Source organism: Aeromonas sp. R2-2, from assembly GCF_040908355.1.
Classification (GTDB): Bacteria; Pseudomonadota; Gammaproteobacteria; order Enterobacterales; family Aeromonadaceae; genus Aeromonas; species Aeromonas veronii.
In genome coordinates this window covers 56,103-113,773 of record NZ_JBFODQ010000091.1, presented here as the reverse complement: position 1 = coordinate 113,773, position 57,671 = coordinate 56,103, and the positions used below count along the sequence as shown (strand labels likewise).

Genomic DNA, 57,671 nt, shown 5'->3' with positions numbered 1-57,671 from the left:
GAGATGACCAATATCGTTCAGCGCATGAAGGATCTGGCTACCCAGGCTGCCAACGGCACCAGCAGCGACAAAGATATCGCCGCCATGAACGCCGAATTTGGCGAGCTGACCAAAGAGCTGAAAAATATCGCCGGCAACACCACCTTCGGTGGCGAAAACCTGCTGGATAGCAAAAACGGCAAGTTTGCCAAAGGTGCGATCACCTTCCAGATCGGTGGCTCCGAAGGCGAGCGCCTGGCTGTCGATATCGGCACTGCCCTGAAGCAGGTTGTGGGTGGCACAGAGGAGTCAGCTGCTGAAAAAGCGCTGGTAAAAGCGGTAGATGATTATAAAAAAGATACTGCTACTACTTCTCAGGCCGGCAAGCTGAAAGCCGCAACTGATGCGCTAACTAAAGTAGAAGATGACTACAAGGCTCTGGGTGCATCAGCGACCACCGCTCAAACAGATAAGTACAATACTGACAAGGCAGATGCGCTGAAAGCTCAAACCGCAGCGCAAGAAGCGTTTGATAAAGGCCTGAAGCCGCTGGAAGAGAAGGCTTTGGCTGTAGGTAGTGGTCTGGATGCCAAGATCCTGACCAACGGCCTGACCAGCCAAGCAAGTGCTCAGGTTGCCATGGGCAAGATGGAATCCTTTATGCAGGATATCACCAGCGTACGCTCTGCTCTGGGTGCCAATATCAACCGTCTGGAGCACACTGTTAACAACCTCTCCAACATGAAAGAGAACACCGATATCGCCAAGGGCCGTATCATGGACGCCGATATCGCTACCGAAAGCACCAACATGGCCAAGAACCAGATGCTGATGCAAGCTGGTATGTCCGTACTGGGCAAGTCCAACGAGATGACCGGCATGGTTACCATGCTGCTGCGTTAATCGCTATAAGGGCCGCTACCTGTGTGGCGGCCTCTTTTCTTCCCCTTGCCGGTTGAAAAGTGCTGGCGTAACAGCCTTTTTCAACAAGCAAGTCTTGCCCTGATACCGAAGGAGTTGATATATGCAGGTCGATCCCGCTTCAGCCGCGATGCAAATGGTGACCAATGAGCGCAAGAATATGGACAAGCTGCTCAAGGGGCAGCTTGCCACGGTCAAGGCGCAGCAGAGTTCGCTGTCATCTATCAACTCCAAACTCTCCAGCTTTCAGACTCTGCTGAAAGACCTGAACAAGCCGGCGACGTTGCAAGCCCAGAAAGCCAGCCTCTCGCAAGAGGGGATCATGATGGTCACCAGCAATGGCAAGGCGACCCCGGGGCAATATAACTTTCAGGTCAATCAACTGGCACAGGCCCATCAGTTCGGGGTGCAACTGGCGGATGAGAAAGCACCATTGCCAGCCTCCGGCAAAGTATCGTTTACCGTAGGCGGCAAGGCGTTTGCTATCGATTTGGCGACCTTGCCTGCCGAGTCGACTGCCCAGAGTCTGGTCTCTGCCATCAATGATGCGGCGGATAATCCGGGGGTCAAGGCCAGCCTGGTTCGCACGGATGGCAAGGTTAACCTAGTGCTGACCAGTAAAGAGAGCGGGGCTGCCAAGGTGTTTACCCCCACCTATGATGGCGACCCGGCTTCCGCATTCGGCAAGGCTTTTCTCGCCGGAAAGGTGATCACCCCGGGTCAGGACTCCATCATCAAGATGGGGGTTGGCGACGGCGCGCTGGAGATCAAGTCACCGACCAACAAGATTGAAAACGTGGTTGAAGGACTGACGCTGGATCTCACCAGGGTGCAAAAGCCAACCGATGGCCCGATGCAGGTGACGGTGACTTATGACAATGAAGCCGTCACCGGCTCATTGAAGAAATTTGTTGATAGTTACAACGAGTTGCTGGAGCTGCTGAGCAAAGAGACGTCCACCGATATCAAGGCAAAAGGCGTACTGGCGTCTGATGCCACGGTGCGAGGTTTGAAAGGTACGCTGGCCAACGCGGTTCGCAATCTGCCTGCAGGCATGACCCTGACTCAGCTTGGCATCAAAACCGAGAAGTCGGGCAAGCTGGTGTTTAGTGACTCGGATTTCAAAAAGTCGCTCGAGAAGGACCCTGAACTGCTGGGCAAGGCGCTGATGGGGGATGATGGTTTGCTCAAACGGATGAGCAAGGTGCTCGATCCTTTCTCCAAGACCAATGGTGTGATGGCCACTCGCAAGAGCACATTGGAAGCCAATCAAAAGCGACTTGATGATAAGATGGAGTCGCTGAATAAACGGATGGAGTCTGTTTACAAGCGTTACCTCAATCAATTCACCACCATGAACCAGATGATGCAGACCATGGGAGCACTTTAAGCTTTTCCCCTGGATGAACTGGTTTGAACCTGCAATAGCGAGTGACCCATGTTTGAATCTGAAGATGGCTATGATGCCTATCGATTTGCCGCCACAGAAGCCAAGGCCGCGAGTGCCGATCCATATCAGCTGGTACTGATGTTGATGGATGGCTTGCTTGACGAGATAGCCAGAGCAGAAGGGCATATCTTGGCGAAACAGTTTGAGCGCAAAGGGTTGGCCATCAACAAGTGTCTGCAGATCTTGGGTGGGCTGGACAGTGCGCTTGATATGAATAAGGGGGGCGAGCTGGCGGTTAACCTGCATCGTCTTTATGACTACTGTGGTCAGAAACTGTTCGAGACCAGCGTATCCAACAGTGTTGAGGGATTTGCCGAAGTGCGCAAAATTCTGCAAGAGCTGAAAGAGGGTTGGGAAGCAATGGCGCGTCATCCTCGTTAATACGGAAGTAGTACTTCCTTCCCCTCTGTTCTTCCTCACGCCCAACATATTGAAATTTCTTGGTTATCGGTCTGGCCCACTCTTTGCTTGTGGGCTGGTTCATCTTCTTTTTGGGGCTCGTCATGTCAGGTATTGCGCCCGTGTTACGTGAGACCGAACTGCAGACGCGCCAGCGCCAGTTATTGGGGTTGGGTACGCTATTGCTGCAACAAGCGCAAGCTGGCCAGTGGGAAGCTGTCAGGCTAACCGATGGACGCTTCGCGCAATTTGTCTCTCAAGTTAGTCGGAATCCCCAACTCTGGGCTGCGTTGCAACCAGCAAGAGATAAAGCCCGGGTGTTGTATCGACAAGCATTGCAGCTTTGCGAGCAGGAGACCTTGATTCGTAAACAGGAGTGGCAGCAGCTTTCTTCGATTCGTGAAGGCTTGACTGCTTACGGTGAGACAGAGCAATGGAATTGATTCAATTTAGCGGTTTTGATGCGGTGAATTCGCCGGATGTCACGGCCTTGAACCGTTTGTCCGGCCAAGCCGGCAGTGAAGGGGAGTTATATCAACCGCTGGATGAGGTGGTTGACCCTCTGGTTGCATTGCCCTTGCCCGAGTTGGTTGCCAGTGATGTTCCGGTAGACAAAACAGAGAGCGAACAATCAGGAGCGGAAGGCGACCCGGTTGAACAGCTGCAAGCGTTTACCAATGTGCCTCCTCTCTTTGTCAGAGTAAGTGATGCCGATCTTGATGGTTTTCGTGTAAGCCGTACTTTTTCCCGAGCTGAAGGTAGCACTGGTGGGCAGCAGGTGGTGGTGGATAACAAATTGCCGCCCTCTCTTCGTGCCTTGATGGGGAGTGCGACCACGCTGCCCGAGCAAGAGGTGATGCCGCGTCGTGAGACGGTTTCTGCCGCTGCGGAACAGGCGCTCTCTACCTTGCTTGCCAAATCAAATGGGCAAACCGGTGTATTGCCCGGCCGCTTCACCTTGCCGGTTATGGCTGCCGGTTTCGATGCTGGAAATGTGCCTGATACCGCAGTGGTAGAAAACAGGCTGCCAGATGCTCGCCAGCTGACAGTTGGCCAACTCGCTGCGACGCCGTTGCGACCTGCCGACTATCAGTGGGCCCCTGTCCGGTTGTCAGACAACCAGAGCCAGTGGGGGCAGCAGTTGGTTAGCCTGCTTCAGGACAAGGTTGAGCTGCAAGTCAATCAACAGGTGAAACAGGCCCACATCCGGCTGGATCCACCAGAGCTCGGGCGATTGGAGTTGACCGTCAAGCTCGATGGTGACCGGCTCAATGTCCAGTTGAATGTGACTAACCCGGCGGTGCGCGATGCAATGATCCAGTCGATGGAGCGCTTGCGCATGAGCCTGGCGCCCCATCATGCCGGCGGGGTCGAGGTCAATGTGGGGCAAGGTGGCGAGCAGGGGCAGCAGGATCGGTGGCAACAGGAGAAGATCCTGGCTGGCCGCCGTCAGTGGTTGGATGAACCAGAGTCCCAATGGGGGACGATGCACGACTGGCTCAATACTCTGGTCTGATTTTTAACCCGTAATAACGAGAGTGGTTTTACATTATGCGGCGTGTCATGAAGTGGTTGATGGTTGTCGTCATTGCCCTGTGTCTGCTGGTTTTGCTGGCATATGGTGCCTGGTTGAAACGCGATGTGATTGAAGTCTGGCTAGGATTGGCAGAGCCAAAGCCAGAGCTGAGCAGTACTCCGCTGTTCAAGCCGATGGAGCGCTTCGTTATCAGTCTGGAAGGGGGTGAACAGTCCCATTATCTGGTGCTGGAGCTGGCACTGGTGACCTACAACCCGGAGCAGGTTGCCAAGCTGGATGAGCTGACTCCACTGATCCGCAATGCCATGGTGCAGTATTTCAGCCACCGCTCCCATGATGACGTAAAGGTCGAGCTGCAGAATATTTCCAAGCTGCAGGTCTCTTTGCGCGACAAGCTGGTCACTACGGTGCAGGGATATGGCTACAAGCCCTATCTGGACGAAGTGCTGATCACCAAGGTACTGGTACAGTAATTACCATATGACTGATTCTGCTTGGGATTCTCAACAAGAGTTTGCGGATACGCCAACAATTCCCCGTACTGGTGAACAGGCTATTCTGACTCGCTATCTACCTCTGGTTAAGAGGGCTGCTTGTCACCTGCGTAGCCAGGTCAGTGCCTGTTTTGATCAGGAGGATATGGAACAGGTAGGGATGATGGGACTGCTGGAGGCGTGGCGCCGTTATGGTAGTGAACCTGATGCCCAGTTTGAAAGTTACGCCTTCAAAAGGATTCGTGGTGCCATGCTCGATGAGCTGCGGCGTCTGGACTGGCGGCCTCGTCAACTGCGACAGCAGGTACACGGCCATAATCAGGTGCAGCGTGAACTGCACAATCGTTTGGGCCGGGCCCCCTCAGAACAAGAGCTTGCTACTGCGCTTGATTGTTCGGTTGATGAGGTGCGCCAGTTGTCCTATGCCAGCCAGGCTGAAGCGCTACAGAGTCTGGAAGAGTGGCTGGAGAATGGTGGCAAGGCGCCAACAACCGAGTCTGATGATGTCGATATGGCGATGACCATCAGCAAGGTGTTGGCCACTCTGGATAAACGCGAGCAGCTATTGCTTGCCCTCTATTACCAGCAAGAGCTCAATATGAAAGAGATCGCGCTGGTGCTTGGATTAACCGAATCCCGGGTTTGTCAGCTGCACAAGCAGTGTGTGCTTCAGCTAAAGCAGCGATTGGTCGACTCCATATAGTAGTGCTTCACCTTTACTGGTGACCCTTCTTGTATCGTGCGGGAACATTCATGCAAAAACAGATTGGCATCGGCGTCATTTTAGTATGTGTGCTGGGTGGCTTCATGATGGCCGGGGGAAATCTCCTCGCCTTGTGGCAGCCAGCCGAGCTCATCATTATCATCGGCGCAGCGGTAGGCTCCATGTTTCTGGGCAACTCGAAAGAGGTGATGCACGAAATGTGGCGGCAGATCAAAATGTGCTTCAAGCCTCCTAATAACGAAGAGAGCGAGGTCTATCGTGAGCTGTTGACTCTGATGCATCAACTGCTGGAGGAGACACGCAACAAAGGGATGAAGGCGCTCGACGAGCATATTGAAAATCCCCAGCAGAGCTCGGTTTTCTTGATGTACCCCCAGATTTCGGAAGATCCCCAACTGCTTGGTTTCATTATCGATAACCTGCGTTTGCTCGGGATGGGCAAGATCACACCCCATGAACTGGATGCCGTGCTGGAGCAGGAGATCATGGCCATTGAAGAGGACATGCTCAAGCCTGCCCATGCTTTGCACAAGACAGGCGAGGCCTGCCCGGGCTTCGGCATTCTTGCTGCGGTGATGGGGATCATCATCACCATGCAGCAATTGGACGGCCCCCTGAGTAACATTGGCGTTCATGTAGCGGCCGCTCTGGTGGGAACCTTTATCGGGATTTTTCTCTGTTACTGCTTGCTGGAGCCGGTCAGTAACGCAATGGAAGAGATGGTCAAGCGTCGTATTAGCCTGTTGATGTGTATCAAGTCGATCCTGATTGCCCAGTTGCGTGGCAAGACACCGCTGCTGGCCGTCGATTCAGGTCGCAAGATCCTGGAACCTGAAGTCAAACCAAGCTTCCTTGAACTGGAAGATTGGGTGAACAACAGGGCAATGTAATGCGCAATCACGAGCAGATTATCGTCAAGCGCCAGCAGCGACGTAATAGTGCCCCTAAAGGAGGGGGTGCCTGGAAGGTGGCATTTGCCGACTTCACGTTGGCCATGATGGCGTTCTTTATGGTGCTCTGGATCCTGGCGGTATCTAACCAGGAGGAGCGGGAAATTGTTGCCAGCCGTCTGCGGGACTACAGCATCATGGACAGTGAGTCCAACCCGTTTGACATACGCAATAGCCCCTATCCTGTCGATTTGGGGGGAAATCCCTCGGTGATCGATGAGCTGAACCCCAAGTTCGATCAGCAGGGGCAGCTGATGCCCAAGCATATGGATCGCCGCCAGAGCATTTTTTCAGATGGGCCTAACGGCGGGTACGAAAATCTGCTGGTTGGAAAGCTCGAAGGTGAAGGTCAGATGCAGCAATTAGCTGGATTCATCAATGATCTGGCTGAACAAATGCAAGCTAACAATAACCTCGAGATTCAGATTGTTCCCCAAGGATTGCGGATCCTGATCCGCGATGACGCTGATCGGGAAATGTATAGCCGTGGCAGTGCACGTATCACTCCATTTTTTCGTCACCTGTTGATGGCATTGGCCCCCATTTTCCAGCGTATCGAGAATCGGGTCATGATTTCTGGCCATACCGACAGTACACCGTTTGCGGGTGACAACTACACCAACTGGGAACTCTCGTCAGACCGCGCCATGATGGCAAGGCGGGTATTGCTAGCGGGCGGTATGCCGTCTGATCGGGTCGCGCAGGTGGTCTCTATGGCTGATACCATGTTGGAAGATACCCGGAATCCGCAAAGCAGCCGTAATCGGCGCATTGAATTGCTGGTCATGACAACTCAGGCGGAAACCAATCTGGAGCAACTTTTCAGCTCCCAAACGCAAGCGGCAACCACCCATGCCAAGGAGATTATTTCCCATGGACGACCCTGAGATCGAGTTTCCGCTGCATACCTCGCACAATGATCCACGCCGAAAAGTACCGCGCTGGTATCTGCACGATGGAACAACGCCTTTCGAGTCACAGAGTTGTGGTATTGCGGCCAGATTGCTGATTTCCGGATTGCTGTTTGACAAGAGCATTGGCCGCGCAGTGATCAAAGACATTGGTCCGGGCGGGGTCGGTTTCCTTGCTCCGGCCCGATTTGAATTACCCGAAACGGTGAAGCTCGCCCTGTTGCCGCGAATTGCGCTGGATTGCGACATCACTCATCGTCGCGCCATTGGCCGGCAGCTCTGTTTTTACGGGGCTCGCTGGTCATATCCGGAAGAGGTTGATTTGGCTCCGGTACTGAGCCACTGGCGCCACTGTTTCATGGTGCCGCAATCAGCGGCCGCTTCTGCTGAATCCCAAGAGGATCAGGCAAGCGTTCCAGTCTGATCTCGCCTCGACTCATATCAAGCCCCCTGGCAGCTTTAAGCAAAAGGGGGTCATGCAGACTGTCCAGTGAGACCGCTTTGGCAATGGCGGTCGCCCCTTTTTTCCGGTTGGCGGTGGGGGCCTTGCCCTTGCTATAGACGATCGGACAATTGGTTATCCCTTGTGCGACAGGGTGTTGCCAGGCCGGATTCCAGCGGCTGGCTTCATTCATTGGCACGCCCTTCGCCTGAGCCCACGCGGGCAGTGAGCAGCCGTTCGGATGACGGAATATTTGCAAATCATTGCCGCTGTGCCATGGCGGAAGTTGAAACTGATAGCTGTCAGCCATATCAAGTAGTCTTGCCAGCGCAACAAAGCGCGCGACATAAAAGCGTGTTTCAGTCGGAAGCTCCAGTTCCCATATATTACGTGTCTCCGCTTTTAAAACCGCATTGAGTACCCGCCCTTCTCCTGCGTTGTAGGCGGCCAAAGCAAGCAGCCAGTCATTGCCAAAGAAGCGATACAGCCATGCCAAATAGGAAAGGGCAGCCTCTGTCGCCAATGGCAGTGAATAGCGCCCATCAAATTCGCTGGTGATGGGAATGGCAAGTCGGGTGGCGGTATCTGACATCAGTTGCCAAGGGCCTGCGGCGCCTGCAGCAGAGACCACATCCAATCGGTAACTGCTTTCCAGTAAAGGAACAAAGGCAAGCAAGGGCGGCAGTTTGCGTTCGTGAACCTGTTCCGCGACCCAGCGAATAACGGGTTGTGTCTCCGCAAGACGTTGTTGGAGATAAGGGCGCTGCTTCAACAGGAATTGTTGTTGCTGGCTGACCAAGTCGACCCCTTTACCCTGAATCGGGACAGGGAAACCTGCTTGCCAGTGATAATTGTGATAAGCATGGCAAGATGTTGATATCATTAACATCCCGCACATTAGTAAAAACATGAGCCTGGTCATGGGGTAATGGTTGAACAAGGATCGCGCAATAATAAAAACATGATATATCTCAACAGTTTTTTGAATTTAAGGTCGCTTGATCATGTGTAATCCAGGACTTAGCAAGCATGATAACACGAGTAAAAAAGAGCCGAAATTCGGGTAAAGCGATTCAGAAGTTTTTGCTGTATCTGATACTCGCCAATTTCATACTGATGGGACTGTACATCGGGTATGCTCACGAGCTGACATTTGCCACCAATATTCTGCTGACATCCCTACTGATTATTTACAATCTGTTGCTCTGCCAGCTGGTGTCTCTGCGTGCTCGCCGTTCGAAAGATGGTTACATCATCTATCCAGTGATATGTGTCAGTATTTTGCTCTGTGCCGTGGTATTGTTCCGTTTCATCATATCGCCCAGATAGTGACTGCTCACCGACTTGCTGCTTATTAATCACTTTCTGTTTTTTCAGCAATAACTCTTGGAAAATCAACCCACTCAATCCGCGGTATGCAATTGCTGCGTCAATATGTTCCCTCTGTCCCATCTCCTTGCTTGAAAAGCCCCCTGCACGTCCTTAAACTTCAAGGTGGGGAAAAGTGGATCAAAGTGGTTTTTAGAGGGGCAATCTGCCTGCTCACTCACCTTCAGGGACTGCAATTTGTTGCGTGGCGCTCATGCCATCAGCCTGGACAGTAAAGGGCGGCTGGCAATTCCGACCAAATTCCGTGATTGGCTGCGCGACGAAAGCGACGGCCAGCTGGTCTGCACCATCGATATTGCCCATCCCTGTCTACTGCTTTATCCCCTGAATGAATGGGAAGAGGTCGAGCGCAAGCTCAAAACTCTCTCCAGCATGAATCCGCAAGAGCGCCGTTTGCAGCGCCTGCTGCTGGGACATGCAACTGAATGCGAGCTGGATGGCAATGGCCGTCTGCTGCTCAGTCAGCCACTGCGCAACCATGCGGGGCTGGACAAGAAAATCATGCTGGTGGGCCAGCTCAACAAGTTTGAGCTGTGGGATGAAGCCCGCTGGCAACAACAGGTCAATGACGACATCTTGGGTCTGCCCGGGGACGATTGGGCAAGCTCACCACGACTACAGGATTTCTCTTTATAAATGACCCAAGCCGCTGAACACATCACAGTGCTGCTGCACGAAGCCGTTGAAGGTCTGGCCATCAAGCCGGATGGTGTCTACGTCGACGGTACTTTTGGCCGTGGTGGTCATTCTCGTCTGATCCTGCAGCACCTTGGCCCCAATGGCCGCCTGATCGCCATCGACCGCGACCCGCAGGCGATCGCCGAGGCCGCCAAGATCCAGGATCCCCGTTTCGAAATCGTGCATGGCCCCTTCTCCGGCATCGCCTCCTATCTGGATGAGCGCGGTTTGCTGGGCAAGGTGGATGGCTTCCTGCTGGATCTGGGGGTCTCTTCACCCCAGCTGGATGATGCCGAGCGCGGCTTCAGCTTTATGAAAGATGGTCCGCTCGATATGCGGATGGACCCCACTTCCGGTCAGAGCGCTGCCGAGTGGCTGGCCAAGGCCGATGTGGATGACATCGCCTGGGTGCTGAAGACCTTCGGTGAGGAGCGTTTTGCCAAGAAGATCGCCCGTGCCATCGTGCACGACCGCGTGACCGAACCTTATGTGCGTACCCGTCAACTGGCGGAGATGATTGCCCGGGTCAATCCGAGCAAGGAGAAGGGCAAGCATGCGGCAACCCGCAGCTTCCAGGCCATTCGCATCTATATCAACAGCGAGCTGGACGAGATCGAAACCGCGCTCAACGGTGCATTGGACGTGCTGGCACCACATGGCCGTCTGTCGGTTATCAGCTTCCATTCGCTGGAAGACCGATTGGTGAAGCATTTCATCCGCAAGCACGAGAAGGGGCCGGAAGTGCCTTACGGCATTCCGTTGACCGAGGCCCAGCTGGCTGGCGGTCGCAAGTTGAAGTCGGTCGGCAAGGCGCTCAAGCCTTCTGATCATGAAGTATCTGAAAACAGCCGGTCACGCAGCTCGGTGCTGCGGGTTGCCGAACGGTTGGCGGAGTAAGCGATGAGCGAAGTGCGTGTTCATCTGGCCAAGGAGATCGTTGCCGATCTCTGGCGGCACAAGCTGCAGATTTTTCTGTCGGTCGCCGTGCTGGTGACCGCGTTTGCCGTGATCCTGGTGACCAACATGACCCGTGGTCTGACGGCCAAGCAGAACGATCTGATGGCGGAAGAGGATCGCCTCAATATCGAATGGCGCCACCTGTTGCTGGAACAGGGCACCCTGGCTGAACACTCCCGGGTGGCGAGTCTGGCGATGGACAAGTTGCAGATGGGTCGTCCGCTGGTGACCACCGAGAAGGTAATTACCCAACCATGAAACGCAAGGCTACAGCCAAAGCTGCCAAAGCGAATGTCAAAGCGCCATCGATCTATCCGTGGCGCTTTCGCACGCTTGCGGTGTTTATCGGCATCGCGTTTGTGGGTCTGATCCTGCGTCTGGCCTGGATCCAGGTGATCAATCCGGATCGTCTGCGTCAAGAAGGGGACATGCGTTCCCTGCGTACCACCTCTACCCAGGCGGTGCGCGGCATGATCACCGATCGCAACGGCGAGCAGCTGGCGGTTTCTGTGCCGGTCGAAGCTGTCTGGGCCGATCCCAAGACGGTGCATGAATCTGGTGCCATCAATAATGAGCGAGCCTGGCTGGCTCTCTCCGCCGTGCTCAAGCTCGACATCAATACCCTCAAACACCGCATCGCCAACCCCAGCAAACGCTTCGTCTATCTGCAGCGTCAGGTTACTCCTGCGGTGGCGGAATATATCAAGGGGCTCAAGCTGGGTGGCATCTACCTGCGCCCCGAAGCGCGCCGCTTCTATCCGACCGGCGAGATCAGCGCCCATCTGGTGGGGGTGACCAACATCGATGGCAGCGGTATTGAAGGGATTGAGCGCAGCTACAACGAGTGGCTGACGGCGACACCCGGCGAAATGCGGGTACGAAAGGATCGTCAAGGTCGCGTCATCGAGCGGCTTGGCATCGTCAAAGAGGGCAAGAACGCCAACGATCTGCAGCTTAGTATCGATCAGCGGGTGCAGGCTCTGGCCTACCGTGCCCTCAAGCGGGCAACCGACGAGAACAAGGCGACCTCCGGCTCCATGGTGATGCTGGATATCAAGACCGGTGAAGTACTCGCCATGGTCAACACCCCCTCCTATAACCCGAACAACCGCGGCCAGTATCAGAGCTTCCGGGTACGCAACCGGGTGGTGACCGATACCTACGAGCCGGGTTCGACCGTCAAGCCATTGATTTTGCTCAGTGCCTTGCAGGCAGGTGTCACCAGCTGGAAAGATTTCATTCCCGGTGGTCCGCTCTTTATCGGTGCCAAGCAGATCAAGGACGTCAGTATCCACAAGGCGACCAACCTCTACGATATCCTGCGTTACTCCTCCAACATCGGTATGTCGCGCATCGCGCTGCGGATGCCGGCGCAGGAGATGATCAATACCCTCAGCATGTTCGGTTTCGGCATGGATACCGGCAGCGGGCTGATGGGCGAGAGTAGCGGCATGTTGCCCCAGCGTCGTCGCTGGTCCGATATCGAGCGGGCAACCCTCTCGTTTGGTTATGGTCTGCGGGTCACCCCGCTGCAACTGGCTTCCGCCTATGCCACTCTGGCCAATAAGGGCAAACGGGTGCCGCTCTCCATCGTCAAGGTGACTACGCCGCCCAAGGGTGAGCAAGTTATTGATCACAACAACGCCGCTGCCATGTTGCAGGCGCTGGAGTACGTGGTCGACAACGCCATTCCAAAAGCCAAGATCCCGGGCTATCGGGTCGGTGGCAAGAGTGGTACCGCCAAGGTCGCCGTCGCCGGTGGCTATGGCAAGGATTACATGGCCTGGTTTGCCGGTTTCGCACCCGCCAGTGATCCCCGTTTCGTCATGGTGGTGGTGATCAACGAGCCAAAAGGCAGCGCCTACTATGGCGGCGCCGTGGCGACCCCACCGTTTGCAGAGGCCATGGGCGGGGTGCTGCAGCTCTTCAATATTCGTCCCGATGCGGTGCCGCCAGCGGTGCCCACCAAACTTGCCCGTACGGAGGCTTCTCTTGTCCCGCGCACTTGATGCATTACTGCGCCCCTTCGGTATCCAGGCGCCGGCGCTCACCCTGACCGATATCCAGCTGGATAGTCGGCGGGTTGGCCCCAGCTCGCTCTTCGTGGCCATTCGCGGCCATCAGGTGGATGGCAGACGGTTTATCGAACAGGCGGTGGCTCAGGGAGCGACCGCTGTTGTGTTTGAGGAGGATGGTGAATTTATCCCACCATCGACTCCGGTTCCCTGTATCGGGATGCGGGATCTGCCCGCTCACCTCTCTGCTCTTGCAGGTTATTTCTACGATCAGCCAGCCCAAAAATTGGATCTGGTCGGGATCACCGGCACCAATGGCAAGAGCACTACGGCGCTGCTGGTCGCCAACTGGCGCACCCTGCTGGGTGGTAAAGCGGGCGTGATGGGCACCATCGGCAATGGCCTGTTTGGCCATCTGATCGAAGCGGAAAACACCACCGGCAGCGCCGTGCAGGTGCAAGCCAATCTGGCTGCGCTGCAAGAACAGGGCGCGGATCTGGTGGCGATGGAGGTCTCCAGCCACGGTCTGGTACAGCACCGTGTGGCAGCTTTGCCCTTTGCCGCTGCCGTTTTCACCAATCTGAGCCGGGATCACCTCGACTACCACGGCACCATGGAAGCCTATGGCGCGGCCAAAGAGCAGCTGTTGCAGCTGGTCGATGAGTCGAATGCAGTGATCAACCGCGATGACGAGCTGGGTGCCAAGTGGCTCGAAAAATACCCGGCAGTGGTGGCGTTCAGCGTTAATGGCCCGATTGAACAGCATTCTGGTCGTCAATTAACGGCGCAGCAGCTCGATTTTCACCAGCAAGGTTTTCGCGCGCAGATTAACTCCAGCTGGGGGAATGGTGTATTATCCGCCCCCTTGCTCGGGCGCTTCAACGTCAGCAATGTGCTGGCCGCGATGGGCGTGATGCTGGTGCTCGGTTATGACTTCAACGAGCTGCTGGCAACTGCCCCGAAATTGCAACCAGTGACCGGTCGCATGGAGTGTTTCGGCGGTGGCGATACGCCGCTGGCGGTGGTCGATTACGCCCACACCCCGGATGCGCTGGAGAAGGCATTGCAGGCCCTGCGGGTGCACTGTACAGGCCAGCTCTGGTGTCTGGTCGGTTGTGGTGGCGACCGCGATCGCGGCAAGCGCCCCATGATGGCCGCCATGGCCGAGCAGTATGCGGATCGCGTGATCCTGACCGACGACAATCCCCGTACCGAGGAGCCGGCCCGGATCATGGCCGACATGGTGGCGGGTCTTCGCGATCCTGCTGCGGTGCAGGTGGAGCATGACCGGGTCAAGGCGATTGCGCTGGCCATCGGTCAGGCGAGCAAACAGGACATCATCCTGGTGGCCGGTAAGGGTCACGAGGATTATCAGATCATTGGAACCGACAAGCGGCACTACAGCGACCGGGAAACCGTTGCGGCCGCCTTGCACACATTATTGGAGTCATTCAAATGATGACCCTCAGGCTTGCCGAGCTGGCTCAGGTACTCGATGCCCGTCTGATTGGTGACGACGGCGAGATCACCGTCGTCAGTACCGACACCCGCACTCTGGGCGCGGGTGCCCTGTTCGTTGCCCTGCGCGGCGAGCGCTTCGATGCCCACGATTTTTGCGAGCAGGCCGTTCAGGCAGGGGCCTCTGCCCTGCTGGTCGAGCGTGAGCTGCCGCTGGCCATCCCCCAGCTGGTGGTGACCGACAGTCTGAAAGGACTGGGCCGACTCGGCAAGCTGGTACGCGAGCGCATCAACCCGAAAGTGCTGGCCATTACCGGCAGCTGCGGCAAGACCACGGTGAAGGAGATGGCAACCGCCATCCTGCGCAACGAAGGGGAAGTGCTGGCCACCGCCGGCAACTTCAACAATGAGGTGGGCGTACCGCTCACCCTGCTGCGCCTCGAACCGCAACACAAGTTTGCGGTGATGGAGCTCGGTGCCAACCATCCGGGCGAGATCGCCTGGACTACTTCACTGGCCAAACCCGATGCCGCCATCATCAACAACGTGGCGGCGGCCCATCTGGAGGGCTTCGGCTCGCTGGAAGGGGTGTTCCACGCCAAGAGTGAAATCTTTGAGGGGCTGAGCGAGGGTGGCACCGCCATCGTCAACGCCGACAACGAATTCTGGCCGAAGTGGCGTGAGCGTGGCATTCAGTGCGCCTTCTCTATCGAAGATCAGAGTCAGCCGTTCCACGCGCGCAACCTTGTACTCAACGGACAAGGTTGTGCCGAGTTCGTGATGGTAACCCCGCAAGGCGAGCTGAGCCTGACTCTGGCGATCCCGGGTCGCCACAACGTGGCCAACGCACTGGCTGCCGCCGCGGGCTGTCTGGCCCTCGGCGCATCCCTCGATTCCGTCAAGGCGGGGCTGGAACAGATGGCGCCGGTCAAGGGGCGCTTCTGCGTGCAGCGCTGGGGTGGTCTGACTCTGGTGGATGATACCTACAATGCCAGCGTGGAATCCGTGCTGGCGGGCATCGATGCCCTGACCGCCATGGGTGGTTTCAAGGTGCTGGTGTTCGGTGATATGCGGGAACTGGGTGAGGAGTCTGCCGAGCAACACGCTCGGGTTGGCCGTCATGCCCGCGAGCGCGGTCTGGATGCCGTGCTGACAGTGGGGGAAGAGAGTCGCCACACCGCAGATGCAGCGGTTGGCCGACATTTCGATAACAAGGCGTCGTTGTTTGAAGTGCTTGCGCAAATGATAAATACACATCAGGAAATTTCGATTCTGGTCAAGGGGGCACGTGGCTCCCGCATGGAAGATATCGTCGAGATGGTCAAAGGCCATCAGGAGTCAGCCACATGCTAGTCTGGCTGGCCGAACTGCTCACCCCGCACTTCACCTTCTTCAACGTCTTCTCCTACCTGACGTTTCGCGCCATCCTGTCGATCATCACCGGACTGGGGGTTGCCCTCTGGATGGGGCCGCGCCTGATACGTCGCCTGCAGATCCTGAAATTCGGTCAGGTGATCCGCAACGACGGTCCCGAGTCCCACCTCAGCAAGCGGGGCACCCCGACTATGGGTGGCCTGATGATCATTGCGGCGATTTTCACGTCTGTGCTGCTCTGGTGCCGCCTCGACAACCCTTATGTCTGGCTGGTGCTGTTTGTGCTGGGTGCCTATGGCGCCATCGGCTTTGCCGACGACTACCTCAAGGTGGTGCGCAAGAATACCGACGGCCTGATCGCGCGCTGGAAGTATTTCTGGCAATCAGCGGTAGCGCTGGCGGTGGCTGTGTTCCTCTATGCGACCGCAACCCATGAGGGGCAGACCCAGCTGGTGGTGCCTTTCCTCAAGGATGTGATGCCGCAGCTTGGCCTGATGTTTATCGTGCTGACCTACTTTGTCATCGTCGGTACCTCCAATGCGGTCAACCTGACCGACGGTCTCGACGGCTTGGCCATCATGCCGACCGTGATGGTAGCGGGGGGCTTTGCTCTGATTGCTTGGGCTACCGGTAACGTCAACTTTGCCAGCTACCTGCACATTCCCTACGTGCCCTATACCTCCGAACTGGTGATCGTCTGTACCGCCATCGTCGGCGCGGGTCTGGGTTTCCTCTGGTTCAACACCTATCCGGCGCAGGTCTTTATGGGGGACGTTGGTTCCCTGGCGCTGGGCGGCGCGCTCGGTACCATCGCCGTGTTGGTCCGTCAGGAGTTCCTGTTGGTGATCATGGGTGGCGTCTTCGTGATGGAGACTGTCTCGGTGATCCTGCAGGTGGGTTCATACAAACTGCGCGGCGTGCGGATCTTCCGCATGGCGCCGATCCATCACCACTACGAGAAGAAGGGCTGGCCGGAGCCGCGCGTCATTGTGCGCTTCTGGATCATCACCCTCGTGCTGGTGCTGCTGGGTCTTGCCACCCTGAAGGTGAGGTAAGGCCATGGTCATCATCATCGGATTGGGCAAAACCGGGCTCTCCTGTGTCGACTACTTCCTCGGCCGTGGCGTGACGCCACTGGTGATGGATACCCGCGCCAACCCGCCCGGCAAGGATCAACTGCCGCCGGAGGTGGAGCTGATCCACGGGCTCGACGAGGCGCTGCTCAAGCAGGCGCACATGATTGTCGCGAGCCCGGGTATCGCGCTGGCGACCCCCGAACTGAAAGCGGCTGCCGAGTGTGGCGTGCAGATCGTCGGTGATATCGAGCTGTTTGTGCGCGAGACCCAGACCCCGGTCATCGCCATCACCGGCTCGAACGGCAAGAGCACCGTCACTACCCTGGTGGGCGAGATGATTGCCGAAGCCGGTCTCAATGTCGGCGTGGGCGGCAATATCGGTACACCGGCGCTGGAGCTGCTCAAGCAGCCGATGGATCTCTGCGTGCTGGAGCTCTCCAGCTTCCAGCTGGAAACTACTCACAGTTTGCGTGCTGCCGCCTCCGTGGTGCTGAACCTCTCAGAAGATCACATGGATCGTTATCAGGGCATGGCCGACTATCGTGCCGCCAAGATGGAGATCCATCAGCACTCCAAACACATTCTGGTCAATCGTGACGATGCTCAGACCCTGCCCGATGTGGGTCAGGTGTGGCAGAGCTTTGGTCTCGACTGCAATGGCTATGGCCGTTGCCTGCTGGATGGCCGCTACTGGTTGACGTTGCACGGTGAACCACTGCTGGCGGTAGACGAGATGAAGATCGTCGGTGCCCACAATCAGGCCAACGCGCTGGCCGCCATGGCGCTGTGCGATGCGGTCGGCATTCCTCGTTCGGCTCAGCTTACCGTGCTGCGTCGCTTCGAGGGCTTGCCCCATCGCGCCCGCTTCGTGCGCGAGGTAAACGGGGTGCGCTGGATCAACGACTCCAAGGCCACCAACGTGGGAGCCACGCTGGCTGCCGTTGCCGGTGTGCGCGAGTCGGTCAAGGGGCGCCTGCTGCTGCTGGCCGGTGGTCAGGGCAAGGGGCAGGATTTTGGCCCGATCCAGGCGCTGCTGGGCAACCAGATCGATCACATGTACTGCTTCGGTCAGGATGCCGAGGTGCTGCTGGCACTGGGCGAGCAGACCGAACGGGTGGCCGATCTGGCCGCTGCGGTTGCCAAAGCGGCGGCCGATGCCAAGCCCGGTGACTGGGTGCTGCTGGCGCCAGCCTGTGCCAGCCTCGATCAGTTCAAGTCGTTCGAGGTGCGCGGCGATCGCTTCACCGAGATGGTGCTGGCACTATGAACGCCCTTCGCGCAGCAGCAGGTTTGTTCCAGCGCTGGCTGTTACCGGCGCGTCCTGCCGGTCTCTACGATCGGCAGCTGGTACTGCTGGCGCTCTCCCTGATGGCGGTCGGGGTGGTCATCGTGGCCTCGGCGTCGATTCCCGAGGGGATTGCGCTGGGGGATGACCCCTTCATGTTTGTGAAGCGTCACGCCCTGTTTCTGGTGATGGCGCTCGGTATCTCCTGGTTTGTGTTGCAGGTGCCGATGGCGCGCTGGCAACAGCACAACGGCCCCATGCTGCTGCTGGCGATCTTGATGCTGGTGCTGGTGCTGCTGGTGGGCCGCAACGTCAACGGTGCGGTGCGCTGGTTGCCGCTCGGCCCCTTCAACCTGCAGCCTGCCGAGTTTGGCAAGCTGGCGCTGTTTGTCTATCTGGCCGGCTATCTGGTGCGGCGCCAGAGCGAAGTGCGTGAAGCCTGGATCGGCTTCCTGAAACCGCTGGCGGTGTTCGGGGTGCTGGCGGTTTTGCTGCTGTTGCAACCTGATCTGGGTTCTACCGTGGTGATGTTCGTTACCTCGTTTGGCATGCTGTTTCTGGCCGGTGCCCGACTGGGGCAGTTTTTGACCCTGATCGGCGCGGGCCTCGGCTCGGTGGTGATGCTGATCATCGTCGAGCCCTACCGGATGCGGCGGGTGACCTCCTTTATGGATCCCTGGGCCGATCCATTCGGCAGCGGCTACCAGTTGACCCAGTCGCTGATGGCGTTTGGTCGTGGCAGCTGGTTTGGCGAAGGGCTTGGCAACTCCATCCAGAAGATGGAGTACTTGCCGGAAGCGCATACCGACTTCGTGTTTGCGATCCTCGGTGAAGAGCTGGGTTACGTCGGGGTGCTGGGCGCTCTGTTCCTGATTTTTGCGCTGGCGGTCAAGGCGCTCAAGCTGGGGCATCGCGCGCTGGTGGCAGAGCGGCTCTATGACGGTTATCTGGCCATCGGCATCGGCATCTGGTTCAGCTTCCAGACCTTCGTCAACGTCGGCGCGGCCAGCGGCATGATGCCGACCAAGGGCTTGACCCTGCCGCTGGTCAGTTACGGTGGTTCCAGTCTCATCATCATGTCGGTGGCGGTGAGCATGTTGATTCGAATCGATTTTGAGTTGCGTCAGGCGACAGCCCAGGCGCGCGTGCGGGAGGTTTAGTGAGCAAGACTCTGTTGGTGATGGCGGGTGGTACCGGTGGGCATGTGTTCCCCGGTCTGGCCGTGGCCGATCGCCTGAAGGCCCAGGGCTGGACTGTCCACTGGCTCGGCACTGCCGACCGGATGGAGGCGGAGCTGGTGCCCGCCCACGGTTATCCCATCTCCTTCATCGATATTCAGGGAGTTCGTGGCAACGGCATCAAGCGACTGCTGGTGGCGCCCTATCGCATCGTCAAATCGATCCTGCAGGCGCGTCAGGTGCTCAAGACCGTTCGTCCTGATGTGGTGCTCGGCATGGGCGGTTTTGCTTCCGGCCCGGGTGGCGTGGCGGCCTGGTTCTCCGGCATCCCGTTGCTGCTCCATGAGCAAAATGCTGCTGCAGGCATGACCAACAAGCTGCTGGCCCGTATCGCCAGGCGGGTGCTGATGGCATTTCCGGGTGCCTTCGCGCCGAGCCGTCGCACCGCCGTGGTGGGTAATCCGGTGCGTCCCGAAGTGGTTGCCCTGCCGGATCCACAACTGCGCAGCGGAGCCGAGCCACTGCATCTGCTGATCGTGGGTGGCAGTCTGGGTGCGCGGGTGCTCAACGAGCAGGTACCTGCTGCGGTGGCAGCATCCGGCGTGCCCATTGAAGTGCGTCACCAGTGTGGCAAGGGCAATGCTGAGGCCGTCTCTGCTGCCTATGCCCAGCACGGCATCAATGCCGAGGTGAGCGAATTTATCAAGGATATGGCCAGCGCCTACGCCTGGGCCGACCTGGTGGTCTGCCGTGCTGGTGCCCTGACCGTTTCCGAAGTGGCTGCCGCCGGTGTGGCCGCCATTTTCGTGCCGCTGCCCCATGCGGTGGATGATCACCAGACCCGAAACGCCTTGACCCTGGTCGACGGCGGTGCGGCCGAGTTCCTGCCCCAGTCCGAGCTGAATACCGCATCGCTGGCGGCGCGTCTGACCTGGCTGGCTGGTCGCAGGGAGACCCTGTTTAACATGGCGAAAGCGGCTCGCCGCGTCGCCATCACCGATGCGGCCGAGCGGGTTGCAGATGAGTGCAAACAGCTCGCAACCGGGCAGCGTGGTAAAGATTGATGAGCAAGGTTGCAGCGGTGACACCGTGCAGCCTTGTACCTGTATGTATTGATGCCGCCGTGCAGCCGCGCTTTGACGGCGCATGGCCTGCGGCAGACTAAAGAGACGATTATGACCAAGGTTGAACTGGCAAAACTGCGTACTGTGATCCCCGAAATGCGCCGCGTGCGTCGCATCCACTTTATCGGCATCGGTGGTGCCGGTATGGGCGGGATTGCCGAAGTGCTTGCCAACGAAGGGTATCAGGTAACGGGTTCTGATCTGGCTCGCAACGCCGTGACCGAGCGGTTGGCCGGACTGGGCGCCCACATCTTTGTCGGCCACAGTGCCGAACACGTTGAGGGTGCCAGCGTGGTGGTGGTCTCTACCGCCATCAAGCAGGACAACCCGGAGCTGCTGGCCGCCCGCGAACTGCGGATCCCGGTGGTGCGCCGCGCCGAGATGCTGGCCGAGCTGATGCGTTTCCGCCACGGTATCGCCATTGCCGGTACCCACGGCAAGACCACCACCACCAGTCTGGTGGCGAGCATCTATGCCGAAGCCGACCGCGACCCGACCTTCGTCATCGGTGGCTTGCTCAACAGTGCCGGCACCAATGCCCGACTGGGCAGCAGCCGCTACCTGATCGCCGAGGCGGACGAGAGTGACGCCTCTTTCCTGCATCTGCAGCCGATGGTCTCTATCGTGACCAACATCGAAGCGGATCACATGGATACCTACGGCGGTGATTTCTCCAAGCTGAAGGCCACCTTCATCGAGTTTCTGCACAACCTGCCCTTCTACGGACTGGCGGTGGTCTGCATCGATGATCCGGTGATCCGTGGCATGTTGCCCGAGATTGCCCGTCCGACCTTGACCTACGGTCTCTCTGACGATGCCGATGTGCAGGTGCTGGATTTTGTCCAGACCACCAACCACAGCTGCTTCCGTGTTCGCCGCAAAGAGGCGGGTGAGCTGCAGGTGACCCTCAATTTGCCGGGTATTCACAACGCATTGAACGCCGCAGCGGCGATAGCTGTCGCGACAGAGGACGGTGTTAGCGATGAGGCCATCATCTCTGCACTGGCCAAATTTGAAGGGGTCGGTCGTCGCTTCCAGCAGTATGGCGAGTTTGAAACCGGTCGCGGCAAGGCGATGCTGGTGGACGATTACGGTCACCACCCGAGCGAAGTGAAGGTCACGATCAATGCTGCCCGTGCCGGTTGGCCCGAGAAGCGTCTGGTGATGGTGTTCCAGCCGCACCGTTATACCCGCACCCGCGACCTCTACGAGGACTTCGCCGATGTGCTCTCCAAGGTAGACGTGCTGGTGATGCTGGAGGTTTATGCTGCCGGTGAGGAGCCGATCCCGGGCGCTGATGGACGGGCACTGTGCCGCTCCATTCGCTCGCGCGGCAACCTGGAACCCATCTTCGTCGCCACGCCAGATGACGTGCCAGCCGTGCTGGCCGACCTGATCGGCGAGGGGGATTTGGTGCTGACTCAAGGCGCCGGGAACGTCGGGGCGCTGGCCCGTCGTCTCGGAGAGATGAAATTGAGCATAGATAGCATGAAATCTGGCGCCTGAGGGCCCAATGAGTATTTTGACCGCCAAGCCGGGGCCTATATAATGGCGAACCGGTCTGTCAAAGGCCGGTTTAGCGCGTTACACGGGGATCGATCGGGTGGAGGCAAGGGCACAGGGGCGCACCAAGGGTGGCTTCATCGCAGGGGTAGCGTTTTTCCTGCTGGTGATATGGGGCTGCTACCGGACGGCGCTGGATGTTAAAGGTTGGCTGACAGATGCCAACCGGTTGCCCATGAGCGAGCTGTTGCTGCAGGGGCAACACCAGTATTTGCAAACCGAAGAGCTGCGGGTGGCCGTGCTGGATGGCGCCGAGCTGCGCAACTTCTTCGAATTGGACGTCAACGAATTGCAGGCAAGGCTCAATGCCTTGCCATGGGTGGCCTCGGTCTCGGTACGAAAGAAGTGGCCGAACAAGATCAAGATCTACCTCACGGAACAAGATGTGGCGGCGCGCTGGAATGGCAACCGCTTCGTCAACACCCAGGGCAAGGTATTCAGTGCCCCGGATCGGGTCAAGACGCCGCTGTTGCAGCTGTCAGGGCCGGATGACCAGGCCGCCCGGGTGTTGAAAGAGAGTCGGCAGTACGAGTCGCAACTGGCTGCCAAGGGATACAAGTTGCTGGGGGTGAATCTGACCCCCCGCCATGCCTGGGAACTGACCCTGGATGGCAATATCAAGCTGTTCCTGGGACGCAATGACATTGCGCTCCGGCTGCAGCGGTTTATCGATGCCTTCCCGGTTATCGAACCCCGTGCGCAAGTAGCCTACGTGGATCTTCGATATGACACCGGAATGGCAGTTGGCTGGAAGAAGAGCGAAGAGAAAGTGCATGACCAACACCGCAGATAGGAATTTGATTGTCGGACTGGATATCGGCACAACCAAGGTGGCGGTTCTGGTCGGGGAAGTATTGCCGGACGGTGAACTGAACGTCATCGGTATGGGCAGTCACGCTTCTCGCGGAATGGAGAAGGGCGGGGTCAATGACCTCGACTCCGTGGTCAAGTCACTGCGCCGCGCGGTGGAAGAGGCCGAGATGATGGCAGATTGCCAGATCAGTTCGGTCTATCTGGGGTTGTCCGGCAAGCATATTGATTGCCGCAACGAGACCGGTATGGTGCCCATCTCCGATGAAGAGGTGACTCAGGAGGATGTGGACAACGTGATCCACACCGCCAAGTCAGTTCGCCTCTCCGATGAGCTGCGCGTGCTGCATGTGCTGCCTCAGGAGTTTGCCATCGATTATCAGGAAGGGATCAAGAATCCGGTCGGCCTCTCCGGTGTACGGATGGCGGCCAAGGTGCATCTCATCACCTGCCATAACGACATGGCTCGCAACATCGAGAAGTGTGTCGAAAAAGTGGGTCTGCGAGTCGATCAGCTGATCTTCTCCGCGCTGGCCTCCAGCTACGCGGTGCTGACCGAAGACGAGAAAGAGCTGGGTGTCTGCGTGGTGGACATCGGTGGTGGCACCATGGATATGTCGCTGTTTACCGGCGGCGCCCTGCGCCACACCAAGGTGATCCCGTACGCTGGCAGCACTGTGACCAGCGACATCGCCTACGCCTTCGGCACGCCGCCGCTCGACGCGGAAGCGATCAAGGTGCGCTACGGTTGCGCCCTCGGCCGTCTGGTCAGCAAGGAAGACAATATTGAAGTACCCAGTGTCGGCGGTCGCCCGGCGCGCAGCCTGCAACGGCAGACACTGGCTGAAGTGATTGAGCCCCGTTACACCGAGTTGCTCTCCATGGTGAATGATGAGCTGGTGCGGGTACAAAGCGAGTTGAAAGCGCAGGGGGTCAAGCATCAGCTGGCAGCCGGTGTGGTCTTGACCGGCGGCGCTGCCCAGATTGAAGGCATTGTGGAGTGTGCAGAGCAGATCTTCCAGAGCCAGGTCCGGGTGGGAGAGCCCATGAACATACGTGGTTTGAGTGATTACGTGCAAGCACCGGTGTACTCGACTGCGGTCGGGTTGCTGCAATATGGCCGCACCCATCAAGCCACAGGTAGCAACAAAGAATATGCCGCCAAGGCAAGCGTCGGTGGCCTGGTAAAACGGGTTAGCAACTGGCTGCGTGGCGAGTTCTAAGAATTTTGCTGAGTCAGGCAAATAAAGCGGAGAGACAACATGTTTGAATTTATGGATAGCCACACTGACGAAGCCGTCATTAAAGTGATCGGTGTAGGTGGCGGCGGCGGTAACGCTGTCGAGCACATGGTTCGTCAAAATATTGAGGGTGTTGAGTTTATTACCGTCAACACCGACGCCCAGGCACTGCGTAACTCCAGCGCCAACACTACCCTGCAGATCGGCGGTGGCATCACCAAGGGTCTAGGTGCCGGCGCCAATCCGGAAGTGGGTCGTGATGCGGCCATGGAAGATCGCGAAGCGCTGCGTGAGCTGCTGACCGGTTCCGATATGGTGTTCATTGCCGCCGGTATGGGTGGTGGTACCGGTACCGGTGCTGCGCCGATCGTGGCCGAGGTGGCACGCGAGATGGGCATCCTGACCGTTGCTGTAGTGACCAAGCCGTTCTCCTTCGAAGGTAAGAAGCGGATGGGCTTCGCCGCGCACGGTATCGAAGAGCTCTCCAAAAACGTCGACTCCCTGATCACCATCCCCAACGACAAGTTGCTGAAGGTGCTGGGTCGCGGTATCTCCCTGCTGGACGCCTTCAAGGCGGCCAACGATGTACTGCTTGGCGCGGTACAGGGCATTGCCGAGCTGATCACCCGTCCAGGCTTGATCAACGTCGACTTCGCGGACGTGCGTACCGTGATGCGTGAAATGGGTACCGCCATGATGGGTACCGGTTCCGCCTCCGGCGATGACCGTGCCGAAGAAGCGGCCGAGAAAGCTATCTCCAGCCCGCTGCTGGAAGATGTGGATCTGGCTGGTGCCCGTGGCATCCTGGTCAACATCACCGCCGGTATGGACATGACCATCGAAGAGTTCGAAACCGTGGGTAACGCGGTCAAGGCCTTCGCTTCCGAGAACGCCACTGTAGTTGTGGGTACCGTAATCGATCCGGAAATGCACGACGAGCTGCGTGTGACCGTGGTTGCTACCGGTATCGGTGCCGAGCGCAAGCCGGACATCACTTTGGTCAAGAGCAGCCAGGTGCAAGAGCGCCCGGTGCGTCAGCCGCTGGTTAGCGACATGATGCAAGGCCGTGTGATGGACGAAGCCCCGGCCAAGGTGGTCAACGCCGAGCCGCAAGCTCGTCGTGAACCGGATTACCTGGATATTCCGGCGTTCCTGCGCAAGCAAGCTGACTAAGCCTCTTATGGCTCTCGTTTGTTTGTTGTTCAAGGAATGTGCTAAGATGGCCTGCCAACGACCATCTGGTCCGGATTTTAAGCTGTTTAGGGTACACCCATGATTAGACAAAGAACCTTGAAAACGAGTGTACAGGCGACCGGTGTCGGCCTGCATTCGGGCCGGAAAGTCACCATGACGTTCCGTCCGGCGCCTGTGAACACAGGGATCGTTTACTTGCGTACCGACCTGAATCCTGTGGTGGAGCTGCCAGCCAATGCCGATCAGGTGCGCGATACCGTGCTCTGTACCGCTCTGGTCAACGAAGCCGGTGTCCGTGTCTCTACCATTGAGCACCTCTCTGCCGCGCTGGCCGGGATGGGGATCGACAACCTCTACGTTGAGGTTGACGCACCCGAGATCCCGGTAATGGACGGCAGTGCGCATCCCTTTATCTACCTGCTGCAGGAAGTCGGGATCCGTGAGCAGAATGCTGCCAAGCAGTTTGTGCGGATCAAGAAGAGCATCCGGGTTGAAGACGGCGACAAGTGGGCGGAATTCCACCCCTATCGCAACGGCTTCAAGATGGATCTCGAGATCGATTTCCAGCATCCGGTCTTTGAAGGGCGCAATCAGCGTTGCGTACTGGATTTCTCCGGTGCCTCCTTCGTGAAAGAGATCAGCCGTGCCCGTACCTTCGGGTTCATGCGCGATATCGAGTACCTGCGTTCCCAGAACCTGGCGCTGGGCGGAAGCCTGGAAAACGCCGTGGTACTGGACGACTATCGGGTGCTGAACGAAGACGGTTTGCGTTATGAGGACGAGTTCGTCAAGCACAAGATGCTGGACGCGATCGGTGACCTCTATATGTGTAACCGCAGCATCATCGGTGAGTTCCGTGCCTACAAGACCGGACATGCCCTGAACAACAAGCTGCTGCGTGCCTTGCTGGCCGAGCAGGAGGCTTGGGAACTGGTGACCTTCGAGGGTGAGGGCGACAAAGCGCCTATCGCTTACTACGATAACGGTCTGGTTCTGGCCTGATAGCTGTGCAACGGAACGTCGGTCCTCTCTCCGCACCGACGTTCCGTCATTTGTTTACTCCATCCTTTAATACCGATTATCTCCCGGTTTTATTTCCCGTGCAGGCTCCTGGCCGCACCTGACCGAGCAGACTGATTTCTATGAGCATTACCCTGATCCTCCACGGCAAGCAGCGACGCAAGTTGCACCTGCCCAAACAACGTCTGGCCTGGGTCGGCGGTATTCTCTTCTCCCTGTTGGCCCTTGGTGGTGGTTGGCTCTGGCAGAGCTGGCACCAGAAAATGGAGGCGCTGGAAGTGGCGCTTGCCGTTGCCGAGCAACAGTCCGTCGACCAGAGTGGCGATGAAGCCCGTGAACAGTTGGCAATGCTGGCAGCTCAGGTGGGCACCATGCAGGGCCAGCTTGGCCGTCTCAATGCCCTCGGCGAACGATTGACCGAGCAGGCCGATCTCGATCCCGACGAGTTCAATTTCAAAGAGCTGCCCCCCATGGGCGGCCCTTCTTATGATGAAGAGCTGGAAGTGAGCCTCAACGAGCTGCAAGCCTCGATGAAACACCTCAGCCAGCAGCTCAGCAGCCGTGAAGAGCAGCTGTCGGTACTTGAATCTTTCATCATGAATCACCATATCACCGATGCCGGTTTTATTTCCGGCACGCCAGTCAAACAGGAGCGAGTTTGGGTCTCGTCCGGGTTTGGTGGACGGGTCGACCCGTTCAACGGGCGTGCCAAGATGCACAAAGGGGTCGATTTCCGTGGCAAACCCGGAACCCCGATTCTGGCTACCGGGCCCGGCATTGTCAGCTGGGCGGGCCGTCATCCGGAATTTGGCAATATGGTGGAGATTAATCACGGCAATGGCCTGGTCACCCGCTATGCCCACAACTCCAAGTTGCTGGTCGAGGTGGGCACCCTGGTTGATCAGGGTCAGAAGATTGCCTTGATGGGACGCACCGGTCGCGCGACTGGGGTCCATCTGCATTACGAAGTGTTGAAAGATGGTCGTCAGGTCAACCCCGCACGCTTTCTCAGTGCCAGACGGGGTTAGGTTTTTTTCTTCAGGTTCCAGTGACGGAACGCTTTTATAACCAGAAATAGTTGGTACCCATGATTAGCACACTGCTTACCAAGATTATCGGCAGCCGGAACGACAGAACGCTCAAGGCTTTGCGCAAAATTGTAAAACAGATCAATGCCATGGAGCCGCAGTTCGAGGCTCTCTCCGATGCCGAGTTGCAGGCCAAAACGGCTGAATATCGTCAGCGTATCGAGCAGGGTGAGACCCTGGAGCAGTTGCTGCCGGAAGCGTTCGCGACCGTGCGTGAAGCCTCCAAGCGGGTGTTTGGCATGCGCCACTTCGACGTGCAGCTGATCGGCGGCATGGTGCTGAACTCCAACCGCATCGCGGAAATGAAGACTGGTGAAGGTAAGACTCTTACTGCGACTCTGCCAGCTTACCTGAACGCCCTGAGCGGCCGTGGTGTGCACGTGGTAACGGTGAACGACTATTTGGCCAAGCGTGATGCGGAGGCGAACCGCCCGCTGTTCGCCTTCCTCGGCATGACCGTCGACTGCAACGTGCCCGGTATGGATGCGTCCCAGAAGCGTGATGCCTACGCTGCCGACATCACCTACGGTACCAACAACGAATTCGGTTTTGACTACCTGCGCGACAACATGGCGTTCTCGCCGGAGCAGCGGGTACAGCGTCCGCTCAACTACGCGCTGGTGGATGAGGTGGACTCGGTGCTTATCGATGAAGCCCGTACTCCGCTTATCATCTCCGGCCCAGCCGAAGACAGCTCCGAGCTCTATATCCGCGTCAACAAGTTGATCCCGCTGCTGGTCAAACAGGACAAGGAAGACACCGAAGAGTACACCGGTGACGGTCACTACACGGTGGACGAGAAGAACCGTCAGGCCCTGCTGACCGAAAACGGTCAGATCTTCGTGGAAGAGCTGCTCAAGAAAGAGGGGCTGCTGGACGAGAACGACTCCCTGTTCTCCGCCTCCAACATCAGCCTGCTGCACCACGTCAATGCCGGTCTGCGTGCTCACACCCTGTTCGAGCGCAACGTGGACTACATCGTCCAGAAAGACGAGATCGTCATCGTCGACGAGCACACCGGCCGTACCATGCCGGGTCGTCGCTGGTCTGATGGTCTGCATCAGGCCGTTGAAGCGAAGGAAGGGGTGAAGATCCAGAACGAGAACCAGACGCTGGCATCCATCACCTTCCAGAACTACTTCCGTCTCTACAACAAGCTGGCGGGGATGACAGGTACTGCGGATACCGAAGCCTTTGAATTCCAGCAGATTTATGGCCTGGATACCGTGGTTATCCCGACCAACAAGCCGATGGTGCGCAAGGACATGGGCGATCTGGTCTACCTGACCGCCAATGAGAAGTATGCCGCCATCATCGAAGATATCCGTCAGTGCGTGGCCAAGGGCCAGCCTGTACTGGTTGGTACCGTCTCTATCGAGAACTCCGAGCTGCTCTCCGGCATCCTGACCAAAGAGAAGATCCCGCACAAGGTGCTGAACGCCAAGTTCCACGCCATGGAAGCGGAGATCGTTGCCCAGGCCGGTCAGACTGGCGCTGTCACCATCGCGACCAACATGGCCGGTCGTGGTACCGACATCGTGTTGGGCGGTAACTGGCAGGCAGAGATTGCCAAGCTGGAGAACCCGACCAGCGAGCAGATTGCCGAGCTGAAAGCCGCCTGGCAGGTGCGTCACGATGCAGTGCTGGCCGCCGGTGGTCTGCACATTATCGGTACCGAACGTCACGAGTCCCGCCGTATCGATAACCAGCTGCGCGGCCGTTCCGGTCGTCAGGGTGACCCGGGCTCCTCCCGTTTCTACCTCTCCATGGAAGATACCCTGATGCGGATCTTCGCCTCCGATCGCGTGACCGGCATGATGAAGAAGCTGGGCATGGAAGAGGGCGAAGCCATCGAGCACCCGTGGGTCACCAAGGCGATCGAAAACGCCCAGCGCAAGGTGGAAGGTCGCAACTTCGACATCCGCAAGAGCTTGCTGGAGTTTGATGACGTGGCCAACGATCAGCGCAAGGTGGTCTACGAGCAGCGCAACGAGCTGCTGGATACCAACGACATTTCCGAGACCATCCACGTTATCCGTGACGACGTCTACGGCGCGGTGATCGACGAGTACATCCCGCCCCAGTCTCTCGAAGAGATGTGGGATGTGCCGGGTCTGGAAGCACGCCTGAAGGCCGACTTCGCGCTGGATCTGCCGCTGCAGCAGTGGCTGGCGGAAGATGACAAGCTGTATGAAGAGAAGCTGCGCGAGCGCATTCTGGACGAAGCCACCAAACTCTATGCCCACAAGGAGGAGCTGGTCGGCAAAGAGGTGCTGCGCAACTTCGAGAAGGCAGTGATGCTGCAAACCCTGGATGGCCTGTGGAAAGAGCATCTGGCCGCCATGGATCACCTGCGTCAGGGCATCCATCTGCGCGGCTACGCCCAGAAGAACCCCAAGCAGGAGTACAAGCGCGAATCCTTCGATCTGTTCACCCAGATGCTGGAAACCCTCAAGCGCGACGTGGTCAGCATCCTGAGCCGTGTTCAGGTGCAGGAGCGCGATGTAGAGGCGATGGAAGAGCAGCAGCGCCAGCAGGCGGAAGCCGCTCCCCGCACCTATACCCACGCCGCCGCTGAGAGCCAGCTGGCCGATGAACAGGCCGCAGGCGAAGAGGGGCACATCACCTTCGTACGTGACGAGCAGAAGGTCGGTCGCAACGATCCCTGCCCGTGCGGTTCCGGCAAGAAGTACAAGCACTGCCACGGTCAGTTGACCTGATCGACGCTATGCCATAACAGGCGGGCCAAGTGCCCGCCTTGTTATTGGTGGCAACAAGCGAACAGAGGTAATTGATGGAACAGAAAAAACGGATCTGGGTGGCGGTTGGCGTCATCGAGAATGAACGGGGCGATATCTTCATCGCCAGACGCTCCTCCGATCGCCATCAAGGGGATCGCTGGGAGTTTCCCGGTGGCAAGGTCGAGTCGGGCGAGGATCTGCTCACCGCACTGGATCGGGAGCTGTGGGAAGAGATCGGCATCCGGGTATTGGATTGTGCCCCCTTTATGGAGCTGCAGCACGACTACCCCGAGAAGCAGGTATTGCTGGATATCTGGAAGGTGACCCGTTTCAGCGGTGAGCCGTTCGGCAAAGAGGGGCAGGAGTGTCTGTGGGTGCCGGTGGCAGAGCTGCATAACTACCACTTCCCCGATGCCAACGGTCCGATTGTCGCGCGGCTTCAAGGCCTGCTGGCGTGAGCTGGTAGCAATCAACAAGCATGAAAAAAGGGCCAATAGGCCCTTTTTTGATATTGCAGAGGTGCGTGACCAGGGGCTTATAGCCACTGATCGCCCTCTTCCGGCTCCGGCAGCAGATCCGGGTTGATCTCCCCCGGGATCCGCTTCTCTTCATCGGCCCATTCGCCGAGATCGATCAGCTGGCAGCGCTTGCTGCAGAAGGGGCGGAATGGACTCTGCGGGCCCCATTCCACTTCGCTCTGACAGGTCGGACACTTTACCTTGGTGACCATAAGCATTCCTTAACAACAGGCGAGTTGGAATGGCACATCGCCAATCGGCTGTTCGCCGGTTGGCAGAAAGCGCAGGGCGAAGCGGTTCTTGTGGCCGCTCAGAGTCGGGTAGCATAACAGATTGCCCGGCAGCTTGATGCGGATTAGCTCGGCGCTCTCGGCGGTGTCCTGGAAGAAACCGTTGCTGGCAACCTGCTCACTGAAGCTGCCTGATTCGCGCCACAGGCGCAGCAGCAGAGTGATGGCATTCATCAGCAGGTTGATATCGCTCAGCCAGCCCTGCATCTGCTGGTGACGGTTGATGGCCGGGGTGCCGAGCCAGTGGTGCAGCTGCGGTACGTCGAAGGCACAAAGGCCACCTGGAATGGAGAAGCGCTGGCGGATGGAGCCGAGCAGACGATCCTCTTTCAGGCGGGCACCCGGGCGTGGAGAATTGAGCAGGTTGCGGGAGAGCTGGCTGCTCTCTTGCTGCATCAGTTTGATCTGCTCCAGATCGACGTCGGGCAGGCTGGCCCAGTGGCTCAGACGCTGGCCGAGACGCTCCAGATCCTTGATGAGGTCGGCGCGCAGGTCACCACGCTCCAGCAACTCCTGCAGATCGAACAGCCCCTTGAAGAAGGCGATATGTGCCCAGGATTGTTCACTCTCCAGATTGTCGCGGATCTGGGAAAACAGGGACTCCAGACGAAGATAGGTCCGGCTTTTTTCATTGAGGGGGAAATCGTAAATCATGCCTAATCCTGGCCAGCCATAAACCGGCCTAGTGTACTCACACTTGGCGGGCTTGTTGAGAGGCAATTGCCAGATATGTCTCGTGCAGCGCCAAAATCCGCGTTTTAATCGCCATTTCGCTACCATTGTGGTTTTCGATGACATCATCCGCCGCAGCGAGACGTTCCGACCGGCTCGCCTGAGCGGCGATGATGGCTCGGGCCTGCTCGGCCGATACCCCATCCCGGCGGCAGGTGCGCTCAACCTGGGTGGCTTCATCCACATCGATCACCAGCACCCGGTTGGCGAGGCCGGTGAGTTTGTTCTCCACCAGCAGTGGCACCACCAGCAGGCAGTAAGGAGAACTGGCCGCGGCACATTGGCGCAGCATTTCGCTGCGAATCAGCGGGTGGAGCAGGGCATTGAGCCACTCCTTGGCCTGTGGATCGCTGAAGACCCGCTCGCGCAGGGCACGACGGTCGAGTTGACCGCTCGGATCAATCACATTCGGGCCAAAATGGTCGGCGATGGCGGCAAGGGCCGGGGTACCCGGCTCGACCACTTCGCGGGCGATCACATCGGCATCCACCACCTCGATACCCAGCGCGGCAAACTGATTGGCGATAGTGGTCTTGCCGCTGCCGATACCACCTGTGATAGCAACTACATACATGGGGGCCTCTTGCTCAAAGCAGGGTAGAGAGATACCAGCGGGTGATGGTATCGCCCCATAGCAGGGCGATCCAGCCCGCGATGGCGAGGTAGGGGCCGAAGGGGATGGGCTTGCCCTGATGGTGTTTGTGCAAGGCGATCAGACTGATGCCGATCACTGCGCCGATCAGGGATGAGAGCAGCAGAATTATGGGCAGCGCCTGCCAACCGAGCCAGGCGCCCAGCGCAGCCAGCAGCTTGAAGTCGCCATAGCCCATCCCCTCCTTGTCAGTGAGCAGCTTGAAGGCCCAGTAGAGGCTCCAGAGCACCAGATAGCCCGCCATGGCACCGATCACGGCATCCGCCAGCGGCACGAAGCCACCAGCCAGATTGAACAGCAGCCCGCCCCACAGCAGTGGCAGGGTGAGCTGGTCGGGCAGCAACATTTTGTCGAGATCGATAAAGGTGAGGGCGACCAGCACCCAGGTCAGCAGCAGGGCGGCCAGTGTGCTCCAGCCTGGCGTTATGACCATGGCAACGGCCACCGAGAGCAGGGCGGTCAGCAGCTCTACCAGCGGATAGCGGGCCGAGATGGGGGCCTGACAGTCGCGGCAACGCCCTTTGAGCCAGATCCAGCTCAACAGCGGGATGTTCTCCAGCGCAGTGATGGCGTGGCCACAGTGAGGGCATGCGGAGCGCGGCACCATCAGGTTGTAGCACTCTGGCGCAGTGGCCTCCTCATCAGGGGTGAAGTAGCTGCGATATTCGGCCTGCCACTCCCGTTCCAGCATGATGGGCAAGCGGTGGATGACCACGTTAAGGAAGCTGCCGATCATCAGGGAGAAGAGAAAAACCAGCGAGAAGTAGAGCCATGGCAAGCCGTGAGCCAGCTCGAGAAGAAGTGTCATAACCAACCGTCAGTTATTGAATGAGGGGGAGGGCATGGTTGTGGTGCCATGCCCTGATGAATCAGCCTACCACGTCGCCAAGCTTGAAGATGGGCAGGTACATGGCAATAACCATACCGCCGACCAGCACCCCGAGCACCACCATGATGAGGGGTTCCAGCAGGCTGGTGAGGCCATCGACCAGATCATCCACCTCCTGTTCGAAGATGGTGGCGACCTTGGAGAGCATATCATCGATGGCACCGGACTCCTCACCGATCATCACCATCTGGATCACCATGTCGGGGAAGAGATCGACGGTGCGCATCGCCACGTTGATCTGCATGCCCGCCACCACCTCGTTGCGGATGGCCATTACCGCGGTGCGATAGACATAGTTGCCGGAGGCGCCAGCCGCCGAAATCAGCGCATCTACCAGCGGAATACCGGCGGAGAAGGTGGTCGACAGGGTGCGGGCAAAGCGAGCCATCGCCGCCTTGTGCAGGATCATCCCGACCACCGGAATGGTGAGGACGAACTTGTCGGTATTGTCTTTCACCTTCTGGGAGGCCCGCCAGGCCCGCACGTAAAGGAAGATGCCAAGGGCCGTGCCACCAAAGAAGACATACCACCAGTTCTGCATAAAGCGCGAGATGCCGATAACAAACTGGGTGAACACCGGCAGCTCGGCGCCGAAGCTCTTGAAGATATCCTCGAACTGCGGAATGACAAACAGCAGCAGGATGGAGGTGACCACGATGGCGACCAGAATGACCATGGTGGGATAGAACATCGCCTTCTTGATCTTCGACTTGAGCGCTTCCGACTTTTCCCGGTAAGTGGCGATACGGTCGTAGATGGTCTCCAGCGCTCCGGATTGCTCACCGGCTTCCACCAGATCGCAGTAGAGATCGTCAAAGTAGAGGGGATGGCGGCGCAGCGCCTCCGACATGGGGGTACCGGTCTCCACATCGGCGGCAATCTGCCCCATCAGCTCGCGCATCGAGGCTTTCTCGTGGCTGCGGGCGATGATCTGCAGGCTCTGCACCAGCGGTACACCGGCGGAGAGCATGGTGGTGATCTGACGGGAGACGATGGCGATATCCATCGGTTTAATCTTGGCGCCGCCCTTGGAGAAGAGCCCTTGGGATTTCTTGGCCACCTTGGTGACGTTGACCCCCTGTTTACGCAGTTCGGCCTTGACGGTGTTGATGCTGTCGGCCTGCAGCTCGCCGGAGACCTTCTGCCCCTTGCGGTTTACCCCGTGCCAGCGGAAGGCGAAGACTTTCTTGGGGGCATTGTTCTTTTTCGTTAGGGTTGCCATCTTTGCATCCTGCAATGGGGTTGGTTGTCAGAGCCTTGCTCTGCACGTCACCAACCTGGTCAAGGTGCCCGACTGGCTTGATGCCTGCGGGGTACTGATAGGGTGTGTGGTACCTTCTTGGCGCCAGCCCGGTCACTTTAATGCCTGATTATTCTGTCGCTCGGGTTACCATCCATACCGAGTTTGTGGGCGAATGATGCGTTCTGCCAACCAAACCGGCGGGTCGTTCCGCTACACGGATCAGTTGGTGGTGACCCGGTTGACCTCGGCCAGACTGGTGACCCCGAGCCGGGCCTTCTCCAGTCCCGAGGTGCGCAGGGTGCGCATCCCCTCCTTCTGGGCGATAGCGGCGATTTGCAGGGAGTTTGCCCCTTGCATGATCAATTTGGCGATGTTCTCTGACATCAGCATGATTTCGTAGATGCCGACCCGCCCCTTGTAGCCGCCGGAACACTCCTTGCAGCCGACCGGTTTGAACAGTCGCAGTCCAGCTGCCAGCTGCTGCGGCGTAAAGCCCAGCTCCAGCAGCTCGGCTTCCGGTACCACTTCCGGCGCTTTGCAGTGGTCGCACAGTTTACGGGCCAACCGCTGGGCCATGATCAGGGTGACCGAGGAGGCGATGTTGAAGGCCGGAACCCCCATGTTCATCATCCGGGTCAGGGTCTCGGCGGCGGAGTTGGTATGCAGGGTGGAGAGCACCAGGTGGCCGGTCTGGGCCGCCTTGATGGCGATCTCGGCGGTTTCGAGATCGCGAATTTCACCCACCATCACCACATCCGGATCTTGCCGCAAGAAGGAGCGCAGTGCGCTGGCGAAGGTGAGCCCCGCCTTGGGGTTGACCTGCACCTGGTTGACGCCGGGCAGGTTGATCTCCACCGGATCTTCGGCGGTGGAGATATTTACCTCGGTGGTGTTGAGAATATTGAGGCCGGTATAGAGCGAGACCGTTTTGCCCGAGCCGGTGGGGCCGGTGACCAGTATCATCCCCTGCGGTTTGGAGAGGGCGCGCAGGTACTGCGCCTTCTGCCGGTCATCAAAGCCGAGTTGCTCGATATTGAGGCGTGCCGCCGAGGAGTCGAGCAGACGGATAACGATCTTCTCCCCCCACATGGTGGGCAGGGTGTTGACCCGCATATCCATCGATTTGTTGCGTGACAGCTTCAGTTTGATGCGGCCATCCTGTGGCAGCCGCCGCTCGGCGATATCGAGCCGCGCCATCACCTTGAGGCGAGCGGAGAAGCGGTTGGAGAGGTTGACCGGCGGTGTGGCGATCTCGTGCAGAATGCCATCGATACGAAAGCGCACCCGATACTTGAACTCATAGGGCTCGAAGTGCAGGTCGGAGGCACCGCGCTTGATGGCGTCCATCAGGATCTTGTTGATGTACTTGACGATGGGAGCATCGTCATCGGTGGTATTGACGCTCTCGTCCAGCCTGCTGTTCTCGTCGGAGACCTCGAGATCCGAAATCTCGGACTCGTCGATATCCTCCATGCCGAGGGCGTCGTTTTCGCTCTCCAGCAGCTTGCCGATGGCGGCGGTGAGCTTGTTCTCCTCCACCAGCAGCGCTTCGGTATGAAGGCCGAAGCTGAAGCCAAAGTCCTCCAAAGCCGAGACATTGGTCGGATCCGACATGGCGATATAGAGGGTGTGGCCCTGGGTGTAGATGGGCAGCACATGGTGTTTCTCAATCAGCTTCTGATTGAGGTACTTCTGCGGGATCTCGGCCAAATCGAAGGCGGCAAGATCCAGCAGAGGTACCCCATACTCCAGCTCGCAAAAATCGGCGAGCGCCTTGCTGTCGAGGATCTCGTTCTCTATCAGAAATGTCACAAAGGGTTTGCGCTGGGCCTTGGCCTGGCTCAGATAGCGCTGGGAGTCCTCTTCACTGATCAGTGAAGAGGCGGCCAGGCTTAACGCCAGGCCGCTATTGGGGCTAGATGTCATCGATTATTGGCAAACGGCACCAGATACTTTCCCCCAGACAATTTGCCCATTCGTAATGCTGGTTGAAGAAAGGGTGCAACTATTACCACTTAGATCACCTGCACCTGTAGCGGTAATTACCGCACTAGATGCCGTAAATGTTGTTGCGGATACAGAACCAACATATTGGGTCGCGGTGTATGTGGGCATTGTGCAACCAGTGAAGTTACTTGAAGCAGCACAAACTTCCATCGCTGTTTTTACTGACCCCATTGCCGCACTCAACTCTGCGCCTTTGGCCTTATTGACATAGTTCTGATAAGCCGGCAGCGCGACTGCCGCCAGAATGGCCACGATCGCGACCACGATCATCAGTTCAATAAGGGTAAAACCCGATTGTTTCTTCATTTGAAATATCCTTTTATCCTTGGTTCCTGGGAAGTGTCGGTGGAAAATCATCCGCACGTCAGTATCTTATCCGAGCTGTCAGGGGTGGCAACAGAGATTGCTGCCTTTGTTAACCACTTTCATGTCATTTACCAAAAACTTGATGCGAGTCATAAAATAAGTGGTTTCTTATGACTCTTTGTTACGGGTGAAAGCGGGTCCGTCATTACACTCCTTTGCTGAGGGATCCTGCATAAAGAAAAGGCGCCCATGGCGCCTTTTGCAAGTTGTTTATCCGGTTAGCTCGAGTATTTGCTCAGGCCTGCGGGGTGAATCTCACTGCTGGATAAAGCGCATGGAGAGATCGAGCGCCCGTACATGCTTGGTCAGCGCCCCGACAGAGATAAAATCGACACCGGTGGCGGCAAACTCGGCCAAGGTGTCCAGCGTCACATTACCGGAGACTTCGAGCTTGGCGCGGCCCTGATTGATGGCGACCGCTTCGCGCATCATGGTCACGTCGAAGTTGTCGAGCATCACGATATCGGCGTGTGCCGCCAGCGCCTGTTCCAGCTCTGCCAGTGATTCCACTTCCACCTCTACCGGTTTGCCCGGATTGAGATGACGAGCCTCATTAATCGCCTCGGCAATGCCGCCACAGGCGAGGATATGGTTCTCCTTGATGAGGTAAGCGTCGTAGAGGCCGATGCGGTGATTCTTGCCGCCGCCACAGGTGACTGCGTACTTCTGGGCGGTGCGCAGCCCAGGGATGGTTTTGCGGGTGTCGAGCAGGCGGCAGTCAGTGCCTTCCAGCTCTGCCACATAGCGAGCGGTGAGGGTGGCGACGCCGGAAAGGGTCTGGACAAAGTTCAGCGCATTGCGCTCGCCGGTCAGCAGCAGGCGGGCAGGGCCGTGGAGGCGGAACAGCTCCTGATTGGGGGAGAGCACTTCCCCATCCTGCACCTTCCACTCCACCTTCACGTCGCCGCCGAGTTGTACAAACACTTCGTCCACCCAGGGCTGGCCGCAGAATACACCGGCTTCGCGGGTAATGACCCGGGCAGTGGCCATCCGATCCGCCGGGATCAGCTGGGCGGTGATATCGGCGCTGGCGTCCGGTTGGTCCAGCGTGGTGAGGGCATCGCCCAGATCTTCGAGTAGTGCGGCGCGCACGGCGCGGCTGACATCCTGTTGAAACATGCCTTATTCCTGCAAGGGTCTGAGCAGCAGTTGCCGCTCCTTTTGAACCAGCTCCAGCCGACCGAGGGCGTTCATGCCAACCAGCACTTCGTCACCGTCTGCCGCCGGATTGATAAAGATGGCCAGATCGTACAAGGTCAATGGCCCCATCGCCAGCGTTTCGATGGTGCCGTTGCCGACCCGGATCTGCCCCGCAGCGGTATTGACCTGGCTGCTGCCGTGAGCGGTCAGGCCGAGCCGCTCGGCAACCTGCTGCGGGATGGTGATCCGGGTGGCGCCGGTATCGAGCAGCAGTTGCACCGGCTGGCCGTTGATGGCACCCTCCAGACGATAGTGGCCGCTCTGGTCGGCCCGCAGCAACAGCTCGCCGCTGGCGGTGACGCTTGGTTGGTTGCGGGAGTGAAAATAGAGGGTCAGCAGGCCCATCAAAGAGAGCCAGGCCAGTAACCACATCCAGCGTGCCGTGTGCTGCATACCCCATCCATATCGAGCGGAAGATGACTCAGCCTAACATACCATTTCCCTTTGATTCAGTGAGTTGGTGTCGGGTTGCCTATCAGGTATCTTCGTTTTCTCGCCATTTATCAGCCAACTCGAGTAGCCGATGACTCAACTCGCTTCGCAACCTTGTTTCTCTATCGATGCCGCTGGCTGGTGCCAGCAGGCGCGCCGGGTGTCTTCTCCCCATCACAACGAACGGGCCGCGCCGGATGATATCTCCCTGCTGGTGGTGCATGGCATCAGCCTGCCGCCTGGGGAGTTTGGCGGTCCCTTTATCGACGATCTCTTTATGGGACGACTCGACCCCGAGGCTCACCCCTATTTTGCCGGTATCCATCAGCTGCGGGTTTCGGCACACTGCCTGATCCGCCGTGATGGCGAGTTGGTGCAGTATGTACCGTTTGGCGCGCGCGCCTGGCATGCAGGTGTCTCGAGCTGGCAGGGGAGGGAGTCATGCAATGACTTCTCCATTGGTATCGAGCTGGAAGGGACTGACGAAACCCCCTATACCGAGGCTCAATACTGGGCGCTGGCGGGGCTCACCCGAGCCATCTCGGAGCGCTATCCGGCCATCACCCACGAAAAAATTGTCGGCCATTGCGACATCGCGCCAGGGCGCAAGACGGATCCCGGAGCCAGTTTCCAGTGGGATTACTACCGTCAGTTACTAAACAGCTAAAGTAAATATTCAAATTTAGTTTGGATTTTAAAATCAATGGCTTGCCTATCTGGCAGGCCATTTTTGTCTCTGGTTGCGCAAATGTTATTTGTGAGCGAGGTCAAGAATATTGGTCAGACCATTTTCTATGAGCTAAATCATGTTTCCCCTGCTTTACCTCTTAAGTGGTGGGGCTGATTCTTGACTCAGATCATCTTTTGAGTGGACTTTTCAAAAGGCCTCTGCTAATTTTCGCCCCATCCATAAAATTGGTAATACCAATTTAACAAAGTAGCCTCATGCCCTATCGCAAGATTACGCAACCCAAGTTGGCCGACTCCATTGTCGCCGAGCTGGAACAGATGATTCTGGAAGGCAGCCTGCAACCGGGGCAGAAATTGCCTCCCGAGCGGGAACTCGCTATCCAGTTTCAGGTATCGCGCCCCTCCCTGCGCGAAGCCATCCAGCGACTGGAAGCGCGCGGATTGCTTTATCGCCGTCAGGGCGGCGGCACTTATGTGCAGAATGCCCTGAGCAAGGGGATCGCCGATCCTCTGTTCGAACTGCTCAGTACCCACCCGGAAGCCCAGTATGACCTGCTGGAGTTTCGCCACGCGCTGGAAGGCATCTGTGCCTACTACGCGGCCTTGCGGGGAACCGGGTCTGATTTCGAGCGTATTCGTCAGGTGCAAACCACCATCGAAGAGGCGGGCCAACTCGGTTCGCTGGTGGCCGAGTCGGCAGCCGTCACCCAGTTCTATCTGGCGGTGGCCGAGGCGTCCCACAACGTGGTGCTGCTGCACCTGCTGCGGGCCATGAGCCCGATGCTCGAACAGAACATTCTGCAGAATAACGAGATTTTGAATCGCCGCCCGGGAGTGGTAGCCAAGATACGTCGCCATCGCGCGAATCTGATCGAGGCTATTCTTTCGGGGGCTCCGGAGCGGGCCAGAACAGCTTGTCATGAGCATCTGGCCTTTATCGAGGACACCTTGTTGGATATGCAGAGGGAAGACAGCCGGATCCAGCGATCCATGCGTCGGATCCGTCAGCAGGAAAACTAATCCCACAAGGCTTTATTGTCGAATGCTTGCGCCCTTCGCCGTGCAATGCCGTGCAATCACAACAACATAGGAACCAGCCATGTCTGATATCCTGAAGAACGATGTGGACCCGATAGAAACGCTGGAGTGGCTTGCCTCTCTGGAATCCCTGCTGCGTGAAGAGGGTCCGCAACGCGCTCAGTTCATCCTTGAACAGTTGGCCGAGAAAGCCCGCGTAAGCGGTGTGGACGTGGCTGCCAAGGCAAATCGCGATTACATCAACACCATCCCGTCCAGCGACGAGCCGGACTACCCGGGTGACCTGGAGATGGAACGCCGCATTCGCGCCATCATCCGCTGGAACGCCATGATGATCGTGCTGCGCGCGTCCAAGAAAGACCTGGACCTGGGTGGTCACATGTCTTCCTTCGCTTCTTCTGCGACCATCTATGATGTCTGCTTCAACCACTTCTTCCGTGCTCGCAACGAGAAGGATGGTGGCGATCTGGTTTACTTCCAGGGTCATATCTCCCCGGGCATCTATGCTCGCGCCTTTGCTGAAGGTCGTCTGACCGAAGAGCAGCTGGACAACTTCCGTCAGGAAGTGGACGGCAAGGGTATCCCTTCCTATCCGCACCCGAAACTGATGCCGGACTTCTGGCAGTTCCCGACCGTATCCATGGGTCTGGGCCCCATCGCCGCCATCTATCAGGCTCGCTTCCTGAAGTACCTGACCGACCGTGGCATCAAGGATTGCTCCGAGCAGACCGTTTACGCCTTCCTGGGGGACGGCGAGATGGACGAGCCGGAAGCCAAGGGTGCCCTGACTGTTGCCGTGCGTGAAAAGCTCGACAACCTGGTATTTGTGGTTAACTGCAACCTGCAGCGTCTGGATGGTCCGGTTGTCGGTAACGGCAAGGTCATCAACGAGCTGGAAGGCCTGTTCGCTGGCGCCGGTTGGGACGTGACCAAGGTGATCTGGGGTCGCAAGTGGGATGAGCTGCTGAAGAAAGACACTTCCGGCAAGCTGATCCAGCTGATGAACGAGACCGTGGACGGTGACTACCAGACCATGAAGTCCCGCGACGGTGGCTACATCCGCGAGCACTTCTTCAACCGTTATCCGGAAACTGCCGCGCTGGTCAAAGACATGACCGACGAGGAGATCTTTGCTCTGAACCGCGGTGGTCACGATCCTCGCAAACTGTTCGCTGCATTCAACAAGGCAACCCAGACCAAGGGCAAGCCGACCGTTATTCTGGCCAAGACCATCAAGGGTTACGGCATGGGTGAAGCGGCTGAAGGCAAGAACATCGCTCACCAGGTCAAGAAGATGGAGCTGGACTCCGTGCGTCACCTGCGTGACCGCTTCAACCTGCCAGTAGCCGACGAGCAGCTGGCCGATCTGCCGTACCTGAAGATCGAAGCCGGTTCTGCCGAGCACAAATACCTGCACGACCGTCGCACCGCCCTGAAAGGCTATGTGCCGACCCGTCTGCGTGAAAGCACCACCAAGCTGGAAATCCCGGCACTGGATGCCTTCGCTCCGCTGCTGGGTGAACAGGCGCGCGAAATCTCCACCACCATGGCGTTCGTGCGTTCCCTGAACGTGATGCTGAAAGACAAGTCCATCGGCAAGCGCATCGTTCCGATCCTGGCTGACGAAGCCCGTACCTTCGGTATGGAAGGCCTGTTCCGCCAGATCGGTATCTACAGCCCGCACGGTCAGCAGTACACCCCGCAAGACCGCGACATCGTCTCCTACTACAAGGAAGACAAGCAGGGTCAGGTTCTGCAAGACGGTATCAACGAGCTGGGCGCCATGTCCTCCTGGCTGGCTGCTGCGACCTCTTACAGCACCAACGATTGCCCGATGATCCCGTTCTACATCTACTACTCCATGTTCGGCTTCCAGCGGATCGGCGACATGGCGTGGGCAGCCGGTGACCAGCAAGCCCGTGGCTTCCTGCTGGGTGCGACCTCCGGTCGTACTACCCTGAACGGCGAAGGTCTGCAGCACGAAGATGGTCACAGCCACATCCTGGCGAACACCATCCCGAACTGCATCTCCTACGACCCGTCCTACGCCTATGAAGTGGCGGTGATCGTACAGGACGGCCTGCGCCGCATGTACGGTGAGAACCCGGAGAACGTGTTCTACTACATCACCACCCTGAACGAGAACTATGCCATGCCGGCCATGCCGGCAGGCGCCGAGGAAGGCATCCGCAAGGGTATCTACAAGCTGGAATCCGTAGCCGGTGCCAAGGCGAAAGTTCAGCTGCTGGGTTGTGGTTCCATCCTGGGTCACGTGCGCAAGGCTGCCCAGATCCTGGCCAGCGAGTACGGCATCGGTTCCGATGTGTTCAGCGTCACCTCCTTCAACGAGCTGGCCCGTGACGGTCAGGACGCGGATCGCTGGAACATGCTGCACCCGACAGCCGAAGCTCGCGTACCGTACATCGCTCAGGTACTGGGTTCCGAAGCCACCATCGCTGCGACCGACTACATGAAGTCCTTCGCCGATCAGGTTCGCGCCTTTGTTCCGACCGAGAACTACCGCGTGCTGGGTACCGACGGTTACGGCCGTTCCGACAGCCGTGCCAACCTGCGTCGTCACTTCGAAGTGAACGAGTTCTACGTGGTGGTTGCTGCTCTGACCGAACTGGCCAAGCGCGGCGAGGTAGACAAGCAGGTTGTGGCCGACGCCATCGCCAAGTACGGCATCGATGCCGACAAGGTCAACCCGCTGTACGCGTAAGTGGATCAAGGGTCTCGCCGTCATGCGGCGCGACCCTGCCAGGATTTAAAACGGTTAACGCGAGATGTGCGTGGTGGCATCAGCCAGTCACGCGGATCGACGCAAGAGGATAAAGCACAATGTCCAAACAGATTATGGTGCCGGATATCGGCGCCGATGAAGTTGAAGTCACCGAGATCATGGTGGCCGTGGGTGACAAGGTCGAGCTGGACCAGTCCATCATCGCGGTAGAAGGCGACAAGGCCTCCATGGAAGTACCGGCCCCGTCCGCCGGTATCGTCAAAGAGATCCTGATCAAGGTGGGCGACAAGGTTGCCACCGGTTCCCAGATCATGATCTTCGAAGCCGAAGGCGCTGCCGCCCCTGCTGAAGTGGCTGCACCGGTTGCTGCTGCTCCGGCCGCCGCACCTGCCGCTGCCGTGCGCAAAGATGTGCACGTGCCGGACATCGGTGACGACGAAGTGGACGTGACTGAAATCATGGTTGCCGTGGGCGACATGGTTGAAGCTGACCAGTCCATCATTGCCGTGGAAGGTGACAAGGCCTCCATGGAAGTACCGGCTCCGTTCGCAGGTCGCGTGGTCGAGATCAAGGTTGCCGCTGGCGCCAAGGTCTCTACCGGTTCTCTGGTGATGGTCTTTGAAGTGGCTGGCGCTGCGCCTGCTGCCGTTGCTGCTCCGGCTCAAGCTGCCGCGCCCGTGGCTGCTGCCCCGGTTGCCGCCGCTGCCAAAGAGGTCAACGTACCGGATATCGGTGGCGATGAAGTGGAAGTCACCGAGATCATGGTTGCGGTGGGTGACAAGGTTGAAGCCGACCAGTCCCTGATCGCTGTGGAAGGTGACAAGGCTTCCATGGAAGTGCCTGCGCCGTTCGCCGGTGTGGTCAAAGAGATCAAGGTGAAGGCGGGTGACAAGGTCTCCACCGGTTCCCTGATCATGGTCTTCGAAGTGGCTGGCGCTGCTCCTGCCGCCGCGCCGGTTGCTCAAGCTGCCGCTCCGGTCGCTGCAGCCCCTGTTGCCGCTGCTCCTGCCGCCGCGCCGGTTGCCCAGGCTGCTGCCGCTGCTACCGATTTCGTTGCCAACGATGCCTATGTACACGCCTCTCCGGCAGTACGCCGTCTGGCGCGCGAGTTTGGCGTCAACCTGGCCAAGGTGAAAGCCTCCGGTCGCAAGGGCCGCATCGTCAAAGAAGACGTACAAGCCTACGTGAAGGATGCCATCAAGCGTGCCGAGTCCGCTCCTGCCCCTGCCGGCGTAGCCGGTGGCAACGGTCTGGGCGTACTGCCGTGGCCGAAAGTAGACTTCAGCAAGTTCGGTGATGTGGAAGAGGTCGAGCTGACCCGCATCCAGAAGATCTCCGGTCCGAACCTGCACCGCAACTGGGTCATGATCCCTCATGTCACCCAGTTCGACGAAGCCGATACCACCGAGCTGGAAGCGTTCCGCAAAGAGCAGAACGCGATGCTCGAGAAGCAGAAGGCCGACGTGAAGATCACCCCGCTGGTGTTCATCCTGAAAGCCGCCGCCAAGGCGCTGGAAGCTCACCCGCGCTTCTGCAGCTCTCTGTCCGAAGATGGCAGCAAGCTGATCATGAAGAAGTACATCCACATCGGTGTGGCGGTGGATACCCCCAACGGTCTGGTTGTGCCCGTGGTGCGCGATGTTAACAAGAAGGGCATCATGGAGCTGTCTCGCGATCTGGCCGAGATCTCCAAGAAGGCCCGTGCCGGCAAGCTGACCGCTGCCGACATGCAGGGCGGTTGCTTCACCATCTCCAGCCTGGGTGGCATCGGCGGTACCAGCTTTACCCCGATCGTCAACGCGCCGGAAGTGGCGATCCTCGGTGTTTCCAAGTCCGAGATGAAGCCGAAGTGGAACGGTAAAGAGTTCGCGCCGCGCCTGATGCTGCCGCTGGCTCTGAGCTACGACCACCGCGTGATCGATGGTGCCGATGGGGCTCGCTTCATCACCACCATGAACGGCGTGCTGTCCGACATTCGTCGACTGGTCCTGTAAGTGAGAGGGCGGGCCCAGAGCCTGCCCTTTTTACTTCTCATTTCATTAACATGATCGTAAACTTGCCCCGTTTTTTTCACGGCTGCAGCCACCCGTTTCGGTATAAGACTGCGCTGTCCGGGGATATAAGAACGACAAAGAGGTCATGATGAGTAAAGAAATCAAAACCCAGGTCGTAGTACTGGGTGCTGGCCCTGCCGGTTATTCCGCTGCTTTCCGTGCAGCCGATCTGGGTCTGGATACTATTATCGTCGAGCGTTACTCCACCCTGGGTGGCGTCTGCCTGAACGTGGGCTGCATCCCCTCCAAGGCGCTGCTGCACGTTGCCAAAGTGATTGAAGAAGCCAAGGCGCTGGCCGAGCACGGCATCGTCTTCGGCGCACCGCAGACCGACATCGACAAGATCCGTCTGTGGAAAGAGAAGGTTATCAATCAGCTGACCGGCGGTCTGGCTGGCATGGCCAAGATGCGTAAAGTTCAGGTTGTTAACGGCTTGGGTAAATTTACCGGCCCGAACACCCTTGAAGTGGAAGGTGCAGACGGCAAGACTACCGTGACCTTCGACAACGCCATCATCGCGGCCGGTTCCCGTCCGGTGAAACTGCCGTTCATCCCCCACGATGACCCGCGCGTATGGGACTCTACCGATGCGCTGGAGCTGAAAACCGTTCCCGGCAAACTGCTGGTTATCGGTGGCGGCATCATCGGTCTGGAGATGGGTACCGTTTACTCCTCTCTGGGTTCCGAGATCGACGTGGTGGAATTTGCCGACCAGCTGGTTCCGGCTGCCGACAAAGACATCGTCAAGATCTACACCAAGCGCGTCGCCAAGAAATTCAACATCATGCTGGAGACCAAGGTCACCGCAGTTGAAGCGCGCGAAGACGGCCTGTACGTCTCCTACGAAGGCAAGCACGCCCCGGCCGAGCCGGTTCGTTACGACAACGTGCTGGTTGCCGTAGGCCGTGTGCCGAACGGCAAGATGCTGGATGCCGAGAAGGCAGGCGTTGCTGTGACCGAGCGTGGTTTCATCGAGGTGGACAAGCAGCTGCGTACCAACGTGGCTCACATCCACGCCATCGGTGACATCGTTGGCCAGCCGATGCTGGCACACAAAGGTGTTCACGAAGGTCACGTTGCCGCCGAAGTGATCGCCGGCAAGAAGCACTACTTCGACCCGAAAGTGATCCCGTCCATCGCCTACACCGAGCCAGAGATGGCATGGGTTGGTCTGACCGAGAAGGAAGCCAAGCAACAGGGCCTGAACTTCGAAGTCGCCACCTTCCCGTGGGCTGCTTCCGGCCGCGCCATTGCGTCCGACTGCTCCGACGGTATGACCAAGCTGATCTTCGACAAGGAGAGCGGCCGCGTCATCGGTGGTGCCATCGTGGGTACCAACGGTGGTGAACTGTTGGGTGAAATCGGTCTGGCCATCGAAATGGGTGCGGACGCCGAAGATATCGCGCTGACCATCCACGCTCACCCGACTCTGCACGAGTCCGTGGGTCTGGCTGCCGAAGTGTTCGAAGGCTCCATCACCGACCTGCCGAACGCCAAGGCCAAGAAGAAAAAGTAATTTTCTTCCCCGCTTGTCTAAAAAGCCGCTCGAATGAGCGGCTTTTTGTTTTCTCCTTGCTGCCCCGACGTCAGCAAAGCCCAATATGCTAAAGATAGGTTTTGGCACTGACGAGAGAGGCACGATGCTAGAAGCACCTATTCCACCCGATGAGGCATTGCGGTTGGAGACCCTGCGGCGGCTCTCTTTGCTGGATTCCGAGGCCGAGGAGCGGTTTGACCGGCTGACCCGCATGGCCCGACGGGTGTTCAATGTCCCCATCGCGCTGGTGAGTCTGGTGGATGAAGATCGCCAGTGGTTCAAATCCTGTATCGGGCTGGAGGTTAGTGAGACCGCGCGTGACATTTCGTTCTGTGGCCACGCCATCATGGGTAATGAGACCTTCATCGTGCCGGATGCTTCGCAGGATCCCCGCTTTGCCGACAATCCGCTGGTGGTGGGTGGGCCCGGCATCCGCTTCTATGCCGGACAGCCACTGCGGATCGCCAACGGCTGCAAACTGGGGACGCTCTGCATCATAGATACGGTGCCACGGGAATTGAGTGAGGAGGATGTGGGACTGCTCAAGGATCTGGCGGCGATGGTGGTGCGGGAGCTCGAAGCGGTGCAGCTGGCCACCATTGATGAGTTGACCCTGATCTCCAATCGGCGCGGGTTCGTGATGCTGGCGGAGAAGAGCCTCTCGCTGGCCGGTCGCTTGCAGATGCCGCTGGCGCTGCTCTATCTGGATCTCAATGGCTTCAAGGGGATCAATGATAGGTGGGGGCATGCAGAAGGGGATCGGGCCCTGATCGCCTTTGCCACTCTGCTCAAGCAGGCTTTTCGTGGCGCCGATGTGTTTGCCCGCATGGGCGGCGATGAGTTCGCCGTCCTGTTGCCCAATGTGGTAGAGGCGCAGGCGCAATTGGCCTATGAGCGTTTCAATGCCATGTTGGCCGAGCACAATCAGCACAGTGGTTGCGGCTATGCGCTGACCTGCAGCACCGGGATTGTCTGCTATGACGGGCGTGGCTGTGTCTCCCTGGCCGAGCTGCTCACCCGTGCAGATGAGCTGATGTATCAGCGCAAACGGGATGGCAAGGGCTGACTGCTATGCCGGATTAGCCGCCACCAAAACAACAGAGAGCGCCACGGCGCTCTCTGTTGTTGATGACTACGTTCAAGGTGCTGGTTAGAGCCGGAAGTTGCCGACCAGCTTGTCCAGCTGACCGGAGAGCTGCTGCAGGCTGCGGCTCGATTCGGTCAGCTGGTGGGCGATATCGGCGGTCTCCATGGTGAGCTGGTTGATATCTTCCACGTTGCGGTTGATCTCGCCGACCACGCTGGACTGCTCCTCGGTGGCGGTGGCGACCTGGATATTCATGTCGTTGATCTGGGTGATGTGGGCAGTGATCTGGCCGAGGGCGGCGTTGGCCTCATCGGCCTGGCTCACCACCTCCAGACTCTGGTTGCGCCCCTGAGCCATGGCGCTGACCGCGCGGGCACTCTGCTCCTGCAAGCGGTTGATCATCCCCTGGATCTCGGCGGTCGAGGCGGCGGAGCGGTTGGCGAGGTTACGCACCTCATCTGCCACCACGGCGAAACCGCGACCCTGTTCACCGGCGCGAGCGGCCTCAATGGCGGCGTTCAGTGCCAGCAGGTTGGTCTGCTCCGAGATGCTGCGGATGGTTTCGAGGATACTGCCGATGGAGTCGGTCTGGCTCGCCAGCGACTCGATAACCCCTGCCACCTGCTCAATCTCGCCTGAGAGGTCGACGATGCCGTGGCGCGCCTGCGCTACCACTACTGCCCCCGCATCGGCCTGATCGTTGGCCTGTCTGGCTACTTCGGCTGCCAGCGAAGCGTTACCGGCGATCTCGCTCACCGTGGCCCCCATTTCGTGGATGGCGGTGGCCACCTGCACAGTACGGTCACGCTGGGCAGTACAGTTGTGCTGGGTCAGCTGCGCCTTGTTGGCCACCTCGTTGGCGGTGGCCGCGAGCTGGCGGGAGTTCTCCGCCACCTGCTCGATGGAGCCGTGGATCTTGGCGACAAAGTTGTTGAAGCCGGTGGCGACCTGACTCAGCTCGTCACGTCCTTCCACTTTCAGGCGCTGGGTAAGATCCCCATCGCCGCTGCCCAGCTCCTTGAACAAGCGGGCCAGTTCGTTGAGCGGGCGGCTGACCGAGCCTGCCAGCAGCATCCCCATCAGCCCCATGGCCAGCGCAATCACCAGCGAGATCATCAGGATCTCGTTGCGGGTCTGATCCAGCTCGGCATAGATCTCGGCTTCTGGCACCTGGGCCACCAGATACCAGTCGAGCAGCGGGATATAGCTGCTGGCCAGTACCATGGGCTCGCCATTTACCTCGGCGTTGATGACGGCAAAGGGGCGTTTGGCCAGCAGGCTGCCGGTATCACCGCTGGCGATGCCGCCCAAGGTATCGCGTTCGATACGGTTGGCCTCGGGGTGCAGCTTCACCTTGCCGCTGCCATCGACCATAAAGACGATGCCGCTCTCTTCCAGCCGGAAGTTGGAGACCATGGTCACCATGGTGTCGAGGGATTTGGCAAAGCCGGCCAGCCCGCGCCCGTTGAGCTGCTGGAAGTTGACGAACAGCTTCACCTCGCCGTTGCTCTCGCGGAAGATGCTGAGGGTCATCTCCTTCTGGCTCTTGGTGTAGTCATAGAACCAGGCGTCTTGCGTGGGGGTCAGGTTGCGCAGAAAGCCATCCTGGTTGTAGTAGGCTGCACTCTGGCGATCGGCGAAGGAGGCGGTCACCAGACCATACTGGTTGGCCACATCCTTGAGCTGGTTGATGAGGATCGGCTCCTGCTCTTTGGGCATGCCCCGATCCACCCAGTCGAGGATGAAGCGGTCGGTGGCCAGTTGGCGGGCGGCCTGGGCGATGCCGTGGAGATCCTGTTCAATCTCCTTGCTGATCCGCTGGGTCAGGTTGGGGAGCTCCTGCTCGAACATCCGGTTTTCGATCAGTTGCTGGGCCGAGCGTTGACTGAAGTAGCCTACCAGCAGGCAGGAGACGACCACGGCCAGGGTGACCGTGGCCAGTATTTTCTGTTTAAGAGTGAGGGTTGCCAGCATAAAGGTGCTCAAAAGGTTGAGATTGACGACGCTCATATTAGCGGCAGCGCGGCGCTACCCATGAGGCTTGCAGCCCTTTATTTGCGGATTACGTTTGCGCTCACAGGGGCGGCGGCGTGCCCCTTCGCCATGCAGCACAGGCGGGATGCGGATTGACGGTTGCGCTAACTGCCGGGCCCCTTATAGTAGAGGCCATCCTTGGTGACTGACCCTCTGAATAATATGGAAAATATGATGCGCAGCTTAGGTGCGGGATGGACCCGTCTGCTTTTGGTGATGCTGGCGGCCTGCCCGCTGCTGGCTGTGGCGGCACAGGGGGAGCGCCCGAAGATTGCGGTGGTGCTCAGTGGCGGCGGCGCCAAGGGATCGGCCCATATCGGCATCCTCAAGGTGCTGGAGCAGAAACGGATTCCGGTCGACATCATAGTCGGCACCAGCATGGGCTCTTATGTGGCGGGGATGTATGCCATGGGGCTCAGTGCCGAGGAGGTGGAGCGCACCACCTTGGCCATCGACTGGAACAAGGGGTATCAGGACAAGGTTGGCCGCGACGAGCTGTCGTTGCGTAAAAAGCAGCAGAACGAGCAGTATCAACTGCGCACCGACATCGGGGTGAATGGCGACACCACCCAGCTGCCGGACGGTTTCTTCCAGGGCCAATCCATGGCTAGCCTGCTGCGGGGGGCCACCTCCAACCTGCCGGTGCAGGAGAGCTTCGACGAGCTCCCCATTCCCTACCGCGCCATGGCGACCGACATGGAGACGGTCACCCCCTTTGTGCTCGATCACGGCAGCCTGGCCAAGGCGATGCAGGCCTCCATGTCCATTCCTGGCGCCCTCAAGCCTGTAGAGTGGGAGGGGCATATCCTGGCGGACGGCGGTAGCGTCAACAACATGCCGGTGGATGTCGCCAAGGCGATGGGGGCCGACGTGGTGATCGCGGTGGATATCGGTGCCAAGCTGCGTACCCGGGAGTCCCTCAAGTCAGGGTTAGCCATGATCGACCAGCTCACTACTTACATGACCCAGGTGGGCACTGACAAACAGAAGGCGCTGATGGGACCGAAGGATATTCTGATCGCCCCCGAGTTTGGCGATATGGGGATCGCCGACTTTGCCCGGATGCCGGAGGGGATCAAGATCGGTGAGACGGCGGCTGACAAGGTGTCGCTGCAACTCGATAAGCTGTCGCTCACCAAGGCGCAGTACAACGCCTATCGCAACCAGAAGCTGAGCCGCCGTGCCGAGCGTAGCGGTCAGCCCGCCTACTTCATCGACAAGGTGGAGATCATCAACAAGTCGCGCCTCTCCGACGAGACGGTGCGCGCCATGCTGAAAGTGCGGCCGGACAAGGTGCAGACCAACGAGAGTCTGGAAGCGGGCATTCGCCGCCTCTATGCCCTTGAGTCGTTCGATCGCATCACCTACGAGGTGGAGGAGCGTGACGGGGAGAATGTGCTGCTGGTGGATGCCAGCGAGAAGAACTGGGGGCCGGGCTACCTCAACTTCCAGTTCGGTTTCACCGATGACTTCGAGAACACCTCCAACTACAACGTCGGCATGTCCTATACCCTCACCAACGTCAACGAGTGGGGGGCCGAGTGGCTGACCGAAGCGTCGCTGGGCACGGCCAAACATATCAAGACCGACTTCTATACCCCGCTCGAACCCTCCCAGACCTTCTATGGTGAGGCGAGTCTGGCCTATGACCAGACCCTGCGCCGCCTGTTTTTCCCCAATCCGGATCCCGAGGCGGTTTCGATAAGCTATCTCGACTCCGAATACTCCTTCTTCAGCGGTGATCTGGCGGTGGGCTGGAACCGCCAGCCCTGGAGCCGGTTGTCGATGGGACTGGAGGGACAACTGGGCACGATTGATGTGAAGAACTTCAAGGGGCTGGAGATGGATGCCACGGCGTGGGGCCCCTATGTCCGTTTTGAACACGACAATCTGGATAGCCTCTATTTCCCCTATCAGGGGGTGAAATGGGACATGAAACTGGGCCACTCCCACGTCAGTGTGGATGGACTTGAGTCGGCAGATGGCCGCAGTGAAGGCTGGAATTATCAGCTTTCGATGATCAAGCCCTGGTCATGGGACAGGCACAGCCTCAACCTGATCCTCGAAGGGGGTGGCTCGGGCAGTGAAGAGGTGGTGCCGCTGCATATTCAGGATCTGGGCGGACTGTTCCGCCTCTCCGGTTTCCAGCGCTACCAGCTGAGCGGTCGCTACAGCCTGTTTGGTGGCCTGCGCTACATCTATCGGGTGGCGGACAACGACTTCGGTGCCCTCAAGATGCCGCTCTATCTGGGTGGATCTCTGGAGCAGGGGGGGGTCTGGAACAAGGGGGAGGATATCAGTCTGGAGAGCTCCTTCACCGCCGGTTCGCTTTATGTCGGGGTGGAGAGCTTCCTCGGCCCTGTGTTCCTCGGCTACGGCATGGCGGAGGGGGGCAATGACGTCTTCTATCTGCAATTGGGCAGTACGTTCGAATAATGCCGAAATGATGCCAATTTGTTAACTATGGTTGAGGGCGTTCAATTAATTTTCAAAAAACACCAGTCTGTTTAATTGGTTACGACTTTGTGGTGAATAAGTAAACAGGGTTTGGATTTTAATTAGTCGTTAAAACTTATATAGTGGGGAGCACCCTACGGGGTGTCCCGCAAGGACGATCGCCGCGAGCGTGGGCGAACCCCAAAAAAAGACCAAAGAGGAATTAGTCGTGCTTGAAACATACCGTAAACACGTCGCAGAACGTGCCGCCGAGGGCGTGGTTGCCAAACCTCTGGATGCAGAGCAGGTCGCCGCCCTGGTAACGCTTCTCAAGAACCCGCCCGCTGGCGAAGAAGACTTTCTGAAAGAGCTGTTGTCCTCCCGTATTCCCCCCGGTGTTGATGAAGCGGCCTATGTCAAAGCCGGTTTCCTCACCGCCGTCGCCAAGGGCGAAGCCCACTCTCCCATCCTGACTGCAGCCGAAGCCGTTGAGCTGCTGGGCACCATGCAGGGTGGTTACAACATTCAGCCGCTGATCGACCTGCTGGATCACGCCACTCTGGCGCCGCTTGCCGCCAAGGGGCTCTCCCACACCCTGCTGATGTTTGACTCCTTCCATGACGTGGAAGAGAAGGCCAAGGCGGGCAATGTCCACGCCAAACAGGTGATGCAGTCCTGGGCTGATGCCGAGTGGTTCCTCTCCCGCCCGGAGTTGGCCGAGAAGATCACTGTCACCGTGTTCAAGGTGACCGGCGAAACCAACACCGACGACCTCTCGCCGGCACCGGACGCCTGGTCCCGCCCGGACATTCCGCTGCACGCCCTGGCGATGCTGAAAAATGCCCGCCCCGGCATTACTCCGGACAAGGATGGCGCCGTCGGCCCCATCAAGACCATCGACGCCCTGAAAGAGAAAGGCTTCCCGTTGGCTTATGTGGGTGACGTGGTCGGTACCGGTTCTTCCCGTAAATCCGCCACCAACTCGGTGCTCTGGTTCATGGGCGACGACATTCCGTTCGTGCCGAACAAGCGCGCTGGCGGTGTTTGTCTGGGTGGCAAGATTGCCCCGATCTTCTTCAACACCATGGAAGATGCCGGCGCACTGCCCATCGAGGTGGATGTCTCCAAGCTGGAAATGGGCGATGTGATCGACATCTACCCCTATGCCGGCAAGATCTGCAAACACGGCACCGAACAGGTGCTGGCACAGTTTGAACTGAAAACCGACGTGCTGATCGACGAAGTGCGCGCCGGTGGCCGTATTCCGCTGATCATCGGTCGCGGCCTGACTGACAAGGCCCGCGAAGCGCTGGGTCTGCCGTTCTCCACCGTATTCCGTCGCCCGCAGCCGGTGGCCGATACCGGTAAAGGCTTCACCCTGGCTCAGAAGATGGTGGGCAAGGCGTGCGGCGTGAAGGGCATTCGCCCGGGCACTTACTGCGAGCCCAAGATGACCACGGTCGGCTCCCAGGACACCACGGGCCCGATGACCCGCGACGAGCTCAAAGATCTGGCCTGTCTCGGCTTCTCCGCCGATCTGACCATGCAGTCCTTCTGCCACACCGCGGCCTATCCCAAGCCCATCGACGTACAGACCCACCACACCCTGCCGGACTTCATCATGAACCGCGGCGGTGTCAGCTTGCGTCCGGGTGACGGCGTCATCCACTCCTGGCTGAACCGCATGCTGCTGCCGGATACCGTGGGTACCGGTGGTGACTCCCACACCCGTTTCCCCATCGGTATCTCCTTCCCGGCGGGCTCCGGTCTGGTGGCTTTCGCCGCTGCTACCGGCGTGATGCCGCTGGACATGCCGGAGTCCGTGCTGGTGCGCTTCAAGGGCGAGCTGCAACCGGGCATCACCCTGCGTGATCTGGTTCATGCCATCCCCTACGCCGCCATCCAGAAGGGGTTGCTGACCGTCGAGAAAGCGGGCAAGAAGAACATCTTCTCCGGCCGCATCCTCGAGATCGAAGGTCTGCCGACCCTGAAGGTAGAGCAGGCGTTCGAGCTGGCGGACGCCAGCGCCGAGCGCTCCGCTGCCGGTTGCACCATCAAGCTGGATAAAGAGCCGATTATCGAGTATCTGAAGTCCAACATCGTGATGCTTAAATGGATGCTCTCCGAAGGCTACGGTGACGTGCGCACCATCACCCGTCGCATCAAGGGGATGGAAGAGTGGCTGGCCAACCCGACCCTGATGGAAGCTGACAAGGATGCCGAGTACGCCGAAATCATCGAGATCGATCTGGCCACCATCAAGGAGCCAATCCTGTGTGCACCGAACGATCCGGACGATGCCCGTCTGCTGAGCGACGTGGCTGGTGACAAGATCGACGAGGTGTTCATCGGTTCCTGCATGACCAACATCGGCCACTTCCGCGCCGCCGGCAAACTGCTCGAGAAGTATCAGGGCGAGCTGCCGACCCGCATGTGGATCGCGCCGCCCACCAAGATGGACAAGGATCAGCTGACCGAAGAGGGCTACTACGGCATCTTTGGTCGCGTCGGTGCCCGCATCGAGATCCCTGGCTGCTCCCTCTGCATGGGTAACCAGGCGCGGGTAGCGGAAGGAGCCTCCGTGGTCTCCACCTCCACCCGTAACTTCCCGAACCGTCTGGGTAAAGGTGCCAACGTCTATCTGGCCTCTGCGGAGCTGGCCGCCGTTGCCGCCATCCTCGGCAAGATCCCGACCGTGGCGGAGTACCTGCAGTACGCCAAGGCGCTGGATGCCACTGCGGCAGATACTTACCGCTACCTCAACTTCAACGAGATCGCCTCCTACACCAAGAAGGCCGATGCGGTGATCCTGCAGCAAGCCGTTTAACGGAATTCTTGCGCGATTTGCGCGATAAAAAGCCAATAATGCCGCGTATTTACGCGGCATTATTTATTTGTGTGTTATTCACCGTCTTTTTTGAAGATTGTTTGCACGATCCTTGCTAGAGAGATCCAACCACCTGTTTGGTGGTTCGTTTTATAAACGCTTTGGGTTATGTTGTTCGGTTATGTGCGGTAATGATGAGGCATCGTTATCGAGGGAAAGTGGATATCTGTTCACTGGGTGCTTGCGTTGGCAGGCCTGACGAATTGCGGCGTGGTTCTTTATGTTTCTGTTCAGGATCGATCTCTCCCGAACCGGGTTACGCTTCGGCGGTGCCTTGCTGGTCTTTACCCTGCCGCTGCTGGTGGGAGGTTGGCTCATCCACAGCAATTATGTGCAGGAGCTGAAAGCGGAATCCAGCGCCTCGGCCCACAAGGCCAGAACCCTGATGGAGTCGATGCTGGATCATGCGGAGCAGGCCAATCGTTCTGTGCTGCCTCTGGTGAAGGCTCCCTGTCGCGACAACCTGCTGGTGCTGCGCAAGAAGGTCGCCATCGAGCCCTTCCTGCGTTCGGTCAATCTGGTGCGAAACGGCATCATCAATTGCACTTCGCTGTTTGGTGAAGCTGATGATGCCGATGAGCCGGAGATCTACACCGGCCGCAAGCTGCTGCTGATGAGTGGCAACCGGGTGCGGCAAAATCACCCGCTGCTGGTGGTGCGCACCGAGCGGGGCAAGGATGCCGCCTTGAGCGCCATCGACAGTACCCAGCTCAGCTTCATGCTCTCCATGAGCGGAAAGTCCAGTGCGCTCTATCTGCAGGTGGGGTCTGCCTGGCTCAATGAGTCTGGCCGCTATCTGAGCGAGGCGCCCACCCTCCATCGCGGGATCAGCCAGGCCCTCACATCATCCCATTATCCTTTCACCATCCATGCCGGTTATGCCATGCCGGTCTACTGGAAGTCGCTGTGGGCCGCGCGGCACGTGGCGCTGTCGTGGCTGGCGGTTTCCTCGCTTTTGCTGGCCTGGCTGGTGTGGTGGGTGCTGGGGCGTCCCGGCTCGCCAACAGACGAATTGCGACGGGCCCTGCGGGCCAAAGAGTTTGTTCCCTATCTGCAGCCGCTGATTGCCAGCCACGATGGCAAGATGATGGGCGCCGAGGTGCTGATGCGCTGGGAGCATGTCAATGAAGGGGTGATCCGGCCCGATCTCTTTATTCCGCAAGCGGAGGAGTCGGGACTGATCGTCCCCATGACCACCCATATCATGAAGCAGGTGGCGACACGGTTGAACCGCTCTCAGGAGCAGTTGCCCGATGGGTTTCATATCAGCTTCAACATCAGCGCCGCTCATTGCCACGATTTTGCCCTGCTGGCCGAGTGCCGCGCCTTCCTCGGCCACTTCCTCCCCGGCAAGGTGGTATTGGTGCTGGAGCTGACCGAACGGGAGCTGTTGATGTCAGATCCCCAGACCCTCTCCCTGTTCCGCCAGCTGGACGAGATGGGGGTCAAACTTGCCATCGACGACTTTGGCACCGGCCACTCCAGCCTGGCTTACCTGCAGCAGTTTCATGTGGATTACCTCAAGATCGACAAATCCTTTATCGCCCGCATCGGTACCGAGTCGCTTTCGGAACATATCGTGGATAACGTGATCGATCTGGCAACCCGGCTCGGTCTGGCGCTGGTGGCGGAAGGGGTGGAGAGCGAGCGTCAGGCTGACTACCTCAGGGCCAAAGGGGTCGATTATTTACAGGGATACCTGTTTGCCCGCCCCATGCCGCTGCGCCAGTTCTGCGAGGAGCTGCTGCCGGAAGAGGCACAAACCCGCCAGCCAGATGGGGTGCGAGGCATCCCGAACGCCACCTGATCTATCGGTGACAGACGGGCGGCCACGCTCCTGTCTGGCAGGGTAGGGGAGTGCTCTCTCCCTATCCCCCCTCGACTACAGGGGCTTGTTTTTCATGCCTTGTGGCTCGCTTTTCGGTAGAATTGGCGCTCATTTTGACGTCAGTAAAAGATGAGGCGCGGTATGACGGTTCAGTTCCAGGCATTTCACAGCATCAAGGCGATTGGTAATCGGGAGGTGCTGTTCAACTGGTCGAGAACCAATCCCCTCGGAGCGCTGGATCAGGTGTGGCGCCCGAAAAGCCGCGACGAGTTGCAAGCGCTGCTGCGGGAACACCCCGAGCGCAAGCTGCGCCTTATCGGCTCCGGCCTCTCCTTCGAACCCATCCACAGCGTCTATGCCGAGGGCAGTCAGGCGCTGCTGGTGGACTTGCACCACCTGCGCGGCCAGCTGGCGAAAACTGCCGATACCGTGACCTATCAGGCGGGGACGCCCCTCGACATCGTCTACGGCGATCTTATCGCCATGGAGCGAATGCTGCCGGCTTCCCCCGGGGTTATCGGCATTCAGACTCTGGGCGGCGCACTCAGCACCGGCACCCACGGTCAGGGGCTGCACCAGTCAGCCCTGTGCGATGCGGTGGAGGCGATGACGGTGATGCTGGCCAATGGCGACATCATCCGGGTGGATCGCACCGACCCGCGCTTCGGCGCCTTCGTGATGGGGATGGGGATGCTCGGCATCCTGCTCCACGTCACCCTGCGTACCGTGCCGAACCGCATCATGCGCTGCACCAAGTTCACCACCGATTACCCCTTCCTGTTGGAGCACAACGAGCGGCTCAACCGCGAGCACGGCTTCGTGAAGAGCTGGTGGTTTGCCTGGACCGGCGAGAGCCACATCTGGCTGGTGGATCCCGCCTCCGATGACGAGGTGGTCCGCTACCGCGCCGGTGGCAGCGAGCCGCTGCTGCTGGATGGCGATATCGACGCCCGCATGAACGCCACCATAGATGCCACCCTGCAGAAGATGGCGAAAGATACCAAGGATGA

General features: G+C 58.6%; 50 protein-coding genes (2 of these 50 cut by a window edge). 38 read left to right on the top strand and 12 right to left on the bottom strand.

Going from position 1 to position 57,671, the window contains the following annotated elements:
* From AB5Z09_RS19510 to AB5Z09_RS19465, 10 genes are all read left to right on the top strand, one after another.
* Positions 1-882, top strand: the 3' portion of a protein-coding gene (locus AB5Z09_RS19510) for a flagellin (RefSeq protein WP_368196034.1). Its footprint begins 249 nt before the window's first position; 882 of the gene's 1,131 nt are visible here — the last part of the coding sequence; its start codon lies beyond the left edge, outside the window; the stop codon is at positions 880-882.
* A 121-nt stretch (positions 883-1,003) separates the two neighbouring features.
* Positions 1,004-2,290 (top strand): lateral flagellar capping protein LafB, encoded by a 1,287-nt coding sequence (gene lafB, locus AB5Z09_RS19505; protein WP_368196033.1) that lies wholly within the window; start codon positions 1,004-1,006, stop codon positions 2,288-2,290.
* Positions 2,291-2,338: 48 nt separating this feature from the next.
* A complete protein-coding gene (lafC, locus tag AB5Z09_RS19500) occupies positions 2,339-2,731 on the top strand; it encodes a lateral flagellar export chaperone LafC (protein ID WP_040068893.1) in 393 nt (130 codons plus the stop codon).
* Positions 2,732-2,790: 59 nt separating this feature from the next.
* Complete coding sequence (locus tag AB5Z09_RS19495; RefSeq protein ID WP_368196032.1) at positions 2,791-3,192, top strand: LafX; 402 nt, start codon at positions 2,791-2,793, stop codon at positions 3,190-3,192.
* Positions 3,183-4,265, top strand: coding sequence for a flagellar hook-length control protein FliK (locus AB5Z09_RS19490; RefSeq protein WP_368196031.1), 1,083 nt, complete (start codon positions 3,183-3,185; stop codon positions 4,263-4,265). The genes AB5Z09_RS19495 and AB5Z09_RS19490 overlap by 10 nt, the downstream gene beginning before the upstream one ends.
* Positions 4,266-4,324: 59 nt before the next feature.
* Positions 4,325-4,759: a lateral flagellar basal body-associated protein LafF gene (lafF, locus tag AB5Z09_RS19485; RefSeq protein ID WP_272868740.1), complete on the top strand. Its 435-nt coding sequence runs from the start codon at positions 4,325-4,327 to the stop codon at positions 4,757-4,759.
* A 7-nt stretch (positions 4,760-4,766) separates the two neighbouring features.
* Positions 4,767-5,483, top strand: a complete 717-nt coding sequence (gene lafS, locus AB5Z09_RS19480) for a lateral flagellar system RNA polymerase sigma factor LafS (RefSeq protein ID WP_139742530.1) — start codon at positions 4,767-4,769, stop codon at positions 5,481-5,483.
* 50 nt (positions 5,484-5,533) lie between these two features.
* The gene (lafT, locus tag AB5Z09_RS19475) at positions 5,534-6,394 is read left to right on the top strand and encodes a lateral flagellar motor stator protein LafT (RefSeq protein WP_368196059.1); all 861 of its coding nucleotides are present in this window, start codon (positions 5,534-5,536) and stop codon (positions 6,392-6,394) included.
* Positions 6,394-7,341: a lateral flagellar motor protein LafU gene (lafU, locus tag AB5Z09_RS19470; protein ID WP_368196030.1), complete on the top strand. Its 948-nt coding sequence runs from the start codon at positions 6,394-6,396 to the stop codon at positions 7,339-7,341. Before lafT ends, lafU begins: the two co-directional genes overlap by 1 nt.
* Positions 7,328-7,789, top strand: a complete 462-nt coding sequence (locus AB5Z09_RS19465) for a hypothetical protein (RefSeq protein ID WP_368196029.1) — start codon at positions 7,328-7,330, stop codon at positions 7,787-7,789. The genes lafU and AB5Z09_RS19465 overlap by 14 nt, the downstream gene beginning before the upstream one ends.
* Here the strand turns inward: AB5Z09_RS19465 and AB5Z09_RS19460 are convergent.
* A complete protein-coding gene (locus tag AB5Z09_RS19460; RefSeq protein ID WP_368196028.1) occupies positions 7,722-8,717 on the bottom strand; it encodes a lytic transglycosylase domain-containing protein in 996 nt (331 codons plus the stop codon). The genes AB5Z09_RS19465 and AB5Z09_RS19460 overlap by 68 nt on opposite strands.
* A gap of 269 nt (positions 8,718-8,986) precedes the next feature.
* On the bottom strand, positions 8,987-9,259 hold the full coding sequence (locus AB5Z09_RS19455) for a hypothetical protein (RefSeq protein ID WP_368196027.1): 273 nt from the start codon (positions 9,257-9,259) through the stop codon (positions 8,987-8,989).
* 114 nt (positions 9,260-9,373) lie between these two features.
* Here AB5Z09_RS19455 and mraZ point away from each other — a divergent pair, with 114 nt between their 5' ends.
* The 18 genes from mraZ to mutT all read left to right on the top strand — a co-directional run bounded on the left by mraZ (position 9,374) and on the right by mutT (position 30,456).
* Positions 9,374-9,832: a division/cell wall cluster transcriptional repressor MraZ gene (gene mraZ, locus AB5Z09_RS19450; protein WP_013723406.1), complete on the top strand. Its 459-nt coding sequence runs from the start codon at positions 9,374-9,376 to the stop codon at positions 9,830-9,832.
* Entirely contained in the window at positions 9,833-10,771 is a 939-nt protein-coding gene (rsmH, locus tag AB5Z09_RS19445; RefSeq protein ID WP_047438668.1) for a 16S rRNA (cytosine(1402)-N(4))-methyltransferase RsmH, read from the top strand.
* 3 nt (positions 10,772-10,774) lie between these two features.
* Positions 10,775-11,089, top strand: a complete 315-nt coding sequence (ftsL, locus tag AB5Z09_RS19440; RefSeq protein WP_005336166.1) for a cell division protein FtsL — start codon at positions 10,775-10,777, stop codon at positions 11,087-11,089.
* Positions 11,086-12,840, top strand: a complete 1,755-nt coding sequence (locus AB5Z09_RS19435; protein WP_019444792.1) for a peptidoglycan glycosyltransferase FtsI — start codon at positions 11,086-11,088, stop codon at positions 12,838-12,840. The genes ftsL and AB5Z09_RS19435 overlap by 4 nt, the downstream gene beginning before the upstream one ends.
* Positions 12,773-14,305 (top strand): UDP-N-acetylmuramoyl-L-alanyl-D-glutamate--2,6-diaminopimelate ligase, encoded by a 1,533-nt coding sequence (gene murE, locus AB5Z09_RS19430; protein ID WP_368196026.1) that lies wholly within the window; start codon positions 12,773-12,775, stop codon positions 14,303-14,305. The genes AB5Z09_RS19435 and murE overlap by 68 nt, the downstream gene beginning before the upstream one ends.
* Positions 14,302-15,657 carry a UDP-N-acetylmuramoyl-tripeptide--D-alanyl-D-alanine ligase gene (gene murF / locus AB5Z09_RS19425; RefSeq protein ID WP_368196025.1) on the top strand — a complete coding sequence of 452 codons (1,356 nt, stop codon included), beginning with the start codon at positions 14,302-14,304 and terminating at the stop codon, positions 15,655-15,657. Before murE ends, murF begins: the two co-directional genes overlap by 4 nt.
* Complete coding sequence (mraY, locus tag AB5Z09_RS19420; protein ID WP_005356635.1) at positions 15,651-16,733, top strand: phospho-N-acetylmuramoyl-pentapeptide-transferase; 1,083 nt, start codon at positions 15,651-15,653, stop codon at positions 16,731-16,733. Before murF ends, mraY begins: the two co-directional genes overlap by 7 nt.
* A gap of 4 nt (positions 16,734-16,737) precedes the next feature.
* Positions 16,738-18,021 carry a UDP-N-acetylmuramoyl-L-alanine--D-glutamate ligase gene (gene murD / locus AB5Z09_RS19415; RefSeq protein WP_042079680.1) on the top strand — a complete coding sequence of 428 codons (1,284 nt, stop codon included), beginning with the start codon at positions 16,738-16,740 and terminating at the stop codon, positions 18,019-18,021.
* Entirely contained in the window at positions 18,018-19,199 is a 1,182-nt protein-coding gene (ftsW, locus tag AB5Z09_RS19410) for a cell division protein FtsW (protein WP_005336154.1), read from the top strand. Before murD ends, ftsW begins: the two co-directional genes overlap by 4 nt.
* On the top strand, positions 19,199-20,281 hold the full coding sequence (gene murG, locus AB5Z09_RS19405) for an undecaprenyldiphospho-muramoylpentapeptide beta-N-acetylglucosaminyltransferase (protein ID WP_043821958.1): 1,083 nt from the start codon (positions 19,199-19,201) through the stop codon (positions 20,279-20,281). The genes ftsW and murG overlap by 1 nt, the downstream gene beginning before the upstream one ends.
* A gap of 111 nt (positions 20,282-20,392) precedes the next feature.
* Positions 20,393-21,847: a UDP-N-acetylmuramate--L-alanine ligase gene (gene murC / locus AB5Z09_RS19400; RefSeq protein ID WP_005336150.1), complete on the top strand. Its 1,455-nt coding sequence runs from the start codon at positions 20,393-20,395 to the stop codon at positions 21,845-21,847.
* Between the two features lie 97 nt (positions 21,848-21,944).
* Positions 21,945-22,697 carry a cell division protein FtsQ/DivIB gene (locus tag AB5Z09_RS19395; protein WP_368196024.1) on the top strand — a complete coding sequence of 251 codons (753 nt, stop codon included), beginning with the start codon at positions 21,945-21,947 and terminating at the stop codon, positions 22,695-22,697.
* Entirely contained in the window at positions 22,678-23,937 is a 1,260-nt protein-coding gene (gene ftsA / locus AB5Z09_RS19390) for a cell division protein FtsA (RefSeq protein ID WP_005336148.1), read from the top strand. Before AB5Z09_RS19395 ends, ftsA begins: the two co-directional genes overlap by 20 nt.
* Positions 23,938-23,976: 39 nt before the next feature.
* Positions 23,977-25,128: a cell division protein FtsZ gene (gene ftsZ / locus AB5Z09_RS19385; protein WP_005336147.1), complete on the top strand. Its 1,152-nt coding sequence runs from the start codon at positions 23,977-23,979 to the stop codon at positions 25,126-25,128.
* A gap of 99 nt (positions 25,129-25,227) precedes the next feature.
* Positions 25,228-26,151, top strand: coding sequence for a UDP-3-O-acyl-N-acetylglucosamine deacetylase (gene lpxC / locus AB5Z09_RS19380; RefSeq protein ID WP_005336146.1), 924 nt, complete (start codon positions 25,228-25,230; stop codon positions 26,149-26,151).
* Between the two features lie 140 nt (positions 26,152-26,291).
* Complete coding sequence (locus AB5Z09_RS19375) at positions 26,292-27,197, top strand: M23 family metallopeptidase (protein ID WP_005355107.1); 906 nt, start codon at positions 26,292-26,294, stop codon at positions 27,195-27,197.
* Between the two features lie 59 nt (positions 27,198-27,256).
* On the top strand, positions 27,257-29,977 hold the full coding sequence (gene secA, locus AB5Z09_RS19370; protein WP_236271768.1) for a preprotein translocase subunit SecA: 2,721 nt from the start codon (positions 27,257-27,259) through the stop codon (positions 29,975-29,977).
* A gap of 74 nt (positions 29,978-30,051) precedes the next feature.
* Positions 30,052-30,456 (top strand): 8-oxo-dGTP diphosphatase MutT, encoded by a 405-nt coding sequence (gene mutT, locus AB5Z09_RS19365; RefSeq protein ID WP_019444787.1) that lies wholly within the window; start codon positions 30,052-30,054, stop codon positions 30,454-30,456.
* Between the two features lie 77 nt (positions 30,457-30,533).
* Here the strand turns inward: mutT and yacG are convergent, their stop codons facing one another.
* From yacG to AB5Z09_RS19320, 9 genes are all read right to left on the bottom strand, one after another.
* Entirely contained in the window at positions 30,534-30,728 is a 195-nt protein-coding gene (gene yacG, locus AB5Z09_RS19360) for a DNA gyrase inhibitor YacG (RefSeq protein ID WP_005336142.1), read from the bottom strand.
* Between the two features lie 9 nt (positions 30,729-30,737).
* Positions 30,738-31,460: a cell division protein ZapD gene (zapD, locus tag AB5Z09_RS19355; protein WP_368196023.1), complete on the bottom strand. Its 723-nt coding sequence runs from the start codon at positions 31,458-31,460 to the stop codon at positions 30,738-30,740.
* 37 nt (positions 31,461-31,497) lie between these two features.
* Positions 31,498-32,112 carry a dephospho-CoA kinase gene (gene coaE / locus AB5Z09_RS19350; RefSeq protein WP_368196022.1) on the bottom strand — a complete coding sequence of 205 codons (615 nt, stop codon included), beginning with the start codon at positions 32,110-32,112 and terminating at the stop codon, positions 31,498-31,500.
* Between the two features lie 13 nt (positions 32,113-32,125).
* Positions 32,126-32,998: an A24 family peptidase gene (locus tag AB5Z09_RS19345; protein ID WP_236324324.1), complete on the bottom strand. Its 873-nt coding sequence runs from the start codon at positions 32,996-32,998 to the stop codon at positions 32,126-32,128.
* A gap of 61 nt (positions 32,999-33,059) precedes the next feature.
* The gene (locus AB5Z09_RS19340; RefSeq protein WP_111806478.1) at positions 33,060-34,301 is read right to left on the bottom strand and encodes a type II secretion system F family protein; all 1,242 of its coding nucleotides are present in this window, start codon (positions 34,299-34,301) and stop codon (positions 33,060-33,062) included.
* Positions 34,302-34,541: 240 nt separating this feature from the next.
* Positions 34,542-36,248 carry a PilB family type IVa pilus assembly ATPase TapB gene (gene tapB / locus AB5Z09_RS19335; RefSeq protein WP_005356616.1) on the bottom strand — a complete coding sequence of 569 codons (1,707 nt, stop codon included), beginning with the start codon at positions 36,246-36,248 and terminating at the stop codon, positions 34,542-34,544.
* Between the two features lie 3 nt (positions 36,249-36,251).
* On the bottom strand, positions 36,252-36,635 hold the full coding sequence (locus tag AB5Z09_RS19330) for a prepilin-type N-terminal cleavage/methylation domain-containing protein (protein ID WP_069554215.1): 384 nt from the start codon (positions 36,633-36,635) through the stop codon (positions 36,252-36,254).
* A 315-nt stretch (positions 36,636-36,950) separates the two neighbouring features.
* The gene (nadC, locus tag AB5Z09_RS19325) at positions 36,951-37,814 is read right to left on the bottom strand and encodes a carboxylating nicotinate-nucleotide diphosphorylase (protein ID WP_368196021.1); all 864 of its coding nucleotides are present in this window, start codon (positions 37,812-37,814) and stop codon (positions 36,951-36,953) included.
* Positions 37,815-37,817: 3 nt separating this feature from the next.
* Complete coding sequence (locus AB5Z09_RS19320; RefSeq protein WP_040068932.1) at positions 37,818-38,288, bottom strand: TIGR02281 family clan AA aspartic protease; 471 nt, start codon at positions 38,286-38,288, stop codon at positions 37,818-37,820.
* Between the two features lie 130 nt (positions 38,289-38,418).
* Between AB5Z09_RS19320 and ampD the strand changes: the two genes are divergently transcribed.
* The 6 genes from ampD (at position 38,419) to AB5Z09_RS19290 (ending at position 47,455) form a co-directional block, all read left to right on the top strand.
* On the top strand, positions 38,419-38,994 hold the full coding sequence (gene ampD, locus AB5Z09_RS19315) for a 1,6-anhydro-N-acetylmuramyl-L-alanine amidase AmpD (protein ID WP_368196020.1): 576 nt from the start codon (positions 38,419-38,421) through the stop codon (positions 38,992-38,994).
* Between the two features lie 278 nt (positions 38,995-39,272).
* Positions 39,273-40,037 carry a pyruvate dehydrogenase complex transcriptional repressor PdhR gene (gene pdhR / locus AB5Z09_RS19310; protein ID WP_005336127.1) on the top strand — a complete coding sequence of 255 codons (765 nt, stop codon included), beginning with the start codon at positions 39,273-39,275 and terminating at the stop codon, positions 40,035-40,037.
* Positions 40,038-40,116: 79 nt separating this feature from the next.
* Positions 40,117-42,777 (top strand): pyruvate dehydrogenase (acetyl-transferring), homodimeric type, encoded by a 2,661-nt coding sequence (gene aceE / locus AB5Z09_RS19305; protein WP_368196019.1) that lies wholly within the window; start codon positions 40,117-40,119, stop codon positions 42,775-42,777.
* 119 nt (positions 42,778-42,896) lie between these two features.
* Positions 42,897-44,792 (top strand): pyruvate dehydrogenase complex dihydrolipoyllysine-residue acetyltransferase, encoded by a 1,896-nt coding sequence (gene aceF, locus AB5Z09_RS19300; RefSeq protein ID WP_368196018.1) that lies wholly within the window; start codon positions 42,897-42,899, stop codon positions 44,790-44,792.
* A 148-nt stretch (positions 44,793-44,940) separates the two neighbouring features.
* A complete protein-coding gene (gene lpdA, locus AB5Z09_RS19295; RefSeq protein WP_005336123.1) occupies positions 44,941-46,368 on the top strand; it encodes a dihydrolipoyl dehydrogenase in 1,428 nt (475 codons plus the stop codon).
* A 124-nt stretch (positions 46,369-46,492) separates the two neighbouring features.
* On the top strand, positions 46,493-47,455 hold the full coding sequence (locus tag AB5Z09_RS19290; protein WP_139428303.1) for a sensor domain-containing diguanylate cyclase: 963 nt from the start codon (positions 46,493-46,495) through the stop codon (positions 47,453-47,455).
* 84 nt (positions 47,456-47,539) lie between these two features.
* On the opposite strand, the gene AB5Z09_RS19285 is transcribed toward AB5Z09_RS19290, so the two are convergent.
* Entirely contained in the window at positions 47,540-49,450 is a 1,911-nt protein-coding gene (locus AB5Z09_RS19285; RefSeq protein WP_047438772.1) for a methyl-accepting chemotaxis protein, read from the bottom strand.
* A gap of 234 nt (positions 49,451-49,684) precedes the next feature.
* Between AB5Z09_RS19285 and AB5Z09_RS19280 the strand changes: the two genes are divergently transcribed.
* From AB5Z09_RS19280 to AB5Z09_RS19265, 4 genes are all read left to right on the top strand, one after another.
* Positions 49,685-51,946 carry a patatin-like phospholipase family protein gene (locus AB5Z09_RS19280; RefSeq protein ID WP_368196058.1) on the top strand — a complete coding sequence of 754 codons (2,262 nt, stop codon included), beginning with the start codon at positions 49,685-49,687 and terminating at the stop codon, positions 51,944-51,946.
* A gap of 229 nt (positions 51,947-52,175) precedes the next feature.
* Positions 52,176-54,773 carry a bifunctional aconitate hydratase 2/2-methylisocitrate dehydratase gene (gene acnB, locus AB5Z09_RS19275; protein ID WP_019444774.1) on the top strand — a complete coding sequence of 866 codons (2,598 nt, stop codon included), beginning with the start codon at positions 52,176-52,178 and terminating at the stop codon, positions 54,771-54,773.
* A gap of 280 nt (positions 54,774-55,053) precedes the next feature.
* Positions 55,054-56,640, top strand: coding sequence for an EAL domain-containing protein (locus AB5Z09_RS19270; RefSeq protein ID WP_368196017.1), 1,587 nt, complete (start codon positions 55,054-55,056; stop codon positions 56,638-56,640).
* Positions 56,641-56,802: 162 nt separating this feature from the next.
* Positions 56,803-57,671: the 5' portion of a D-arabinono-1,4-lactone oxidase gene (locus AB5Z09_RS19265; protein ID WP_368196016.1), read on the top strand. It continues 526 nt past the right edge of the window; only the first 869 of its 1,395 coding nucleotides appear in the window; it begins with the start codon at positions 56,803-56,805; the stop codon falls past the right edge of the window.

Excerpts from the sequence above, each read along its gene's own strand:
- aceE (WP_368196019.1), top strand. The coding sequence starts at position 40,117 with ATGTCTGATATCCTGAAGAACGATGTGGACCCGATAGAAACGCTGGAG.
- AB5Z09_RS19465 (WP_368196029.1), top strand. The coding sequence starts at position 7,328 with ATGGACGACCCTGAGATCGAGTTTCCGCTGCATACCTCGCACAATGAT.
- zapD (WP_368196023.1), bottom strand. The coding sequence starts at position 31,460 with ATGATTTACGATTTCCCCCTCAATGAAAAAAGCCGGACCTATCTTCGT.
- AB5Z09_RS19340 (WP_111806478.1), bottom strand. The coding sequence starts at position 34,301 with ATGGCAACCCTAACGAAAAAGAACAATGCCCCCAAGAAAGTCTTCGCC.
- lafU (WP_368196030.1), top strand. The coding sequence starts at position 6,394 with ATGCGCAATCACGAGCAGATTATCGTCAAGCGCCAGCAGCGACGTAAT.
- mraY (WP_005356635.1), top strand. The coding sequence starts at position 15,651 with ATGCTAGTCTGGCTGGCCGAACTGCTCACCCCGCACTTCACCTTCTTC.
- pdhR (WP_005336127.1), top strand. The coding sequence starts at position 39,273 with ATGCCCTATCGCAAGATTACGCAACCCAAGTTGGCCGACTCCATTGTC.
- AB5Z09_RS19270 (WP_368196017.1), top strand. The coding sequence starts at position 55,054 with ATGTTTCTGTTCAGGATCGATCTCTCCCGAACCGGGTTACGCTTCGGC.
- coaE (WP_368196022.1), bottom strand. The coding sequence starts at position 32,112 with ATGTATGTAGTTGCTATCACAGGTGGTATCGGCAGCGGCAAGACCACT.
- AB5Z09_RS19330 (WP_069554215.1), bottom strand. The coding sequence starts at position 36,635 with ATGAAGAAACAATCGGGTTTTACCCTTATTGAACTGATGATCGTGGTC.
- AB5Z09_RS19455 (WP_368196027.1), bottom strand. The coding sequence starts at position 9,259 with ATGGGACAGAGGGAACATATTGACGCAGCAATTGCATACCGCGGATTG.
- murF (WP_368196025.1), top strand. The coding sequence starts at position 14,302 with ATGATGACCCTCAGGCTTGCCGAGCTGGCTCAGGTACTCGATGCCCGT.
- yacG (WP_005336142.1), bottom strand. The coding sequence starts at position 30,728 with ATGGTCACCAAGGTAAAGTGTCCGACCTGTCAGAGCGAAGTGGAATGG.
- AB5Z09_RS19290 (WP_139428303.1), top strand. The coding sequence starts at position 46,493 with ATGCTAGAAGCACCTATTCCACCCGATGAGGCATTGCGGTTGGAGACC.
- aceF (WP_368196018.1), top strand. The coding sequence starts at position 42,897 with ATGTCCAAACAGATTATGGTGCCGGATATCGGCGCCGATGAAGTTGAA.
- AB5Z09_RS19345 (WP_236324324.1), bottom strand. The coding sequence starts at position 32,998 with ATGACACTTCTTCTCGAGCTGGCTCACGGCTTGCCATGGCTCTACTTC.
- mutT (WP_019444787.1), top strand. The coding sequence starts at position 30,052 with ATGGAACAGAAAAAACGGATCTGGGTGGCGGTTGGCGTCATCGAGAAT.
- AB5Z09_RS19285 (WP_047438772.1), bottom strand. The coding sequence starts at position 49,450 with ATGCTGGCAACCCTCACTCTTAAACAGAAAATACTGGCCACGGTCACC.
- ftsW (WP_005336154.1), top strand. The coding sequence starts at position 18,018 with ATGAACGCCCTTCGCGCAGCAGCAGGTTTGTTCCAGCGCTGGCTGTTA.
- lafF (WP_272868740.1), top strand. The coding sequence starts at position 4,325 with ATGGTTGTCGTCATTGCCCTGTGTCTGCTGGTTTTGCTGGCATATGGT.
- ftsL (WP_005336166.1), top strand. The coding sequence starts at position 10,775 with ATGAGCGAAGTGCGTGTTCATCTGGCCAAGGAGATCGTTGCCGATCTC.
- AB5Z09_RS19435 (WP_019444792.1), top strand. The coding sequence starts at position 11,086 with ATGAAACGCAAGGCTACAGCCAAAGCTGCCAAAGCGAATGTCAAAGCG.
- secA (WP_236271768.1), top strand. The coding sequence starts at position 27,257 with ATGATTAGCACACTGCTTACCAAGATTATCGGCAGCCGGAACGACAGA.
- rsmH (WP_047438668.1), top strand. The coding sequence starts at position 9,833 with ATGACCCAAGCCGCTGAACACATCACAGTGCTGCTGCACGAAGCCGTT.
- AB5Z09_RS19375 (WP_005355107.1), top strand. The coding sequence starts at position 26,292 with ATGAGCATTACCCTGATCCTCCACGGCAAGCAGCGACGCAAGTTGCAC.
- murD (WP_042079680.1), top strand. The coding sequence starts at position 16,738 with ATGGTCATCATCATCGGATTGGGCAAAACCGGGCTCTCCTGTGTCGAC.
- lafB (WP_368196033.1), top strand. The coding sequence starts at position 1,004 with ATGCAGGTCGATCCCGCTTCAGCCGCGATGCAAATGGTGACCAATGAG.
- murC (WP_005336150.1), top strand. The coding sequence starts at position 20,393 with ATGACCAAGGTTGAACTGGCAAAACTGCGTACTGTGATCCCCGAAATG.
- murE (WP_368196026.1), top strand. The coding sequence starts at position 12,773 with ATGCGGTGCCGCCAGCGGTGCCCACCAAACTTGCCCGTACGGAGGCTT.
- lafS (WP_139742530.1), top strand. The coding sequence starts at position 4,767 with ATGACTGATTCTGCTTGGGATTCTCAACAAGAGTTTGCGGATACGCCA.
- AB5Z09_RS19490 (WP_368196031.1), top strand. The coding sequence starts at position 3,183 with ATGGAATTGATTCAATTTAGCGGTTTTGATGCGGTGAATTCGCCGGAT.
- ampD (WP_368196020.1), top strand. The coding sequence starts at position 38,419 with ATGACTCAACTCGCTTCGCAACCTTGTTTCTCTATCGATGCCGCTGGC.
- lpxC (WP_005336146.1), top strand. The coding sequence starts at position 25,228 with ATGATTAGACAAAGAACCTTGAAAACGAGTGTACAGGCGACCGGTGTC.
- nadC (WP_368196021.1), bottom strand. The coding sequence starts at position 37,814 with ATGTTTCAACAGGATGTCAGCCGCGCCGTGCGCGCCGCACTACTCGAA.
- lpdA (WP_005336123.1), top strand. The coding sequence starts at position 44,941 with ATGAGTAAAGAAATCAAAACCCAGGTCGTAGTACTGGGTGCTGGCCCT.
- ftsZ (WP_005336147.1), top strand. The coding sequence starts at position 23,977 with ATGTTTGAATTTATGGATAGCCACACTGACGAAGCCGTCATTAAAGTG.
- lafC (WP_040068893.1), top strand. The coding sequence starts at position 2,339 with ATGTTTGAATCTGAAGATGGCTATGATGCCTATCGATTTGCCGCCACA.
- AB5Z09_RS19280 (WP_368196058.1), top strand. The coding sequence starts at position 49,685 with ATGCGCAGCTTAGGTGCGGGATGGACCCGTCTGCTTTTGGTGATGCTG.
- ftsA (WP_005336148.1), top strand. The coding sequence starts at position 22,678 with ATGACCAACACCGCAGATAGGAATTTGATTGTCGGACTGGATATCGGC.
- tapB (WP_005356616.1), bottom strand. The coding sequence starts at position 36,248 with ATGACATCTAGCCCCAATAGCGGCCTGGCGTTAAGCCTGGCCGCCTCT.
- AB5Z09_RS19320 (WP_040068932.1), bottom strand. The coding sequence starts at position 38,288 with ATGCAGCACACGGCACGCTGGATGTGGTTACTGGCCTGGCTCTCTTTG.
- AB5Z09_RS19460 (WP_368196028.1), bottom strand. The coding sequence starts at position 8,717 with ATGTTTTTACTAATGTGCGGGATGTTAATGATATCAACATCTTGCCAT.
- lafT (WP_368196059.1), top strand. The coding sequence starts at position 5,534 with ATGCAAAAACAGATTGGCATCGGCGTCATTTTAGTATGTGTGCTGGGT.